This window comes from Prevotella sp. SGI.167 (genome assembly GCF_050313615.1).
Taxonomy (GTDB): Bacteria; Bacteroidota; Bacteroidia; order Bacteroidales; family Bacteroidaceae; genus Prevotella.
The window spans coordinates 1-57671 of record NZ_JBNPLT010000011.1 but is presented as its reverse complement, the minus strand read 5'-3'; the positions used below and the strand labels follow the sequence as shown (position 1 = coordinate 57671).

Genomic DNA, 57671 nt, shown 5'->3' with positions numbered 1-57671 from the left:
TATTTCCGATGCAAAGGTACGAGCTTTTGTGTTCGCGTACAAATATTTCAGGAGAAAAGTTTCAGAACACCCCGATTTCTTGATTAAGGTCAAGAACCTTTACATTCCCGTTACAGAAGAAGGCGATATTTTTAAAGCTTTTGCCCTTTGCCTTCGGCCGGTGACCGTTGGTTCAGGGCGAACTGATAAAAGCGAAAGAGCCTTTCGCTAGGCATCAAGCAAAAAATACGTCCGATAGGCGTCCCGCCGGATTTGAAATCCGGCGTTAAAAAAGGTCCTTACCTATTGAAGATCTGCGGATTTGAAATCCGCAGCAAGCAAGATTGCTTTTCCTATTGGTGTTGGGGGATTGCAAATCCCCCGATTTTAATAGGTCGAATCTTTTTGACGGCGGATTGCAAATCCGCCGGGACACCTGACGGGAGTCAATCAAAACGCATTCATAATCTCATAGAACATCCGTGTAATCCGCATAATCCGTGCCTAACCTATTCTACGCAGCCATTCCCGGCGTTCCGTAGTGCCCGTACTTGCCGATGAACTTGGCGGTCTTGGAGAAGGTGCCGTCTTCGTTCTTCACGATGAAGCCACGCTTCTTCCAGGTGCACAGGAGAACGGCAAGCTTGGTCTTGGTGCCATGAACCATGCAGACTTCCTGAATCTCTGCCTTATCGAAAGTATCATGAACGAAGAGCAGAAGATTGCTCACACCGGATGCATGATAGATAGAACGGTTGTCTGCATCTATCGCCTCCTGCATCTGATTGCCGAAGAAACGCATCTTGCACCACAAATCATACTTCACGCTCCATACGATGAAATCCTCTATCGCCTTCTCCCACTTCTCGCCATTCGCCAGATAGAGCACCATCGCCCTGCGGAAACCATTCGCCAAACCACGCTTGGCAAACTCGGCGTAAGGCTTGTTGTAAGCCAGCTGAGCCAGCTCCATGAGCTCACTGCCCAGGCGCTCGATAAGCTGGCGAGCCTTCCTGCACTCCTTGAAACCGCTGGCGGCATTCAGCTGATGGATGTAAGGAGCCAGCTGCGACTTGAACTGCGCATCATATTCCCCCACAACCGGACAAGGAGCAAACTCTGAACGGAAGATGGTGGCAAGTGACAGGCGGCTCACGGCTCCATCAGCCACCTCACGAACCGAGAAGAACTTCTGGGTAACGGCGATGGTACTGGAAGCATTCCAGTTGAAACGGGTCTTCACGCGGGCAGTAACGCTCTTGGTGCCCACACGCTCCTGACCGTCCTCTGAATTGTCCCAGCAGAGACGAATCAGCTGGCTAGGGTCGTTGAACTTCCTGAGCATGTCCACCTCGTCCATCTTGCAGTAGAGATAGGCATCGCCAGCCTTCTGCGCATCATCCAGACGCTGGATGTAGGCAGCACGGGTAAGGTCGGGCGAAACGATGCGGATGCAGATGTCTTCCGGGCGCACCGGCTTCTTCTTGTTGTCGCCCATGGTGTTCACCTCGTCCTTCCATTTCTGCTCCTTCTGACGGTTCACCTTATCCATCTGCACCAGGTCTTCGATGATGCTGTTGATAGGTCCGTTTACCGCCGATTTGCCTGACGACATCGGCGCTACGAGCAGATTCATCATAGCCGCCTCATGCACCTGATTGTCGATGTAGCGGAAGTTGACGCCCTTGAGATGAGCAGCCAGCGGAGGGAAAACCGCCATCGCCACAGGTGCCTTGAAATCATCCTCTACCTTGCTGGTGAGCAGCTTGATGAGCTTAGGCAGCTTGGCAGGCAACTGAGGCGGAACTTCGGCGTAGATTCCTGCCTTCTCGGTGGCTTGCTTGGCAAGATAGTTCTTGCGGGCAAGCTCCACCGCCTGCTTCACGAGCTGGGGCATTTCCGAGGACTGAGCCACCTTGCAGGCGCTCTCTACAGAGGCGAACGCCTTCTCCTCGTCTTCGCCGAAGATTTCGATTACCTGCTTAATCCAAGCCGCCTCGCTATTGCAGATGTATCTGAGCAGGCAGGCTTCACGATAGATGAAGTTGTTGCGGTTGCCATGGGCAGGAGCGCCGCCCATCAGATCCACCAGCGCCTTGGTAATCTCCTCATAAGGAACGCCATCGTAGGTCTGCTCATACTGCACGGTATTGGCAGCCCTTCTCGCCTTCTCCTCCTCGCTCTCGACAGGCTGGAAATCTACGGTTGGAGCGGAATCAATATCCATCGGACGGCCGTCGATATCCAGTCCTCTCTTTCTGTAAGCCTCACGATATTCAGCCACAGCTTCCTTATCCAGGTGCTTGTACCAGTCGTCGGCAGTATAGATCTGGCTGGCAGCATCGGTGATGAAGATGATGCGCTCAGGCGTAATGCAGCTTGGGTCTTCGGTGACATGGATGAGCTTGCAGAAGGCGCTCTGAGCCTCAGCGATGGTCATCCCTACAGGGATGCGGATGTCGATGTGGGCCTTGTTGCGTGCCGAGCGTTCCACATGAAGTACTTTCCCCTTCCAAAGCTCGATTTCATCGGCGGTGAACATCTGCTCACGGGCGACTTTCTCCTGGGGGTCATCAAACATTCCGTTCAGGAGCAAGGCTCTCTTCACGGCTCCTTCTACCTCCTCCGGATTATCGATGTCTACGGTAGTCTGGAAGGTGAAGGCCTCCGGGTCGATGGACTTCTGGGCACGGTGGTCGTCCAGGAAGTGGAAGTAGTGAGGCGAACGGAAAGGCAGCTGCTTCTTGAGTGCAGTAATCTGCTTGTCGAGCTGCTTGTAGGCCTCAGTCTGCTCCTGCTCCTCGCCCATCAGATTCTGCTTGGCGGTAAGGTCGCGAATCTGCCCCACGAGGGTGCAGAGCCAGGACTGCTTGGTGAGCTCGGTGTAGTAATCGAGGAGATAAGTAGCAATCTGCCCCATGTTTGCATTGCGATTAGGGTTCATGGCAATGAGACGGCTGCTCATCTGCTTGCATTCATCAAAAGAAAGATTGTTGTTTACCATTTGAATATTATTTAGATTATACAATGACTGGATTATTGAAAACCAGCCACTTCTCTTCCGAAAAGCGATGCAAAGATAAACAAAAAAAAAGCCGTTTACAAGTTTTTTCTGAAATAAAAAAGCAGGGGTATAAGGAGGGTATAAAACAAGGTATAAAGAATCATCAAAGGGTATAAGAGGGGTATAAGCGAGGTATTAATATACCCCGCTAGCTACCATCTCCCGCCGTCATCTCGTCATCATTCTTGGTGTCCGGGGCTGGCACTTCCTTATCCACCAGTTTCGGCAAGATTTCCTTCAAATCCACATTCTCCAAATAGGATGTTTCGCCCAAAATCTTCTTGAAAGCATTCACAATATCGCAATAATGATTGAATCTTTCTATGCTTACCGAGCCCAACTTATCTGAATCAAGTTTCCACCATTCCAGAGCTGCATATTCGAATGGTGTAGATTTCACCTGCGCAAGATCCTTCCATTTGCAGAGCGGAGCACGCTCCGTATTCTCCGGAGGTAGTTTTTCATACAGGTGGGCCAGATGTTTGCAGAAGGCTGTAGGAGTTCCCATATTGAATAGCCCCCACCCGTTTAAGAGGCGGAACACAGGGAACCAGTCGGATTGACTTTTCACCAGCACTTCAGAACAGCCTTTTTTCTTATAAACCGCTATCTTCGGAATTACCAAATCAACCAGTTCTAAGAATTTCTCTTTCTTCACTTCGTTCGAAGGCTTGGCACCCACCGCCTTCATCGCCTTCATCGCCTCCAGCGATGCTGCATCACCGTGTTTTCCCCACTGCTTCACGTCATTCACCCTGCCGTTTATAATCATCAGGACGATGCCGGAAAGCAGCTGGAGCATCTTCTTGCGGGGCACACGCTTATAGAACACCTGGCGGAGGAAATCTACCGGGTCGGCCTTGAACGTGGGATAGAGCGAATAGGGGAAGGCGTGCAGCTGCTGTTCTATGGCGTCCAGCTGGTCCTTATAGTCGTAGGCGCCCGTCTGCTTCTTCTTGATGGCGATAGGAGCTTCTACGAAGAAAGACTGGGCTGCTCGCTCACGGTAAGCGGAACTGGTAATGAATCCCATCTCCGTATAGAGTTGCTCGCCCATGCGATGGATTTCCTCATCGTCTATGAGGTCGAGGTTGTTGAGAATGCGGTTTCTCGTCTGCGTCATCTCGCGCGAATAATCGCTTCGCTGTATTTCCATGAAGCTGCTGAGCCGCTCCCTAGCCTCTTCCAGGTTGTCGCGCAGCTCTGCCTCCAGCGCCGCCCGGGAATCGGCATCAAGAGGGTTCTTATCGGCTTCAGCGGAATCTGAATCACGAGAGGAATCTGAATCACGAGAAGAATCTGAATCATGAGAGGAATCTGAATCACGAGAGGAAGCTGAATCACGTGAGAGTTGCTCCTGAATGCTGATGATGTCGTTGATGACACCTTCCAGCATCATGGTGCAATCGCTGAAACGGGTCAGCTTGTCGATGGGCAGAATGGGACCGGAATAGTGCCAGCCGTCATAGATTCCGTCATCATAGATTTCCCTGCGCGCCTGCTCTATCTCCTGCTCGGATACATCTACCCGCGCCTCCACTATCAGCTGGAGTCCCGACTTCTCATCGGCTCCCTCCTTGCTGTTGCTTCCCAGGCATCGGGTGCGCAGGTTCCTGCCCTTCCGGGCGATGATGAGGGCTCTTACGTCCTCGCCCTCCAGGGCTGAGACATAGCCGATGAAAAGCTGCTTGTCGTAAGCTTTCACAGCCAGCATATCAAAGGGATTGGCGTCATCGGGCACAAGGCAGATGGTTCTGCCCTCTGCCTCCCTGGCGTATTCTACCTCACGACCTTTCACGTCGTTGTGGGTAAGACCTACTATATGGAATTTCAGTTTCTTCATTGTCGTTTTTTATGTTTGATATTGTTTGTTGTCAGCCGCAAAAGTACGGTTTTTTGATGACACCACCAAGCATACTTGTTTAAATTTCCTAAAAGGGCATCTGGGAGCAGCAGGGGTTAACAGGGTTAACAGTTAACAGCTGTTTTTTCCTACCTCCCCTTTGCGTACCTTATTATATTAAATATATATATATACTTATTTTTATATGTGTGGGAGGGGGAGTATGCATTTTTGGGGTGTTAACTGTTAACCTGTTAACTCTGTCCGGTTGATGAGGAGGAGAATGGAGCAACGGGAGATGAGGGCTAAATGGGCTTATATGAAGGCTTTAACGGGTCATAAATGATGACCAGGGCCGGTCATCATTTATCGTTAGAATAAGGACAAGAGAAGGCAGAATACTACGATTTCACATCGGCCAACCCATGACTTCCCTGGCAGAAAACCATGAGTTGCGGGGCAGAAAACTATGGATTAGTTTTTTTAACGTTACATTTTCTATATATTTTTCATGCATGTTCTATGGGATTCCGTTTTTTTTAATACCTTTGCTGCCAAATTATTAACAATAAATTTTTAAACGTATGAATTCAAAATCAGCAGCAAAATTGGCTGCATGCGCCTCACTAGCGCTATTTTTGAGTGGAATTCCTTCACAGAAGGCCTGCGCGCAAGAGCAGGAGAAGAAGGTTGTGGTAGAAGATGCAGACAACGAGAAGCGCTATCTGCCAGCCAACAGCATCAGCGTAAGCAGCGGATATTCATGGCTCAGCAACGAAATTCTTACGGCCAACGGCGATAAACTGGGCAGAACGCCTACCGGCTTCGACGTGACCATGGAATACGCCCATCTGTGGAAACTGAAGAACACCCGCCGTCCTTTTTATATCGGCTTCTCCATTAATGGCATGGGCAGCAGAACCAAGGTGAAAATCCCTAGAAACGGCGGCAATGACGTCAACGATGTAATCATGAACTATTTCGTCGGTGCGGGTTACAAAATGGCCTACAAGACCAACAAGCGCTTCATCTGGAATCTGCTGCTGAGCCTTGGCTACGCCTGCACAGACGACGATTTCAACACCACAGATGGCTTTGGCGTCTATGCGGAAGCGGGATGCGAATACATGCTCAGCAAGCACTGGTCGGCTGGCGTGAATCTTGGCGGCATTTCCACCACTTACAAGCAGCCGGCAGGCTGGGACGGCAGCAAATATAAATACGGAATCGATCACAATGGCTTGCGCGCAAAGCTTGCCTACTACTTCTAATTACGGAACCAGGCTCATTGAATTATAAGAAAGCAGCGAGGCGATACTCTACCTTGATTATTTATAGGTAGAATATCGCCTCGTTTCCTTCATTGAAGAGGAGGTCCAGGATGCTCATATTCGGCTGGAAACCGTGCTTCTGCCCGTAGACCTGATAATAGCGCTTGGGAACGAATTCTGCGTCAGGAAGCGGCTTCTTAGGGCGAATAGCATCGCGGAAATCAAATATACTTTGAACTTCTTTACTTTGAACTTTGAGATTTGAACTTTGAACTTTATGATCAGCAATGCTATCAAATTGGCTTTCCCCTTGGCCGCCGAACGTTGTTTCTTCGCTCTTCACTCTTCGTTCTTCACTTTCTTCGCTCTTCACTCTTCGTTCTTCACTTAAAATATACTCCTCCGTGATTGAAATCTTGGGACGGATGTCGAGGAGCTCTATCATCTTCTCAGTAGTCTCCATGTTGAAATCGAAGAGGAACTCGTATTTCTTCTCGTAGAAGGGGCGGATGTCGTCCTGATAATACTCGAAGAAAGGGCTCTCGCCATAGGCGGAGAGAAGCGCATTCCAGTGGACGTGGCGCCAGTTGGCGTGGTCGGAGATGCGGATGTCCTTCATCGACAGGGAGATGTCGTGATTGGTGGGAATGGTGAGCGAGAGAGGACCGTTGGTGGTCGGGATGATCATACGGTTGCGATAGGTTTGCTTGATAAAGCTCTCGTGGCGCTCTATCAGGCATTCATCGTAGCGGTTCAGCTTCTGATACCACTGGATGGGACCGAAATATGTGGAGGAAAGAAGGGCTTTCAATTTACTTTGAACTTTGAGATTTGAACTTTGAACTTTATGATTACTCTTTACGTTTAGAACAGCTTGTAAGCCTTGCCTATCATCTGATGCTTATGCACCACCTGCTGCCCGGTTGGGGTCTTCAGGAGATAGAAGCGGCAATCCTTGCAGCCACAGCGCTTACAGCACACCGTAGGAATGATATACTTCACCATATCGATGCAAATCGTATCGCCCGGCAGCTTCTCTATCCTACCGATGAAATAAGCCTCTGAGACGAATTTCCGGGGGTTAGGCTGAACTTGATTTCCAGCCTGTCTCTGACCTTTGACCTTGGCTTGATTCTTAGCCGGAGCAAACACGGAATCGGTGAAGACAACCACATCGCCGCGATTGAAAAAATCGCAGTCAATCCTATCCACTATCACCCGAGTGCCTGCTTCCAGCTGCGGAGGAAGACCTCCGGCGGGCACCGTGAAGACAGTGAAAGCAAAGGTTCGCACCGCCCATACCAGGAGCAACGACAAACCTAAAGCTATTAGGAATTTAACTGCGATTTTCAAATCTATCTTTGCTTACTTGATATTATCTACGAAGTTGAACAGGCGGTTCCAGCGGATGCCTGAGAAGCCTGGATGATCAGGACTGTGGCTCCACCAGATGAAGATAGGCTTGCCCACGATGTGGTCCTCAGGAACGAAGCCCCAGTAGCGGCTGTCGGCTGAGTTGTGGCGGTTGTCACCCATCAACCAGTAATAGTCGAGCTTGAAGGTGTAGCTCTTCGCCAACTTACCGTTGATGAAGATGTTGCCCTGGCTGTCTACCTTCAGGTCGTTGCCCTCGTAAACCTTGATGCAACGCTCGTAAACAGGCAGGTTCTTCAGCGTCAGAGCGATGCTCTTTCCCTTCTTCGGAATCCATACAGGACCGTAATTATCGCATGTCCAGCCGGTGTAGGCGTTGAGCGGATACAGGTCGCCGTATCTTGCATCGGTGTTGATGGAGATGCTCTCCACGAGGTTCTTGTCCGCCTTCAGGGCGAGATAAGCCTTCTTGGTGAGTGGAATCACGCCGCTCTGATTATACATCAGGAGGTCTTCGTTGGTGATTCCCAGCTCATCGGCAAGGTCGATAGGGAACTCGCCCTTGAGCTTCATCTTGTAGGTATATTGCACGTTATCAGGCTCCTTGTTTGCCTTGCCGTCAAGATAAACGATGCGGTTCTTGATCTGCAGGGTCTGTCCCGGCAAACCAACGCAGCGCTTCACGTAGTTCTCGCGTCGATCGGTAGGACGGCTGATGATGTCGCCATATTCGCCCGGCATGTTCAGGATGTAGTTTCTACCGGCAGCATACACTTTCTCGAAGTAGTGGCGCTGCTGCAATGGGTTCAGCACGCGGACATCCTGCTGCTGGCCGTTCTGCTCCAGTATCTGGTCGCCGATGGAGTAAACCATCTGATAGTAATCGTTCGCCTGATAGCGCTCCTCGTTGCAGAGGGTGTCGCCGGCAGGATAATTGAACACTACGATGTCGTTGAGCTTCACGTTGCCCAATCCCTTCACGCGGCGATAATCCCAGTGAGGCCACTCAATGTAGCTCTTCACGTTGACCAGCGGCATAGTGTGCTGGGTTAAAGGCATGGTGAGCGGAGTCTGAGGGATGCGAGGTCCGTAGCTTACCTTGCTCACGAAGAGATAATCGCCCGTGAGGAGACTCTTTTCGAGAGAGGAGGACGGAATAACGTAGTTCTGGAAGAAGAAGAGGTTGATGAAATAAACCGCTACGAGCGCGAACACGAGCGCATCAACCCAGCTCATGATGAAGCGCACAGGGCCTTCTTCATCCTTCCACCACTGCCAGTGAATCTTCTTGGTGATGTAAACGTCGAAGATGAACGGAACCACGATGAGTCCCAGCCAGCTCTCTACCCAAACCAGAAAGAGAAGATAGAGGGCGAGAACTACTACGAACTTCGCCCACTGCACCTTCATATTGAGTTTTTGTTTCTGCTTGTCAATCATATTTATTGGATTTATTAGAACTTAAACAAATCTGAGGTTGTGAGCAAACCGGAATGGTTGGCTGTGAACTCAGCAGCGAGAACAGCTCCGAGAGCAAATCCCTTGCGTGAGTGGGCACTGTGCTCGATGGTAATCATATCAGCATCTGAATCATACATCACGGCGTGGATTCCAGGAACCTCGCCATCGCGTACGCAGTTGATGACCAAATCCTCATCGGTGATGTTTGCATCGCCCTCATCGTGATGACCATCCTCTGTCCAATAAGTAACGCCACGCTTCCAATCTTTCTTTCTGTCGATGTTGTCGATGATTTCCTCGGCAAGCGTGATGGCTGTGCCTGATGGCGCATCGAGCTTATGAACGTGGTGGGTTTCCTGCATGCAGACAGAGTACTGTGGGAAACCGTTCATGATCTTAGCCAGATAGCGGTTTACGGCAGAGAAGATGGCTACTCCGATGCTGAAGTTAGACGCCCAGAAAAGGGTCTGCTTACCGTCGGCGCAGAGTTTCTCCACGTCTTCCTTATGGTCTTTCATCCAACCTGTAGAACCAGAAACCACCTTCACGTTGTGGGAGAAAGCCTTCAGATAGTTGCCGTAAGCGGCAGTAGGGTTGGTAAACTCGATGGCAACATCGGCAGAGCAGAACTCCGGACTGTCGATATCCTCAGGGTTATTCACGTCAATCTTACATACGATTTCGTGGCCACGCTGCAGGGCGATCTCCTCGATCATGTGTCCCATCTTTCCGTAGCCGATCAAAGCAATTTTCATCTTTATCTAAATTTTATTTGTTTTACTCTAACTGATATTTCCGTATGGCAGGGAGAAGGAGAAAGCTTGCCATTGCGTTTTTGCATCGTCATTCTTTGCCTCCTCAAACCAAACGTTTCGGCAAAAATACAATTTTTTCTTTGAAAAACCTTGAAAAATCCTTGTTATTATAATAATAAATAGAAAATTTTGGTTATTTTTGCAGTGATTTAAGGCTTTTAGCCTCATTTAGTAACTAAAAAAGAGAAAATGATGAGCAAATACATATTCGAGACAAAGATGGAAGTGAGGGATTACGAGTGCGATATTGAGGGCATTGTGAACAACGCCAACTATCTGCACTACATGGAGCATACCCGCCATCTCTTCCTGAAGGAATGCGGCCTCAGCTTTGCCGAAATGCACAACAAGGGCGTGGATGCTGTGGTGGCGAGAATGAACCTGCAGTACAAGATTCCGCTGCAATGCGATGATGAATTCCTCTCGCGTCTGTGGCTGGAGAAGCAGGGCGTGAGATATGTCTTCCATCAGGACATCTTCCGTGCCAGCGACGAGAAGCTCTGCCTCAAGGCAACCGTAGAACTCGTCTGCCTCATCAACGGCAAACTGGGCAACAGCGAGGACTACGACAAGGCATTCGAGAAATACCTCTCTCCTCAGGGTTAACAGGTTAACAGTTAACAGCTGATTTTTCAATACTCCCCTTCCGCACACGAGCGAAGAACTTGCATCCATCAAGGTCAAGCAAAAGAACTTGCGTTCCGAAAGAGGCAATCCTATAAACCATAAAAGCCGAAACAATATGGAGCAACTACTTCACTACGTGTGGAAGCACAAACTCTTCCCACTCTCCCCTCTTACCACCACCGACCAGCGGCAGGTGGAAGTTATCGACCCCGGACTCCACAACCGCAATGCAGGGCCCGACTTCTTCAACGCCAAGCTGAAAATCAACGGAACCCTATGGGTGGGCAACGTGGAGATTCACGACAAGGCGAGCGACTGGTATCTTCATGCTCACGACAAGGACGAAAGATACGACAATGTGATACTGCACGTCTGCGGCATCATCGACCTCGACGCCAAAAACTCGAAGGGCGAACCCCTTGTGCAGATGCAGCTCAACATCCCCGAACACGTACTGAAACACTATCAGGAACTCTTAACCATCGACCAATATCCTCCTTGCTATCAAATCATTCCATCGCTCACCAGGCTCACCATCCACTCGTGGATGAGCGCCCTGCAAACCGAACGGCTCTCGCAGAAAACAGAGGCGATAGAAGAGCGCGTCCGACAATGCAACGGTGATTGGGAGAACGCCTATTTCGTGACCCTGGCGCGCAATTTCGGCTTCGGAATCAATGGCGAAGCCTTCGAGCAGTGGGCGCTGAACCTGCCGCTCAGATCCGTGGACCATCACCGGGACGACCTCTTCCAGATAGAAGCCATCTTCATGGGGCAGGCGGGACTGCTGGAGCTCAACACCATCCCCGAACACTATCAGAAAGACGCCCTGAACGACGGCTATTTCGCAAGATTGAGGAATGAATATCTCTATCTCTCGCATAAGTTCTCGATGCAACCGATGGATTACAAGCTGTGGCGATTCCTGAGACTTCGCCCTCAGAACTTCCCTCATATCCGCATCTCGCAGCTTGCCAATCTTTATTACAACCGCCGTGCCAGCCTCAGCCAGCTGCTGGAGGCCACCACGGTGAAAGAGGCGAAGAAGGTGCTTTCTACCAGCGTCACGGAGTATTGGGAAACCCATTACACCTTTGGCAGCACGAGCGTAAAGAACGAGAAACACATCTCCCTTTTCTCGCTCAATCTGCTCATCATCAACACGGTAGTCCCCATCCTCTTCGCCTACGGCAGGCACCGCGGAGAAGAGAAATACTGCGACCGTGCCTTCGACTTCCTGGAGGAGCTGAAGGCCGAGAACAACCACATAGTAAGGATGTGGCAGCAATGCGGCCTGGTGGTGGAAAACGCCGGCGACAGCCAGGCCCTCATCCAGCTGAAGAAGGAATACTGCGACCAGAAGGAATGTCTCCGCTGCCGCATCGGTTACGAATACCTGAAGAGGTAAAGGGGAAAGAAAAAGAAAAGAAAAGGAAGGACCGAGGAAAGACCAGGGAAGGACCGAGGAAAGACCAGGGAAGGACCGAGGAAAGACCAGGGAAGGACCGAGGAAAGACCAGGGAAGACCAGGGAAGACCAGGGAAGACCAGGGAAGACCAGGGAAGACCAGGGAAGACCAGGGAAGACCAGGGAAGACCAGGGAAGACCAGGGAAGGACCGAGCGATGAAATCGCTCGGAACTGTGGTGCAGAAATAAAGGAGCAGCGTAGCCCCCTCGCGCTCCCGTTCCGAGCGATTCCATCGCTCGGTCCCCCGTGCTCCTTCCTGCTTCTCCCTCCTTCCTCCCATCTATAACCCCATAAAAAGATAAAGCTTATGGCTGACCAACAGGAAATATTAAACACCATCCTCCTGACAAGGCTCAACTACTTCAGCCTTGCAGGGATGCTGGAGCTATACAGAAGAACAGGCTCCGCCACGCTCATCATGGAGCATAGAAACGACATCCGAAGCCTTCTCCCAGATGCCTCGGATAAGCTCGTGAATGCCCTCAAGAACTGCGACGAGGCGCGCAAACGCGCAGAAGTAGAACTGGAATACGACATCCGATACGGCATAGAGCCGATAACGATGCACGACGACCGCTATCCCCAGCGACTCAAGGATTGTGACGACGCCCCTCTGATGCTCTTCTATAAAGGCAACGCCAACCTCAATCAGCAGCGGGTCATCAACATCATCGGAACCCGCCACTGCACCCCGTACGGCGAAGACCTCATCCGCCGCTTCATCTCCGACCTGAAGCAGCTCTCCCCTCGTGTGCTCATCGTGAGCGGCCTGGCCTATGGCGTAGACATCATGGCACACCGACAGGCGCTCGCCTGCGGCTACGAAACCGTGGGCGTACTGGCTCATGGCCTCGATGACCTCTATCCCCGCCAACACAGGGATACGGCAGTGAGAATGATAGAGCAAGGCGGATTGCTCACCGAATTCCTTACCCAGACAAACGCCGATAAGATTAACTTCGTGCGCCGCAACCGCATCGTGGCGGGAATGTCGGATGCCTGCATCCTGATAGAGAGCGCTTCTCATGGCGGCGGTCTCATCACCTGCGGCATTTCGCAATCCTACGGCCGTGACGTCTTCGCCTTCCCAGGCAGAATAGGCGACCACTACAGCGAAGGCTGCAACAACCTGATAAGGGACAACGGCGCCACCCTCATCACCAGCGCCGAGGACTTTGTGAAGGACATGCGCTGGCAAGATGACGCAACCCTGATGAGAGCCAAGCAGCAGGGCATCGAGCGCTGCCTCTTCCCGGAACTATCGCCCGAGGAGGAGCTCATCGTCCAAATCCTCTCCAGGACCAACGACCTGCAGATCAACATCATCAGCGTGAAGTCGAATATCGACATCTCCCGCCTCACCTCCCTCCTCTTCCAGATGGAAATGAAGGGAATCATCCGCACCCTGGCAGGAGGAATGTATCATCTTTTGAAGTGAATCAAAGGAGGAGTTAAGGAGTTAAAGGGAGTTAAGGAGTTAAGACAACAGTTATGAGATACTCATGTTTTTTTGTATATCATGGCAATTTCTCATAAAAAAAGTGTAACTTTGCAGCCGAAATTTTGGAGAAGGAATATCAAGGATTATCATTTTCGAAGCATTTGTCTTAACTCCTTTAACTCCTTAACTCCTTTAACTCCTCATAAAACGATGAAAATAGGTAATATAGAATTTGGGCCTCAGCCCCTCTTCCTCGCTCCGATGGAAGACGTAACGGATATTGGCTTTCGCATGCTCTGCAAGCGATTCGGAGCTGCCATGGTTTATACTGAGTTCGTATCGGCGGAAGCCTTGGTGCGAAGCATCAAGAGTACTGTCAGCAAGCTTACGATAAGCGATGAGGAGCGCCCTGTAGGCATTCAGATTTACGGCAGAACCACCGAGGATATGGTGGAAGCTGCAAAAATCGTAGAACAGGCGAAGCCGGATGTGATTGACATTAACTTCGGCTGCCCGGTGAAGAAGGTTGCCGGAAAGGGTGCAGGAGCCGGAATGCTCCGAAATATCCCGCTGATGCTGGATATTACAAGAGAAGTGGTGAAGGCGGTAAACGTGCCCGTAACCGTGAAGACCCGACTGGGTTGGGATTGCGAAAACCTCATCATCACCGACCTTGCCGAGCAGCTACAGGATTGCGGAATCCAGGCGCTCACCATCCACGGCAGAACCCGTAGCCAGATGTACACCGGAGAAGCCGACTGGAGCCTCATAGGAGAGGTGAAGAACAATCCCCGCATCCATATTCCTATCATCGGCAACGGCGATATTACCACCCCGGAGGAAGCCAAACTTGCCTTTGATCGCTACGGCGTAGATGCAGTGATGATTGGTAGAGCTACCTTTGGAAGACCATGGATTTTCAAGGAAATCCGTGATTATCTGGATAATACAGGCGCAACTCCATTAACCGTAGATGAGAAGATTGACCTCCTGGAGGAGCAGCTTCGCATCAACGTGGAGCGCATCGACGAGTACAGAGGCATTCTCCACACCCGTCGCCACCTTGCCGCCTCCCCTATCTTCAAAGGCATTCCCGATTTTCGTCAGACGAGAATCGCCATGCTGAGAGCCACGACCGTGGAGGAACTAACTGGGATTCTGAAAGAATGTAGGGAGAGAATCAAGGCGATAGAATAATAAAAGGGAGACTCCAACGATGATGGTTGGAATCTCCCTTTTAATTCATTTTATATGACAATAAAATTATCTCATACCTGCCTTTTCCAAAATGCTGCGAGCCATTACACAAAAGGGATGTTCTTCGATATTTTTGAATCCCTTAAAGTTACGCTCGGCCTCTTCTGCATGGCGCAAAAACTCTTTTGCTTCTTTACCATGCAATGTTGGTATTGCTTTGATTGCTGTTGCCATAATCTTATCTCCTATCATTATGTCAACTGCCAACCTATAACAAAGTTAACAGGTTAACAGTTAACAGTTGTTTTTTCTATACTTCTACCTGAAATTGAAGAAACCTAGCTTCCTCAAATGATAGAGAAGGGCTTTACTTCTTCAATATCGAAGCACCTTCGAGCAGGGCGAGCGCCTTGTTCTCGTTCTCCTCCATGATTTCACGCTCTCCCGGACCCTTGTCGTTAATTCCGCAGAGGTGCAGGATGCCATGGATGATGACGCGATGAAGCTCATCATCATAGGTCTTGCCAAACTGCTCGGCATTGGTGCGGACGGTATCGAGCGAAATCACGATGTCGCCGTTAATCACATCATCCTCATCATAATCGAAGGTGATGACATCGGTATAGTAATCATGACCCAGATACTCGTTGTTCACTTCGAGAATCTTCTCGTCATCTACAAACATATAGCCTATCTCTCCCACCTTGCGGCCATGAGAGGCAGCCACCTTGCGAATCCAGGCACTGGTGTCACGCTTCTTGATCTTTGGCATTTTCACGCCATCTACATTGTATGTTATCATACGCAATTCAATTTAAAATTTATAATTTACAATTAATAATCAGGCTCGCCAAGAGCCCCTTATTAATTATTCATTATTAATTCTACATTATTCATTATTTCGCCTTCGGCAGGAATTCATCTACTTCTCTTCCGAAGAATCTCAATTCCCTAACCAGCGTTGAGCTGATGCTGCTGTATCTTGGGTCGGAAAACAGCAGGATGGTTTCTACGCCGCCCAACTGCCTGTTGATGTCAGCCTGCTCTCGCTCGTACTCGAAATCCTTGGCAGAACGGACACCGCGAACCAGGAACCTGGCTCCCAGGCGATGCGCCAGGTCGATGGTGAGGTCATCGTAGGCAACCACCTCCAGGCGATAACCCTTGGATGCATCTTTCGCATCCACCAATTCCGAACATTCCTTCGGGAAAACCTTTCTGATATCTTCTACACGCTTCGAGATTTCCTCGCTAGCGTGCTTCAGCTTGCTCATCGCCACTGCAATCACGAGCTTGTCGAACATGGGCAAGACACGCTCGGCGATGTTCTGATGTCCTATCGTAAATGGGTCGAATGTACCCGTAAATATCCCTATTCTCATCAATCTCTAATCATTAATCACTAATAACTACTCATTATTCAAACAGGTCACCCTGCATGATGTTGCTTCCATACGGATTCCTGCCCAGATGCTCATAGGCAAGCTTGGTGGCCATTCTGCCTCGTGGCGTGCGCTTGATGAAGCCTTCCATGATGAGGAATGGCTCGTAAACCTCCTCTACGGTGCCGCCATCCTCGCCTATTGCCGTGGCAATGGTGCTTACGCCTACCGGACCTCCACGGAACTTGTCGATGATGGTGGTGAGAATCTTATTATCAATCTCATCCAAGCCATACTGGTCGATGTTGAGCGCCTTGAGCGCCATCTGGGCGATCTCGTAGGTAATGGTTCCGTTGCCCTTCACCTGAGCGAAATCCCTGACTCTTCTGAGCAGCGAGTTGGCGATACGAGGAGTTCCGCGCGAACGGCGGGAGATTTCCACTGCCGCCTCATCCTCTATCGGCACCTTCAGGAGCATCGCACTTCGCTTGATTATCTTCTGAAGCGTAGCCGGGTCGTAATATTCCAGATGCAGATTGATTCCGAAACGGGCACGGAGAGGAGCCGTGAGAAGACCGCTGCGAGTGGTGGCTCCCACGAGCGTAAACGGATTCAGATCTATCTGGATGCTTCGTGCCGAAGGACCCTTGTCTATCATGATGTCAATGCGGTAATCCTCCATCGCCGAATAGAGATACTCCTCTACCACTGGCGAAAGGCGGTGGATTTCATCGATGAAGAGCACATCGTTAGGCTCCAGGGAGGTAAGGATACCTGCCAGGTCGCCCGGCTTATCGAGCACTGGGCCTGATGTAATCTTGAAGCCCACGCCCAGTTCGTTGGCGATGATGTTGCTCAGCGTAGTCTTACCCAATCCGGGAGGACCGTGCAAGAGGGTATGGTCGAGCGGTTCGCCACGATACTTGGCTGCCTCAACAAAGACTTCGAGATTATCCACCACGCCATTCTGTCCGCTGAAGTCGGAGAACTTCAGTGGGCGCAGCGCCTTCTCGAATTCCTTTTCGGCAGGCGAAACCGTCTCTTGTCTTATATCAAAATCTTCGTTCATTCTATGACTATTATCGATAATATGGGTGCAAAGTTACACATTTGTTGCGGAATTAAAGAAGAAAAGCCGAATTATTTTGTCTCAGATATTGCACAATCCAAGATGATTCGTGCAGATTTGTAAGCTCAAACCAAGAAAAATGTTATAATTTGATATTTAATTATTAAATAATTTGTTTATTCAGTAGAAAAGACGTACTTTTGCACACAATATTGAAAGAGAGGAAAGAAGGAGGATAGTAAGAGAGATTATATAATAAGAGAGAAATATCAGGATTTTAAAAGAAATAGAATTATGCTTAAGTTATTTCAAGGGCTCAGCAAGCTGCTGGCCAATTACACATCTATCTTCGTGATAGGCGTTGCAGTATTCACATTTTTCTTCCCACATACCTTCGACTGGGTGCGCGGAACTACTCAAACCGTCATTCTCGGCATCATCATGCTCACCATGGGCTTGACCTTGACCACCAACGACTTCAAGATTCTGGCTCAGCGCCCGCTGGATGTCTTCATCGGAGCCTGTGCCCAGTTTATCATCATGCCGGGTGTGGCTTATACCCTGGTTCATGTGTGGCATCTTGACCCAGCCCTGGCACTCGGAATTCTGCTGGTAGGTTGCTGTCCGGGCGGCGTTTCGAGCAACATCATGAGTTATCTCTGCCATGGCGATGTGGCATTCTCCGTTGGAATGACCTGCGCCTCTACCATTCTTGCACCAGTGATGACTCCGCTGCTGATGAAGATTACGGCAGGCGAGATTATCCATGTAGATGCTGTGGGAATGTTCATCAACATTCTGATAGTTACGATTATCCCTGTGGCCATCGGCTGCGCCTTGAATTATATCTATGGCAAGAAGGATTGCTTCCCTACCATTCAGAGTCTGATGCCGGGCATCAGCGTTACGTGTCTGGCAATCATCGTAGGAGGTGTGATTTCTACGGTTCACGATGACTTGGTGGCTCGTGGCTTATCACTTTTCCTCTGGACTTTTGCAGTGGTTTTCTGCCACAACACGCTGGGTTACTGTCTCGGTTGGCTCGCCGGAAAACTTGCCGGATTCAATACCGCCAAGAAGCGTACCATCAGTATTGAGGTGGGAATGCAGAATGCCGGTCTTGCTACGGTACTTGCGGGCAATTTCTTCGCTGCCCAGCCTCTTGCCGTATTACCTTGCGCCATCAGCTGTGCCTGGCACAGTATTTCGGGCACCATCCTTGCCGGAATCTATCTGAAATGGGATCGCATGCATGAGAAGAAGTAAATGAATTCGGAAAAAGATAAATGCACAATAAAAGGTCGTGAAGTTCTATCAGAAACCTCACGACCTTTTATTATATCATTACCTCACGGGTTACGGGTTAACTGGTTAACAGTTAACAGCCGTTTTTTCTATAGTTACATGAGCAAAGCACCCGAATTGGCTTTCCCTTCGGACGCCGAACGTTGTTTCTTCACTCTTCGTTCTTCACTCTTCACTTAATCTACTTCCCCGTAGTCAGCAGCTGCACGGCTCGCTGAACTATCTCATTGGTCTCGTTCCAAACCTGGAAGTATTGGCTCATATCCCAGATATCTCGCGCTACAAGGGCTTTCAGCTGCACAGCCAGGTATTTCTTCGTCTGAGCCAATTCAGCCTCATCCTTAGGCTCTATCTTCTCCTTCTTGCCCTCTGCAATAATGCCTTCAATGAGCGAAGAAGGAACCTCGTAAGTTGCCAGGAACTTGTTGAAGTCCTTATACTGGCTCTTCAGCTCCTTGCGGTGAGCATCGATAAACTTCAGACTGTGGTTGATGACAATGCTCTTGGCTGCCAGCTGACGGTGCATCTTGGTGTACTTGGTAGTATCCAGCGGAACGAAATAATCAGGCATGATTCCGCCGCCACCATAAACCACACGATGCTTGCGTAAAGTATAATACTTCAAGCTATCTGAAAGATGGATGCTGTCCTGATTGGTAAACTCGCCATGCTTGTAACGGTTGTCGAGATCCATCGCATAATCCAGTCTGTCTCCCTTCTTATAAGGCTTCTGGATGCATCTGCCGCTAGGCGTATAATAATGGGCGATGGTGAGACGAATCTCGCTGCCATCATCGAAGGTAAGCGGGCGCTGCACCAATCCCTTGCCGAAGGTTCTGCGACCTACCACCACGCCACGATCCTGATCCTGGATGGCTCCGGAAACAATCTCTGCGGCAGAAGCGGTAAACTCGTTGGTAAGCACTACCACCTTGCCCTTGCGCCATCTGCCGTTAGCCTGCGCCTTATACTCCTGACGGGGAGCTGCACGACCGCTGGTATAAACGATGAGATCGCCCTTCTGAAGGAATTCATTGGCTATCTGAGCCGCAGCCTGCAAGTAACCGCCACCATTATCCTCGAGGTCGAAGATAAGGTCTTTCATTCCCTTCTTTTTCAGCGAATCCATCGCTATCGTCACTTCCTTATGACTGGTAAGGCCGAAGCTTCCCAGACGGATGTATCCGATGCCCGGGCGAATCATATAAGCCGCATCCATCGTGGTTACAGGAATCTTGTCACGTTTCACCTTGAAGGTGAGCTTATCCTTGATGCCCCGGCGCACGATAGTAAGATTCACCGTTGTTCCCTTAGGACCGCGAAGGCGTTTCATGATTTCCTCCTTGCTCATCTTCACGCCCGAAATGGCTGTATCATTTACCGCCACGATACGGTCGCCAGCAATGATTCCAACCTTCTCGGAAGGCCCATTCACTACGGGCTGGATGACGAGCAAAGTATCGTCTACCATGTTAAACTGCACGCCAATGCCATCAAAGCTTCCATTCAACGGCTCGTTCATTGCCTTGGTTTCCTTGGCCGTGGCGTAAGAAGAATGAGGGTCCAGCTTCTCGAGCATACCTCGGATGGCGTCCTCTACGAGCTTGTTCTCATCCACACTATCCACATAGAGGTTGGTAATGGCGATTTCCGCCCTACCCAACTTCTCTATCGGGCTGTTCTTGCCCATCTTGATGCGCAGCTGGGCACTGGCAGAAGTTACAGCCAGGAACGCCAGGAGCGCAAATAAAATTATCTTCTTCATTTCCTAAAAACTTAAAGCTTATGAAAGAGAGAAATCCTTCAAGAGTTAACAGGTTAACAGTTAACAGCGCTTTTTTCAATGGTTACCCCCCGAAAGCACTTGAATTCTTCACTCTTCGTTCTTCACTCTTCACTTCACCTAATCCAGTAGTGCTGAGTCTTCCTCCGGAATATCCTCTTCAATCACCAGGTTGTCGATGATGAAGTTCTGACGTTCCATCGTATTCTTACCCATGTAATACTCCAGGAGCTTCTGCACCTGGTCGGTCTTGTGCAGCGTTACCTGCTCCAATCGCATATCCGGACCGATGAAATGGGCAAACTCTTCTGGCGAAATCTCTCCCAATCCCTTGAATCGGGTGATTTCCGGGTCAGGACCCAGCGCCTTGATGGCCTGCTGGCGCTCCTCATCGCTGTAGCAGTAATGCGTAATGAAGTCGCCTTTCTTCTCCTTAGGTCCCAGCTTGGCATCAGCATCCGCTACAGCCTGCTTGTTCTTGATTTTGGTTCGCTTGTTGCGCACTCGGAACAATGGAGTCTGAAGCACGTAAACATGTCCCTTCTTGATGAGATCTGGGAAGAACTGCAGGAAGAAGGTGATGATGAGCAGGCGGATGTGCATTCCGTCAACATCGGCATCGGTAGCCACAATCACCTTATTATATCTCAATCCGTCCAATCCGTCTTCTATATCCAGGGCAGCCTGCAGCAGGTTGAACTCCTCGTTCTCGTAAACCACCTTCTTGGTCAGGCCATAGCAGTTTAATGGCTTTCCTCGCAGCGAGAATACCGCCTGGGTGTTCACGTCGCGGCTCTTGGTGATGCTTCCGCTGGCAGAATCACCCTCGGTGATGAAGATGGAACTTGCCTCCTTCTGCTCGTTCTTGGCGTCACTGAAGTGGATGCGGCAATCGCGCAGCTTGCGGTTGTGAAGGTTCGCCTTCTTGGCACGCTCACGCGCCAGTTTGGTTACGCCAGCCATCGCCTTGCGCTCACGCTCGCTCTCCTTGATCTTATTCTCCAGAATCTCAGCCACATCCTTGTGGATATGGAGATAGTTATCTACTTCCTTCTTCAGGAAATCGCCCACATACTTATTGATGGTTTCGCCTCCGTTCGGAGACATTGTGGTACTTCCGAGCTTGATTTTCGTCTGACTCTCAAACACCGGCTCCTCTACGTTCAGTGCAATGGCAGCCACCAGTCCGTTTCGGATGTCGCCATACTCATACTTGCCGTAGAACTCCTTGATGGTTCTGGCGATATGCTCCTTGAAGGCACTCTGATGAGTACCGCCCTGGGTGGTGTGCTGACCATTCACGAAGGAATAGTACTCCTCGCCATACTGATTGGTATGGGTAAAGGCAATCTCGATGTCTTCGCCCTTCATGTGGACAATCTCATAGAGACCCTCGTTGGTCATATTATCGGTCAGGAGATCCTTCAAACCATGACGGCTGAGGATGCGGCGACCATTGTGCATGATGGTAAGTCCGGTGTTCAGATAAGTATAGTTGCGGAGCATCGTCTCCACGAAATCATCGTGGAAAGAATAGTTCTTGAACAGGGTATTATCCGGTTCGAAGAAGATGAAGGTACCATTCTCGTCCTCCGTATCTTCGGTCTTGTCGCTCTGCAGGATACCTTTCTCAAACTTCAGATGGCGCACCTTGCCGTCACGGAATGACTTTACCTCGAAGTGAGAGCTGAGGGCATTCACCGCCTTCACACCCACACCGTTCAGTCCGACACTCTTCTTGAACGCCTTGCTGTCATACTTACCTCCGGTGTTCAGCACGCTTACTGCCTCTACGAGCTTTCCCTGAGGAATACCACGGCCATAGTCGCGCACGCTGACACGCAGATTGTCTTCGATATCAATCTCCAATCTGGCTCCAGCGCCCATCTTGAACTCGTCGATAGAGTTATCTACCACCTCCTTGAGGAGCACGTAGATTCCGTCTTCCGGCAGATTACCGTCACCCAGACGACCAATGTACATACCCGGACGGGTACGCACATGCTCCATATCGCTCAAGTGTCGGATGTTGTCGTCGGTATATTCTACCGGCTGCTGCTCCTGAGGGGCATTGGCAAGCTCATCAGCGGCATTCAAATCGTTATTATTTAAGTTTTTATCTTCTGCCATGATTTCCTCCTTAGTAATTCTTATTTATTTTCTTATAATATAGCAAATGATATTGCAATATTCTGTTTATCAGACAATTCCAAATACAACAATTGCTATTTATTTGATATTCTTAATATAGCAGTTGCGGCGCTTGTGAAGGATTGGAGCCAAGGCGCCCCATTGTCCCTGCACGGCAGCATTATCTTCCATTTCCACCTGTGTTTCTCCCCACTCGATTCCATACTTCTGATAGATAGGAATCAGGTCGGCAAAGAGCAGCGCATTGGCACCCTTAGCACGGTATTCCGGGTGGATACCGATGAGCAGGAGGTCGACAATCTTGGTCTTATGGAACTTGATGGCACGCAACAGATGCCACCAGCCAAAAGGAAACAGCCTGCCCCTATGGCACTTCTGCAGGGCTCTGGAAAGGGAAGGCATCGTAATGCCGATACCTATCATCTTATGATCCTCGGTAGTCCAGTCTTCTATGGCTGTTACAAAGTTCAGGTCGAGCAAAGACAGATACATCTTGATGTACTGGTCTATCTGCTTCTGTGAAAGTTCGGAATAACCATAGAGATGCTTGTATGTATCATTGATGAGGTCGAAAATCTTCTGTCCGAATCCGCCCTCATAAATATCCTTACGGGTAAGTTTGCGGACATGGAGATTGTATCTTTTCTCTATCATCGCCGCTATCTTGGAATATTTCTCCGGGATGGTATCTGGCACCATCAGTTTATACTCTACATACTTATTATCAATGGTAAAACCCTCCAGGGCCTCAATGTGCTCCGGATAATATGAATAATTATAAATGGTAGGCATTGTGCCGAGCTGGTCAAAGCCCCAGGTAAGCATGCCTTCTGGATCCATATCGGTAAAACCCAGCGGACCTACAATATCTTCCATTCCCTTCTCCTTACCATATTTTTCTACAGCATTGAGAAGAGCCTTGGAAACCTCGCGGTCGTCAATGAAATCAATCCAGCCGAAACGGACCGACTTCCTGCCCCATTTATTGTTTGCCTTATGATTGATAATGGCAGCGACGCGACCTGCCAACTTGCCGTCCTTATAGGCAAGATAATACTCAGCTTCGCAGAACTCGAACGCTGCGTTCTTGTCCTTGCTCAGAGTATTCATGTCGTCGCTGAAAAGATTAGGCACATCATATTCGTTGCCTTCGTAGAGGTCGTAATGGAAGTCGATGAACGTCTTCAAATCCTTCTTGCTTTCGACCTTTTTAATTTCTATTAATGACATGATTTCAAACTAGTTTGCAATATTATAGGATGCAAAAATAGCAATATTTCGCCAAACGACCAAATATTGCTACTTTTTTTGCAGTTTTTTAGGGGTTTATTTTTAATTACAGCCCCCCAAACTAGCCTATATCACCCATTTAGTGGTGGTTTTGGCGGAATATCTTTACCTGATGAGATTGCTTCGTTTCGGAAAAGGAATCTCTTTATTTGACGAGATGTTCGTTCCGGAAAAGGAATCCCTTACTTGATGAGATGCTCCTTGATCCAGACCATCTGCTGGTAATTGGTCTCGCTGGTAGTCCAGTGCTCATTGATTGGCGTGAGCAAGGCTTCCTTCTCACACTTCAGCGTATTCCATACCGCATAACTGGTTGTCGGCGGACAGGTTATGTCGTTGTAGCCCCAGGTAAGATAGGTTGGAACCGTTACCTTGCGGGCAAAGTTTACCACGTCATAATAAGCCATCGTGTTGAGACAATCCTGGTTCTTCAATATCTCATGATATTTATTGAAGTGAGGATAACCGCCCGTTCTTCCCTTCTCGGCATAAGCAGCCATATCGCTGAGCGCAGGATGATTAGCCAAGCACTGGGTAACGCGCTTGTCTAAACCAGCTGCGATAATAGCCAAGGCTCCACCCTGGCTTCCGCCCTGCACAGCCACATTCTTACCATCCCACTCTGGCAGAGAGGTCAGGAAGTCGATGCAGCGCACCAATCCCAGATAAACATGGCGCATGTAGTAGCGGTTCTTATCTTCCAATCCGTTAGACAGATATCCGCCGTTTGCATCGTTGAATCCCCTGCTTATCTCCAGGAAAGTTTCAGCAGGGATGCGTGGATCAAGACCATGAATCTCTATCTCGAAGCGGATAAATCCATTCTCGGCATAATACTTATTGCGCATAGGTTCCTTGATGGTTTTGATGCCGGCTCCTGGAGGAGTGAGAACCACAGGATGACCGCCCTGCTTGGCATTCTTTGGATAGAAGAGGTAGCCATACATCGCATGACCCATCTTATCTATCTGAAGCTTAACGAGATAGCAATCTATCTTATCTGTACAATATTCCTTGGCGAGTTCCTTGGTATAGCTCAAAGGAACGTTCTTCAGTTCGTCCTTTGCCTGCTGCCAGAATGCATCAAAATCCTTAGGCTCCTGGGTATAAGGCTGAATTTTATCTACCGAGAATCCTACTTTTATATGATGCTGGTAGGTTTTACCATCGAGCTTATAGAATAATCTCAAATCTCGGAAGCCCGGAGTCTTTCGGGTTCCCATGTTCACGATGGCACGCCCGTTCTTCAGCCTGAAGCTTCCCTGCTTGTCTGCCTTCAGCATGTCATCGCCAATTTCATAGTTCACCTCGCCGTCACGGGGAATTCCATACTTATAGAAACTTACTTCCACCTTAGCCTGCTCGCCCGTCTTGTAGAGCCAGTCGGCATGGTCGGGCACGGTTAGCCAAAGATAATCACTGCGATAGGGATAGTTCTCCGCCTTCACACTTAACACACTCGCCATGTTCATCGCCATGATAAACATGAACGACAGATAGATAGTTCTTAATTTGTTCATAACTTTATAGTTTGTTTTAAATTATAATATGCAATTATCATTATGAGCGCAAAAGTACAACATTCCATTGAGATAACAAAACGATTTCAAGGATATTTTTGTTCAAGATACCCTCAATAGGCATCTTGAACAAACAAATATCCTTCCCGATAGTTTTAAGCACTGGCGGAAAACTAACATTCTCCAAGGAATCACAATAAGAAAAAGCTCGATCATCTATTCTCTCCAACACTGGCGAGAAGTGCGAAGTGTCGGATAAAGCGAGAGATGGTTCATCAAATGAGTAGTGAAATTATGAGGGTGGAGTCGAGTACAGAAGACAATATGGAGTCAAATTGCTCCATGACCCGAAAATATTCCTCCAAAAGGAGTGAGTTTCTCAGATTTAATTTGTATCTTTGCCATGTCATATCAGAGTTTTGCTTGTTTTCTTTTCGCAACACTAAGATAAGTGAAAATTCTGACATGGCAAAATCCGGAGAAACTTTTTGTTGCTCAGGCGCTTAAAATGTTTAATTGATAATAGTGTTGCGGAATTAATGGAATAACCTGAAATGAAATTGAAAAGACATCTACTGACAGCTGCCCTGACACTCTTTTGCCTATCGGCAGCTAACGCCCAACTGCTAAGAACAACAGTGGAGCAAGGAGAAATTGAAGGTGTGGAACATGAAGGATTCGCCCTATACAAGGGAATCCCATACGCTGAAGCACCAGTGGGCAACCTCAGATGGAAAGCTCCAGTGAGCAAGAAGCCTTGGAAGGGAGTATTCAAAGCAGATAAATGGGGAGACCGTCCACCACAGCCCATCGACCCTAACCAAAATGGTGGAGAGCAGGGCATGAGCGAGGACTGCCTATACCTCAGTGTGGAAACGCCAGCCAAGAGTAAGAATGACAAACTCCCTGTATTTGTGATGATTCATGGAGGAGCCTTTCTTTCTGGCTCCTACAGTGGAACTCAGGAAAGCTTTGTCAAGGAAGGCATCATCTATTGCAGCATAGAATACCGCTTGGGAGCCTTGGGATTCATGGCACATCCAGAGCTGAGTAAGGAATCAGGCAAGAACATATCTGGTAACTATGGCATCCTTGATCAAGTGATGGCCTTAAAATGGATTCACGACAATATCGCTGCCTTCGGTGGAGACCCAGACAAGATTACCATTGCTGGAGAATCTGCCGGTGGTATCTCGGTAAGTATACTATGCGCCTCTCCCCTTGCCAAGGGACTCTTCCGAGGAGCCATCAGCGAAAGTGGTAGCTCCTTCTGGCCTGTGGGTGAAAGCAGAAATGGTAACACAGCCATGCTCACCTCCAAAGCGGCAGAAGCAGGTGGACTTCTCCTTCAAAAGAAACTCAAGGCTAAGAACTTGAAGCAGCTAAGAAAAGTTCCGGCTATGGACATCGTGAAGAATACCGCCTTTGAGTCCTTCTGGCCGAACGTTGACGGCTACTCCATCACCGATGACCAGTATAAGCTCTATGAAAAGGGAAACTACAATGATGTTAATGTCATCATAGGAACCAACAGCGACGAAGGAAGTATGTTTACCCGCCCTGTCAGTGTAAGTGACTATGAGAAAAGAATCCATGAGATATATGGAAGTTGGGCAGACCAGGTTCTCAGTCTCTATCCTGCCAAGACAGAGGAAGAAACCTACTTCGCTCAATCCGACATTTTCCGTGATGGCTCCTTTGCATGGGGAACGTATGCCTGGGCTAACCTGCAGAGCAAGACCGGCAAGGGCAAGGTGTATATGTATTACTTTGACCAAGACTCAGAGAACACCATCGTGAAAAGCCGCAAGGGAGGAGCCAGCCATGTGGCAGAGATGCCATTCATCTATGGCTATAAGTTTGGCTCTGGAAAAATGACCGAGACGGAGCTGCACATGGAGCAAATCATGTCACGCTACTGGATCAACTTTACCAAGACTGGTAATCCAAATGGGGATAGCCTTCCTTTCTGGACTACCTACCAGGAAGGTAAACCAACGGTGATGATTATGAAGGAAGGACTGCATTTGGGTCCTGTTCAAAATCAAAAGCAAATGGACTTCTTCGAGGAGTTCTTCAAGGAAAAAAGAAAATAATACGTCAAGTTCCAAGTGGCATTTCTCCCACTTGGAACTTTTTCATTAAAGAGATAAAACGCCACATTGTTCACCATAAAATAGCGCATAGATACGAATGCTCGCATGATGCGGATGTTTGCTTCAACAGCAGTCGGAGACTTCAAAACTCCACTAAGCATAGCAACTCCTTGCTCTGTGAAAGCGTAAGTTTTCTAAGCTTTCTCCGTTATTACCAGCACATGGCTTTCGTCGCTCAATGTGGTGGCGAAGATATAGATTTCGCCACCATCCTTCAGTTTCAATCGCTTGCGCAATTCCGCTACGGAGAGGGGGAAGTTGCGGGTAGCGATGTTCGCCTTGGTGATTCCTGACAGATGACGCTTCAACTCCTTTTTATTAAAGGAGGATACGGCGATGATGCGGAAACTTCTGCCGGGGAAGGCGGCGATAGGTTCACGGCTCACGAAAAGATGGCTGTTCTTGGAAAGCATCCTTGCATCATAGCGCCCGGAAAGAACACCGAAACAGCCGGCTTTCATCAACGACGCATTCGGCTCATAAAGATACTGCATCTCTTCAAGCGTGGATGGGGCAATCTTGACGGAAGAAGCCTCCATATCCGACTCTTCGCAGACGAAGGACTGGGCATCATTGACACAATAAATGCGGAGATTGCCCATATTTTGCGCTGAGAGCACTAAAAGAAGCTCCTTGCACTCATTGTTCACGGAGATGATATGAACCTCTCTTACGTGGCTTAATTCGCTTATAGCACGGTGCCAGTCGAGCATCGGAGAGAGTTTGACGATGACGTAATCAGCCTTCGAAAGCATCTCTTCCTGCAAAACGGTGACATCGGGCGTGCAATCCTTCAAGGATACCACCTTGTTGCCCGCATCGTCTCTACGGGCAGGATCAATGAAGATTATCTTAAGACCAAGGTTGGTCTTAAGTAATGACAGAGGTTGGTCATAAGTGATGCCTAAAGAATCATCAGCTGATGCTACATCTTTTTTCTTTGGATGAAAAGAATGAAGAACCTCTATTCCATCCCCATTCTTCACGATGGCGTTCTTCAAGCCCAATCGCCCGAAATTCTCCTTCGCCGCATCGCAGAGATGAGCCTGACGCTCCACGTACATCGACTTCACTCCCAACCGGGCTGCAATATAAGAGAAATCTACTCCAAAGCCACCAGTCAAATCTACAAACCCGATTTCTTCTGAAAAATCTGCTTTGCTGACATCTTCTTTTGTTTCGTTAACATCCTCACCTGGTTTTGTTAATATCCGTTGATTTTCAGAAGTGGCTCCATTTATGGCGAATTCTGAATCAACCGCCCTATCGCCCGCAAATTCGCGAATTTTGGAAAAATGAGAATCGGAAGCTTTTGCAACCTCATTTTCATTTGCGCTCTCATTTTCTTTTTCGCTCTCATTTTCTTTTTCTGCAGAAGATGAAGATACTGGCAAGCCGAGCAACCTCGCAGCCAGTTCTGCCTTGTAAAGCGCAGTAGATTCAGAGGAGCATTGCTCCATAGAAATATGAGGAGGATAGATGATGCCTTCGAGACTTGCCCAACGAGGCAACTTGATGCGAGCCATCTTTCGCCCGCGAATCTGATCGAGAGCGAAAGGCATATCTACTTCCGGATACTTGCTTCCGAGAAAAGCCAGCTGGCGGACATCATCGTCCTGATGCTGGCGAATAAAGTCTTGAGTCGCTTGGTTCATCATTTATGCTCTTTTTATATCTTTATAGAATAATACTTTATTTATTATAGAGTAATACTTCTCTTAAACTGGTTTTATACTGACTGTATTTCGAGATGATACTTACTGCATCTCGAGTCGCTATTTACTGAATTAACTATGATAGTTACTGTATTCTACAGCTCTCTCACGACATAAGGATTATTGCCTAGCAATGGCAATAAATTGCCCTCCTATAGGGCAAAAAGATGCCATCACTAGGCAATAATTGGAATGAGGTCTAAACCAAATCGGGATATAGCCTTACTGCCGAGCAATGTACTCCTTAACCTTCAGGATGCAGCATTAGTTTTATCAGCTGTTACTGCATTTTTGAATGATGCAAGGTATAAATGCGGGGCAGCTTACGTTTCCGTCGTAAAAAGCCTACTCTCGTTTTCACTCTTCACTCTTCACCATTTAGCCTGAAACCCCGATAAACACAGGGGATTTGAGGGGTGAAGAGTGGCGCTGACTCTTCACTACTCTTCACTACTCTTCACCTATAAATGTAAATCGCTGACTCACAATGGAATAGCTACAGAGCCGAAGAGCCCAAAAAGCTCCAGTCCTATAAAAAGGTGAAGGGTGGGTGAAGAGTCAATTCAACTCTTCACCCACCCAACTGCCTATCCTTCAACTACTTACGCCCAAAAAGTGAAGAGTGAAGAGTTGTTTGGAAAATTCTCTCGCATCCGTAAAGATGCAGAGAGAAAATTTCTGTGTCTTAAGAGATACGGTGGATTAGTCAGCCAACTTAGCCTTCAAGAACTCACGGTTCAAGCGGGCGATGTTAGCGATAGACTCGTTCTTAGGACAAACAGCCTCGCAAGCACGAGTGTTTGTACAGTTACCGAATCCGAGCTCATCCATGCGTGCAATCATCTTCTTAGCACGGGCAGCAGCCTCTACACGACCCTGTGGGAGAAGTGCCAGCTGGCTAACCTTTGAGCTGACGAAGAGCATGGCAGAACCATTCTTACATGCAGCAACACAAGCACCGCAACCGATACATGTAGCGCAATCCATTGCCTCGTCTGCATTCTCCTTAGGAATCAGGATAGCGTTGGCATCCTGAGCCTGACCTGTACGGATGCTGGTGTAACCACCTGCCTGGATAATCTTGTCGAATGCTGAACGGTCTACCATACAGTCCTTGATGATAGGGAAACCAGCAGAACGCCAAGGCTCAACGGTGATAACGTCACCATCGTTGAAACGACGCATGTAGAGCTGACATGTTGTAGCACCACGCTCAGTCTTACCGTGAGGTGTACCATTAATATAGAGAGAGCACATACCGCAGATACCCTCGCGGCAGTCGTGGTCGAAGACGAAAGGCTCCTGACCTGACTCGATGAGCTCCTCGTTCAAGATGTCGAGCATCTCGAGGAATGAGGTATCATCTGGGATGTTCTTCATCTCGTGTGTATCGAAGTGACCCTGTGCTGTAGGGCCGTCCTGCTTCCAATACTTAACTGTGAAACTTATATTTCTTGCCATTGTCTTGTTCGCTTTTTAATTCTTGTAATTTCTTGTCTGTACCTTAATTGCCTCATACTCGAGAGGTTCCTTGTTGAGCACTGGAGCAGTTGTATCATTGCCCTGATACTCCCAGCAACCTACGTAGAAGAAGTTTGCATCATCACGCTTAGCCTCGCCTTCCTCTGTCTGGTACTCCTCACGGAAGTGACCACCACAGCTCTCGTTGCGGTGCAATGCATCGTAAGCGATCAACTCGCCCATCAAGATGAAGTCACGCAAGTGGATAGCCTTATCCAACTCTACGTTCAAGCCTTCCTTCTTGCCAGGGATAAAGAGGTTCTTGTTGAATTCCTCGCGGAGAGCCTTCATCTTCTTCAAGCCTTCCTCAAGACCTTCCTTGGTACGACCCATACCTACGTGCTCCCAAAGGATGTGACCCAACTCCTTGTGGATAGAATCTACAGAGCGCTTGCCCTGGATACCCATCAGGCGGTCGATTTCCTTCTGAACACCTGCCTCTGCCTCTGCAAACTCTGGGAGATCGGTAGAGAGCTTTGGCCACAATGCCTGGTCGGCCAAGTAGTTCTGGATAGTGTATGGCAATACGAAGTAACCGTCAGCCAAACCCTGCATCAAAGCAGATGCACCAAGACGGTTAGCACCGTGGTCAGAGAAGTTACACTCACCAATAGCGAAGAGACCTGGGATTGTGGTCATCAACTCGTAGTCTACCCAGATACCACCCATTGTATAGTGGATAGCAGGGAAGATCATCATTGGGTTGTAGTACTTCACGCCGTTAATCTCGTTAGCCAACTCACCTGGGTTAACGTCGGTAATCTCCTCATACATATCGAAGAGGTTGCCATAACGCTGAAGGATAACGTCGATACCGAGACGGTTGATAGACTCAGAGAAGTCGAGGAATACGGCAAGACCTGTGTTGTTGACACCGAAGCCCTTGTCGCAACGCTCCTTAGCTGCACGAGAAGCCACGTCACGAGGAACCAGGTTACCGAATGCTGGGTAACGGCGCTCCAAGTAGTAGTCGCGGTCTTCCTCAGGAATATCAGAACCCTTCTTTGTACCTGCCTGCAATGCCTTGGCATCCTCAATCTTCTTAGGAACCCAAATACGACCATCGTTACGGAGTGACTCTGACATCAAAGTCAACTTACTCTGGTTTGTACCGTGAACAGGGATACATGTAGGGTGAATCTGAACATAAGATGGGTTAGCGAAATCAGCACCCTTGCGGTAGCACTGGATAGCTGCTGTACAGTTACAACCCATAGCGTTTGTAGAAAGGAAGTAAGCGTTACCATAACCACCGGTAGCGATAACTACGGCATTGGCAGAGAAACGCTCCAACTTACCTGTAATCAAATTCTTAGCGATGATACCACGAGCGTGACCGTCAACGATCACAATATCCTCCATCTCGTAACGGGTGAAGAGCTTAACCTTACCTGCCTCAACCATGCGGCTCAAAGAAGAGTAAGCACCGAGGAGGAGCTGCTGACCTGTCTGACCCTTAGCATAGAATGTACGAGATACCTGAGCACCACCGAAAGAACGGTTAGCCAGCATACCACCGTACTCACGAGCAAAAGGAACGCCCTGAGCTACGCACTGGTCGATGATGTCGTTACTCACCTCAGCCAAACGGTAAACGTTAGCCTCACGAGCACGGTAGTCACCACCCTTTACTGTATCGTAGAACAGACGGTAAACAGAGTCACCATCATTCTGATAATTCTTAGCTGCATTGATACCACCCTGTGCTGCGATAGAGTGAGCACGACGTGGAGAGTCCTGGATGCAGAAGTTCAAAATGTTGAAGCCCATCTCGCCGAGAGAAGCAGCAGCAGAAGCACCTGCCAAACCTGTACCTACAACGATAACGTCGAGCTTTAACTTATTCTTTGGGTTAACCAAACGCTGGTGAGCCTTATAGTTGGTCCACTTCTCAGCAACTGGTCCTTCAGGTATTCTAGAATTTAATGTTTTTGCCATAATCTTTTTTAATACTTAAATGATTACACGAATTATGCGCAGCACAAAGATGGAGCGCAACCGAAAGCGAATGCCAATACAACTACGATGAAGAGGAGAAGCAGGATGGTAGAGTAAATCATACCAATCATCTTCCAACGGCAGAACCAAGTCTTACCGCTCCAACCGAGAGTCTGAATAGCACTCCAGAAACCGTGAGTGAGGTGGAACCAAAGAGCTACCAACCAGATGATGTAGAGAACTACGAATACTGGGTTAGCGAAGGTGTCCTGAATGAATGCGAAGCCATCTGATGGGCAGTGGCCGAAGCTTGTACCCAAAAGCTCAGCAAACATCATGTTGTACCAGAAGTTGAAGAGGTGAAGCAACAAACCGAGAACGATGATGATACCGAGCACCAACATGTTCTGGCTAGCCCACTCTACTTTCTCTGGCTTTGCTGTTACCTCGTAACGCTGGTTACCGCGAGCACGACGGTTCTGTGCTGTCAGGATGAAAGCGTAAACGATGTGACAAACTGCCAAAGCTGCCAAACCCAAAGTTGCAACTACGGCGTACCAGTTAGCACCCAACAATTCGCAAATCATGTTGTAAGCATCTCCTGAGAAGAGAGCAACAACATTCATGCAACCGTGGAATGTCAAGAATAGAATAAGAGCGATACCAGTTACTGACATCACTACCTTTCTACCAATAGATGAATTGATTAACCACATAAATGATTGAATTTTAATTATTTAACTGTTTGAAACTAATTTATATTCCACATTTTTCGTCCCTGCAATACCTATTTTTAGGCATTCTGCAATCCTCATTTCTAGGTATATTTTCGCAAGTCTGCTGCAAAATTACTATATTTTAATGATTTATCAAAGTATTTTTGCTAAAATTTCGATTTTATTTCTTACTTTTGCCGAAAATTAGAAAAAATATAGATTATGAGATTCAATTATGACGTTCTCGTTATCGGTGGTGGTCACGCCGGATGCGAGGCTGCAGCTGCCTCCGCAAACATGGGAGCCAAGACCTGCTTGATAACGATGGACATGAACAAGATTGGTCAGATGAGTTGCAATCCTGCCATCGGAGGCATAGCAAAGGGACAGATTGTACGAGAGATTGACGCACTGGGCGGACAGATGGGTATTGTCACTGACAAGACCGCCATCCAGTTCAGAATGCTGAACATCGGCAAGGGACCAGCCGTATGGAGTCCTAGAGCACAATGCGACCGTGGTAAATTCATCTGGGAGTGGAGAACCATACTCGACCACACCGACAACCTCGACATCTGGCAAGACCAGGCCGACGAGTTGCTCGTTGCCGACGGAGAAGCCATCGGTGTGCGCACCATCTGGGGCGCTGAGTTCTACGGCAAGAGCATCATCATTACTGCCGGCACTTTCCTCAACGGACTGATGCACGTGGGCAGAAATATGGTAGAAGGTGGCAGATGCGCAGAACCTGCCGTTCATCATTTTACAGAAAGTATCACCCGATGGGGAATCACCACTGCAAGAATGAAAACGGGAACACCGGTCCGCATCGACAAGCGCAGCGTCCACTTTGAAGATATGGAAGAGCAACCTGGCGACAGCGACTTCCATCAATTTTCATACATGGGCGATCATCGCATACTGAAGCAACTTCCTTGCTGGACATGTTACACCAACAAGAAGGTTCACGACATTCTGAAAAGCGGACTCGATGACTCTCCTTTATATAATGGTCAGATTCAAAGCACCGGTCCTCGCTATTGTCCAAGCATCGAGACCAAGCTCGTCACCTTCCCCGACAAGGAACAGCATCCGTTATTTCTGGAACCAGAAGGCGAAGACACGAATGAAATGTATCTGAACGGATTTTCATCAAGTATGCCGATGGACATCCAGCTGAAGGCTCTCCATGAAATCCCGGCATTGAGAGACGCCAAGATTTACCGACCAGGTTACGCCATCGAGTACGATTACTTCGACCCTACCCAACTCAAGCATTCGCTGGAGTCGAAAATCATCAAGGGTCTCTTCTTTGCCGGACAGGTGAACGGAACCACCGGTTACGAGGAAGCTGGAGGCCAAGGCACCGTTGCAGGAATCAACGCAGCCCTACATTGTACAGGCGACAAGACTTTCGAAATGAAACGAGACGAAAGTTACATCGGCGTACTCATCGATGACCTCACAACAAAGGGAGTTGACGAGCCTTACCGAATGTTCACCTCAAGAGCCGAATATCGCATCCTACTCCGACAAGACGACGCCGACTCCCGACTCACCGAGAAAGCATACGAGCTGGGCATTGCCAAACGCGACCGTTACGACTGGTGGATGGAGAAGAAAAATGCCATCGAAAGAATCATTGACTTCTGCGCAAACTATCCTATCAAGAAAGACGAGATCAATCCAAAACTTGAGGCTCTAGGCACAACACCACTTCGAGCAGGCTGCAAACTTATCGACCTCGTTGCTCGTCCACACTTGAACCTTCAAAATCTATCGGAGATTATTCCCGACCTGAAGACAGCGATGGATGCGCCAGCCAATCGAAAAGAAGAGATTGCAGAAGCGGCAGAAATCAAAATGAAGTACAAAGGATACATCGATCGAGAACGACTCTTCGCAGACAAGATGCACCGACTGGAGAACATCAAAATCAAAGGACGCTTCAAGTATTCCGAGATACTGGAAATCTCCACAGAAGGCCGTCAAAAGCTTGAACGAATCGATCCGGAAACCTTAGCTCAGGCAAGTCGAATTCCAGGAGTTTCTCCAAGCGACATCAACGTACTGCTGGTACTGCTAGGGAGATAATCGGTCATACGGAGAAAGCTGCGCCAGACCCAATTGTTCCACGTGAAACGCAACACGCGTAAAATACTTGATATTAAGACAATTAAACGTGGTTACATCAAGTATTTTATAGTTAAAGTAAAACTTTATGTTTCATGAAACAAAAGAGGATAAAACCGAAGAAAAAGAATAAGAACAGTACGTATTAACGGGCAAAATGGAGGTACAAGACCAAGAAGTCACAACCCGTTTCATACGATAGGAAACAAGATAAAAAAGAAAGAGAATAAGTATTAATAAATAAACAAAAAAGTAATGAATAATCAGCTATTATTAGACAATCTGCGTTGCATTCCAGATTGGCCAATCAAGGGTGTAAACTTCCGCGATGTCAGCACCCTTTTCAAGAATCCAGATTCTCTCAAAGAGATTTGTGACGAGATGTACGAGATCTACAAAGATAAGGGAATTACCAAAATCGTAGGCATCGAATCACGCGGTTTCGTAATGTCTTCAGCCCTTGCTATCCGACTCGGTGCAGGCGTAGTTTTATGCCGCAAACCAGGTAAGCTTCCTTGCAAAACCGTACAGGAAAGTTACGCAAAGGAATACGGTATGGACACTATCGAAATCCACGAAGATGCCATCAATGAGAACGATGTAATCCTCCTCCACGACGACCTTCTCGCTACCGGCGGAACCATGAAGGCAGCATGCAATCTGGTGAAGAAATTTCACCCGAAAAAAGTATATGCAAACTTCATTATCGAGCTTGTAAACGAGAATTTCGAAGGTAGAAAAATCTTCGATGACGACGTAGAAGTATCTACTCTATTACAGTTGTAAAAGTATTTAACATGCTGTTTAAGGCAGCAAAAATGTACTTTAACAACACACGAGCGTTGCAGTTTCACGTGGAACAGCAACGCTCTTTTACCCTTAAAAACTCCTTAGAGATATGACGAAACAAGAAAATGAGGAAAGATTAGCAAGGCTAAAAAGTATAGTTTTAAGCATGCCGGAGAAGCCAGGAAGCTATCAATATTACGACGAAAACCATACGATTATATACGTGGGAAAGGCGAAAAATCTGAAGAGAAGAGTGTCATCCTACTTCCATAAAGAGGTAGATAGATACAAGACAAAGGTACTTGTTTCTAAGATTTTCGACATCTCATACACCGTCGTCAATACCGAAGAAGATGCACTTTTGCTGGAAAACAGCCTTATTAAAAAGTATAATCCAAGGTATAATGTTTTGCTGAAAGACGGCAAAACCTACCCCTCTATATGCGTTACAAACGAGTATTTCCCTCGCATTTTCAAGACTCGCCATATCAATAAAAAGGTGGGAACGTTCTTCGGTCCTTACCCTCATATAGGCAGTATGTATGCAGTTTTAGAGGTCATCAAAAAGCTCTACAAACCACGCACATGCCGCTTTCCCATCACAAAACAAGGCGTTGCTGAAGGCAAATATAAACCCTGTTTAGAGTATCATATTCACAACTGCGGAGCACCTTGCATCAACAAACAAAGCTACGAGGAATATCAGGAAAACATGCGCCAGGCACGTGAAATTCTGAAAGGAAACACCCGGGAAGTTGGCAAATATCTCTATGACTTGATGATGAAAAATGCCGAACTTCTCCGCTTTGAGATAGCCGAAGAATACAAAAAGAAGTATCAGTTGTTGGACGAATTTGAGGCAAAAAGCGAGGTGGTAAGCCATACCATTACCGACGTAGATGTCTTCACCATCGTTAATGATGACGCCATGAAGAATGCCTTCATCAACTATATTCACGTGAAAAACGGCACCATCAACCAGAGCTTCACCTACGAGTATAAGCGCAAGCTGGAGGAGAGTGACGAGGAACTTCTGATTACTGCCATACCGGAAATCAGAGAGCGTTTCCACTCTACTTCGAAAGAGATTATCGTGCCTTTCGAGATGGAATGGAAACTGAAAGATGCCATCTTCTTCGTGCCGCAGAGAGGCGACAAGAAACACCTTCTGGAGCTATCGGAAATGAACTGCAAGCAGTATAAATTCGACCGTCTGAAGCAGGCAGAAAAGCTCAATCCGGAACAGAAGCAAACCCGATTGATGAAGGAATTGCAGGTAAAACTAAAGCTGCCAAAACTGCCTTATCAGATAGAATGCTTCGATAATTCCAACATATCGGGCACGGATGCCGTAGCTGGATGTATAGTATATAAAGGTATGAAACCATCAAGAAAGGACTATAGAAAATACAACATCAAGACGGTGGAAGGACCTGATGACTATGCTTCGATGCAGGAGGTAGTAAGACGAAGATACAGTCGCATGCTAGAGGAAGAAACTCCCCTGCCAGACCTTATCATAACCGATGGTGGCAAGGGGCAGATGGAGGTGGTAAGAGAGGTGATAGAAGACGAACTGCACCTGGAAATCCCTATCGCAGGTCTTGCCAAGGACGATCGCCATCGCACCAACGAACTCCTTTACGGTTTCCCGCCACAAACCATCGCTCTACCGCCGGAAAGCGAGCTTTTCAAGGTATTGACGCAGATACAGGACGAGGTACATAGATACGCCATCACCTTCCATCGTGACAAGCGCAGCAAGCACGCTCTCCATTCTGAGTTAGACGACATCAAAGGCATCGGTCCTAAGGCAAAAGAAGCGCTCCTGAGCAAGTTTAAGAGCGTGAAAAAGATAAAAGAAGCATCACAGGAACAGCTTTCAGAGGTAATAGGGCCTCATAAAGCCGAGATTCTCGTGAAATATTTCACAGAAAAGAGCGAGAATATGAAATAAAAGTCGTATATTTGCAGTTGAAACTAAATAATAATAAAGATTGAACAGAACCCAGGATTCCACAAAATGCTATTCATAAAGTTCAATGTTCAACATTCAAATTTCAAAGTAGTAATATGAGAATAGTAATACAACGTGTCGGCCATGCCTCTGTTACCATCGAAGGAGAAGTAAAATCAGCCATCAAACAAGGCTATCTTATCCTTCTTGGCATTGAGGAAAGCGACACATCTGAAGACGTAGATTGGTTGGTTAGAAAGGTCATAGGCCTTCGTGTTTTCGACGACGAAAATCACGTAATGAACCGCTCCATCATGGATGTAAACGGCGAGGTTCTGGTGATTAGCCAGTTCACCCTATTCGCCAGCTACAAGAAGGGAAACCGTCCTAGCTGGCTCAGAGCTGCCAAGCACGAAATCAGCGTTCCACTCTATGAAGAGTTCTGCAAGAAGCTATCCGATGCACTCGGAAAGCCAGTAGGAACAGGCGAATTTGGTGCCGACATGAAGGTAGAATTACTGAATGATGGTCCTGTAACCATCATGATGGACACCCATAATAAGGAGTAAAAAAACAAACATTCGAGAATAGATGGAAAAGATTTTAAAATATAAAAGTTGGTTCCTAGCTATAGGAATAATCATAACGTTTACCTTTTCTCAAAGGTTCTTAAACAATCCATGGGCAGAGTATGCAGGTGAAACCCTCGTTACCATTGGCTTGAATATGGAGTTCATCAGCGACAAAAGGGAGAATGGAAAAATCGGTATCTATAACACCATTGCCGCTATATTCATGACTGGATTATGGCTATGTTTGACTTATTTCATAATTAAAGATCATCTGTTATGACTATAAAAGAAGCACAGGAAGCAGTAGATAAGTGGATTAAGGAATATGGCGTTCGCTATTTCAGCGAACTTACCAATATGGCTTGTCTTACGGAAGAAGTAGGAGAACTGGCTCGTGTCATCGCCCGAACATACGGCGACCAGAGCTTCAAGAAGGGCGAAAAGCCTAACCTCGGCGAGGAAATGGCAGACGTTCTCTGGGTTCTCATCTGTCTTGCCAATCAAACGGGGATAGATCTTACAGAAGAACTTCAGAAAAGTATCGACAAAAAGACCCAAAGGGATTCGGAAAGACATAAGAATAACCCGAAATTGAAGGAATAAACAACCCGAAATTGAAAGGAATAAAACACCCGAAATGAAGGGAATCATATAAATAACTTAACTTTAATAATTAAAAAAAGTAACATCTAGTATGAGCAGTATTAAAGAACAGGTTCTTGCACAGCAGCAGGGACAATACAGCGAGTCAGACGATAAGTATTTATCTGTCTTGAAACAGTATAACTGCGACCTCAACGATGAGGAAGTTGCAGCAGAAGTAAAGAAGATTCTTGACGAGAAGGTAGCTGAGAATGAGACTATGGAGGTGAAGAAATTCCTCTTCGGCAGTATCGAGCTTACTTCTCTTCACACAGAAGATACAGAAGAAAGCATCCTGGCAATGATTGAAAAGGTAAACCAGTTTGCAAAGGATTATCCAGAACTTCCTCATGTAGCAACCGTATGCACCTACCCTAACTTTGCAGGTCTTATCAGTCAGAGTTTGGAGGTAGATGGCGTAGAAATCGCAGTAGTAAGCGGCAATTTCCCATCTTCACAGACATTCATCGAGGTAAAGATTGCCGAGACAGCCATGGCTATCAAGGATGGTGCTACAGAGATAGATATCGTAATGCCTGTCGGTAAGTTCTTCAGTGAAGATTACGAAGGCCTCTGCGATGATATTCAGGAACTCAAGGAAACTTGTGGTGAGCATAAGATGAAGTGCATCCTGGAAACAGGAAACTTAAAGAACTACAGCAACATCATGAAGGCTTCAGTTCTGGCAATGTATGCTGGTTCAGACTACATCAAGACTTCAACCGGTAAGGAGAAGATTTCTGCTACTCCAGAGGCTGCCTACGTTATGTGCCAGGCTATCAAGGCATACTACGAGAAGACGGGCATCCAGATTGGTTTCAAGCCTGCAGGTGGCATTAACACCGTTCACGATGCTGTGGTATACTATACTATCGTAAAGGAAGTCTTAGGCGAGAAATGGTTGACCAACCAGTGGTTACGACTGGGAACATCACGCTTGACAAACCTCCTTTTGAGCGAAATCGTAGGTAAGGAAATCAAGTACTTTTAAAGATACGCCAAGAAAGAATAAAAGTACTTAGAATAGGGGTAAAACCCTAAGTATAAGATTAATAACAAAATCGCCCTGAAATGGTAAAAGCATTCATAGACAATGCTTTTGTCTTCTCAGGGCGACTATTTTTATAAGAGTCAACAAGCGAATTATGCTTTGCGCTCAATCACAAAATCAAGATAAGCCTTCAAGGCATTATATACATCCTTGTCTTCAACATAATTATCAAGGAAATCCATAGCCTCAGCATGAAAATCCCACATGCGCCTGTCTGCATATTCAATACCACTATTCTCCTTTGTGAAAGCAACTAACTGAGCTATTTCATCTTGGGAAACCGTATGTGCTTTAACCTTTCTTGCCAACTTTATCATCTCCTCATCACCAGTAGCTTTCAAAGCATAGATAACAGGAAGAGTGAGTTTACCTTCTGTCATATCATTACCAGTAGGTTTACCTATCTCCTTAGAATCGTAATAATCAAAAATATCATCACGAATTTGGAAGATAATACCCAGATTCTGACCAAAGCGCTTAGCCGCTTCTATCTGCAATTCTGAAGCATTTGCTGACATGGCACCGATACCGGCACAAGCCTCAAAGAGAGCAGCAGTCTTCTGTTTAATAACCTGATAATAGATATCTTCCGAGATTTCTTCATTACTGATACTGTTCAACTGAAGTATCTCTCCATTTGACAAAATACGTCCCAACTCAGCAAGATCTCGAACAATCTCTTCAGAATGAGAATAAGAAACATGAAGCAAGGCAGTAGAGAGAATAAAATCACCTACTAACACTGCAACCTTATTATTATATGTGGCATTGACGCTAGCTTGGCCACGGCGCTCCCCACTCTCATCCACAACATCATCATGCACAAGAGAAGCTGTGTGAAGAAGCTCCAATCCTACTGCAGAATGCTGTGTGACGGTAGAAATTTTACCAAAATTACGGGCCATCAACAAGATGAGCATAGGTCGCATACGTTTTCCTGCACGCTGACGTATGTGATCGAGCACCTGAGAAAGAAGCCCGTCACTATGCATCAAAGACTTGTTGAACAAATCTATGAAATCTGCCAATTCAGCCTCAATAGGCTGCTTGATAAGTGATAAATAGTCCATTGAATATGAGTAAATCTACTAAATTTCTAAATTTTGATACAAAATTAATCAATTCTTCTTGAAATATCGCATTTTTTTAGTAATTTTACACCACAAAAATGAATATTATGGATAAATTGTTCCTTTTAGACGCTTATGCGCTCATTTATAGGTCGTATTACGCCTTTATGAAGTCTCCTCGTATCAATTCGAAGGGACTCAATACTTCGTGTGTCATGGGATTTTGCAATACCCTCAACGAGATACTTACCAAGGAGAAACCTACCCATATTGCGGTGGCTTTCGACCATGGCAAGACCTTCCGTCATGAGGCTTTTCCTGCATATAAAGCTCAGCGAGAAGAAACTCCTGAAGACATTAAAATCTCAGTCCCTATCATCAAAAATATCCTGGAAGCCTACCATATTCCAATCCTACAGGTAGACGGTTTCGAGGCAGATGACATCATTGGAACTATAGCAATTCAAGCAGGAGAAAAAGGTATTGAAACCTATATGCTGACACCAGATAAAGACTATGGTCAGCTGGTTCGAGACAACGTATACATGTTCCGACCAAGGCATGGTGGTGGATATGAAAAATTAGGAGTGGAAGAGATTGAAGAAAAATACAGCATCGCTTCCCCACTTCAGGTAATTGACCTACTTGCTTTAATGGGAGACTCTGCTGATAATTTCCCGGGCTGCCCAGGTGTTGGAGAAAAGACAGCTGTCAAACTCATCAATGAGTTTGGTAGTGTAGAAGGCTTGATTGAAAATTCATCTAAAGTAAAAGGCAAACTTCGAGAAAAAGTAGAAGGAGCTATTGAAGATATCAAGATCTCGAAATTCTTGGCAACCATCAGAACGAATGTTCCTGTTGACTTGAAAATGGAAGACTTGAAATTGGTAGAGCCAGACAACGCCAAGTTGGATGAAATCTTCACAGAACTAGAGTTTAAGTCGTTCGCTAACCGAGTTCTTAAAAAACCTCAAAAGGTGCAAACAAAACCTATGGGAGAGCTCGATTTATTTGGCGCACAGCCAGCAGATGGTCAAGAAGAGCAAAAAAACACGAGTTTTGACACCATTAAAACTGTTGAGCATTCATACAAACTCATTGAAACAGAGGAAGATGCAAAATTTCTTTATGACTATTTAATTACAAAGCAAATTTTAAGTCTAGATACAGAGACCACATCTACGGTTGCAATCGATGCAGAATTAGTAGGATTAAGCTTTGCAGTCAAAGAGAAAGAGGCTTTCTATGTAGCGATCCCAGCAAATCGTGAAGAAGCCTTAAAAATCGTAAACATCTTTAAACCTCTCTATGAAAACCCTGAAATCTTGAAAGTGGGACAAAACATCAAGTACGACTACGAGGTCTTGATGAACTATGGAGTAGAGATTCAGGGAAAGATGTTCGACACGATGCTCGCCCACTACATCATCCAACCAGAACTCTATCACAACATGGATTATCTGGCAGAGGTATTCCTTCATTACCAAACTGTCCACATCGAAGAGTTGATTGGCCCAAAGGGAAAGAATCAGAAATCAATGCGCGACCTCGCTCCATCCGAAGTTTACGAGTATGCAGCAGAAGATGCAGATATCACACTGAGATTGAAAAATGTATTGGAACCAAAACTCAAGGAGATAGATTGTGAAGACCTGTTCTGGAATGTAGAAATGCCACTGGTACCGGTTCTTGCCCACATGGAGATGAACGGAGTATGCATCGACACGGATACTTTAAAGGAAACGTCTAATAATTTAACCAACCGACTCTCAGAAATAGAACACCATATCTATGAGTTGGCTGGCGAATCCTTCAATATTGGCTCCCCTCGCCAAGTAGGAGAAATCCTCTTCGGAAAGATGAAGATTGTAGAGAAGCCTAAGAAGACGAAAACGGGACAGTATGTGACAAGCGAAGAAGTGCTACAACAATTACGCAGCAAGAGTCCTATCATTGATGAGATTCTGAATTACAGAGGTTTAAAGAAACTTCTCAGCACCTACGTAGATGCTCTTCCAAAGCTTATCAATCCTCGTACAGGACATATTCACGCTTCCTTCAACCAGGCAATTACTGCAACTGGTCGCCTTTCTTCAAGCGATCCAAACCTACAGAATATTCCTGTACGTGATGATGACGGAAAGGAGATACGTCGATGCTTTATTCCAGAGCCAGGTTGTCTATTCTTTTCAGCAGACTACTCCCAGATAGAGCTTCGTATCATGGCGCATTTGAGTGAAGATCCAAACATGGTAGAAGCATTCCGGGAAGGTTCCGATATCCACGCAGCTACTGCTGCCAAAATCTGGCATAAGGATATCAAAGACGTCACCGACACGCAGCGTAAGAAGGCAAAGACCGCCAACTTCGGAATCATCTATGGCATTACTACCTACGGACTTGCCCAGCGCATGAACATCGAAAACAAGGAGGCGAAGCAAATAATCGAAGATTACTTCCGTACCTTCCCCGGTGTTCAGGCATATATGGAGAAATCTAAGGAAATGGCAAGAGAAAAAGGCTATGCCGAAACTCTCTTCCACAGAAGACGTTATCTGCCAGATATCAACAGTAAGAACGGTACAGTAAGAGGCTTCGCAGAGCGCAATGCCATCAATGCTCCTATCCAAGGTTCTGAAGCAGACATCATCAAGGTTGCCATGATCAGAATCTTTAACCGATTCAAGACTGAAGGCATCAAGAGCAAGATGATAATCCAAGTACACGATGAACTCAACTTCTCTGTCTTCCCTGAGGAAAAAGAGAAAGTAGAGAAGATTGTTGTAGAAGAAATGCAGAATGCTTATAAGCTCTGTGTACCTTTAGTAGCCGATGCCGGCTGGGGGAAAAACTGGCTAGAAGCACATTAATAAAATAGAATAAATAGCAAAAGCTATTCCCAAAACTTCAGGTCCCGATGTAGATATTTCGTCTATATCGGGCCTTTTCTTTTGCATATTCTTATAACCATCTGCTTAGCATTACTATCCGCTTTCTTAATATAATAAGGTGATAATGTTAACATTACGTTAAAGTATGAAAATAATTGCCCAAAAGTTTGGAACTTATTGAAAAAAAGCATACCTTTGCAGTGTTCTATTGAAGTAGTACACTAAAACATTAAAGATTATGATACAGATTAAAGACATTGATTTCAGATACCCAGGTAGCAAGCACCTTGTATTTAGAGATTTCTCTTTGGAACTCAAGGAGAACAACATTTATGGCTTGCTCGGTAAGAACGGTACAGGCAAGAGCACCCTGCTCTACCTCATCAGCGGATTGCTCCGCCAGCAACAAGGTACCGTTCTCGTGGATGGCATTTCGGCACAAGATCGCAGAGCAGAGATGCTGAAGGACATCTTCATGGTGCCCGAAGAGTTTGAACTGCCCAACGTTTCCCTCGCCACCTACGTGAAGATGAACCAGGAGTTCTATCCTAACTTCTCGCAGGAAGTATTGGACCGTTGCCTCAAGGATTTTGATTTACCACTCTCTCTCAATTTGAACGAACTCTCGATGGGACAGAAGAAGAAGGTATTCATGAGTTTCGCACTCGCCACGGGTACCCGCTTTCTTCTGATGGACGAGCCAACCAATGGTCTCGACATCCCATCGAAGAGCCAGTTCCGTAAGGTCATCGCCAACAACATGACGGAAGACCGCACCCTCATCATCTCTACTCATCAGGTGCACGATGTAGAGTCGTTGCTCGACCACATCATCATCATGAACCAGAGCCAGCTCCTGCTCGATGCATCGGTTTCAGACATCTGCGAGAAATACACCTTCGAGTACCGCAACCCACAGGAGATGGACGACACCGTGCTCTACGCCGAACCAACCCTGCAGGGCAATGCCGCCATCTGCAAGCGACAGGAGGGTGAACAGGAAACACAGATGAATCTGGAATTGCTGTTCAATGCAGTGATTGGCGGAAAACTTGCCGAGTAAGAGCTATTCATCAAGCTCAAATCAAGTTCATCAAGATTATCGAGAATTAGAAAAATATAAAATTATCTTTAAATAACAACGATTATGAACAAGACTTTTGATTTACATAGATTCGGAATGGTGCTGCGTTGGGACTTGCTTACCAACTGGAAAAGCTATTTCTACAGTATAGCAGGATTGGCTATCGGCATCATCATGCTTTCCATTTCCATGCTTTATTCTTTTCCTCATAGCCATTTTATAGTAGAAGGAGATTTGGGTAATTACTACGAAAGTAACATGACAGGATTCCTTGCCGCTATTGTCATATTGTTTTTCTTCATATCTCCCTGCAACATCTTTAGCAATATGAAGACCAAGCTGCAACGTGAGAATTTCATGATGTTGCCAGCCAACAATCTGGAAAAATATGCAGCTCGTTTCCTGATGATGAGTGTAGGCAGTATCCTCATGATGCTCATTGCTACACTTATAGCCGACTTCGTGCAGTTTGTATTGAGCTTCTTCATGACTCCCGGTTACCATGCAAGTATCATCGGAAGTTCTCTAAGTAAAATATACAAAGCCGCAACCAATACCGGTGACAATCCTATCTGTATCTTAGCGGGGCAATATAAAATAGATGCAGCCATACTCGGATGGAGCTTTCTCACCATGATTTACTCCTTCTGCCTGCTAGGCGGCACATTCTTCCGCAAACAGCCAATCATCCTGACAGCCGTATCTGGCATTATCATTTTCATGATTATAGGTTATTGTGGCAGCGAACTTGAAGAATGGGGAGCTTTCGATTTCTTCAAGCATTTTAACTATGATAATCCGGGCACTTCTCTCTGCATCGCCATCTTCTGGTCGGTCGTTTTCCTTGCTTTGGCAGCCTTCAGCCTCTGGGCATCCTACAAGCTCTTCACCCGTATGCAAGTAATCTGCAACAAGTGGATCAACATCTAGGAGAAGAAAAGAAGTATGAAAAGAAAATATCGATAAGAATGATAAAACTTTAAAACAAAAGTATTATGATTTTCAGTAATGATAAAGCGATATACGTACAGATAGCCGAGCGACTGAGCGATGAGATTCTGGCGGGCAAGTACAAGGAGGACGAGCGAATACCGAGCGTCAGGGAATACGCCGTGCTGCTGGAGGTAAATGCCAACACAACCGTGAAGGCATACGACCTGCTTGCCACCGATGAGATCATCTACAACAAGCGAGGCCTGGGCTACTTTGTTTCCGCAGGAGCCAAGAAGCAAATCAAAAAGACCCGCAAGAAGGAGTTTATGAAAGAAAGACTCCCGGAACTCGCTCGACAAATGCAGCTTCTCGACATCTCCATCGATGAAGTGAAGGAAGAGTTGGAGAAGAATCTCAAAAAGATAAGAATATGATGACACTATTTATCTTAAAAAGTATATTTCTAACAACTATCTTTGCCTTATATATAATAAGGTGGATATAATCACGTTTTTAAAAAAGGGCTACGCTTGCAACTTTCTGAAGGTTGCAAGCGTCTAACGTTTAAAATTCATATCAATAAACAAACGTATTATATGTCATTAATTCATCTAAAAGACGTCAACAAGACCTATCAGGGTGCTCAGCCACTCCATGTGCTGAAGGGCATCGACCTCGACATCGAACGTGGCGAGTTCGTCAGCATCATGGGTGCTTCCGGCTCGGGAAAATCCACCTTATTAAATATATTGGGTATTCTCGACAACTACGATACGGGCGAATACCGACTCAATGATGTGCTCATCAAAGACCTCTCGGAAACCCGTGCTGCCGAATACCGCAACAAGATGATAGGCTTCATCTTCCAGTCGTTCAACCTCATCTCGTTCAAGACAGCGGTGGAAAACGTGGAGCTTCCACTCTTCTACCAGGGCGTGAGCCGCAAGAAGCGCCACGAACTGGCAATGGAATATCTCGAAAAACTGGGCTTGAAGCAATGGGCCAACCATTATCCCAACGAGATGTCGGGAGGACAGAAGCAGCGTGTAGCCATCGCCCGTGCCCTCATCACCAAACCCGAAATCATCCTTGCCGATGAGCCTACCGGAGCCCTCGACTCCAAAACGAGCGTGGAAGTGATGGACCTACTGAAGGAACTGCACCAGAAAGAGGGAATGACTATCGTGGTGGTAACCCACGAAAGCGGTGTTGCCAACGAGACCGATAAGGTTATCCATATCAAGGACGGACTCATCGGAAGCATCGAAGACAACAGAGACCATCATCTCGTATCGAAAGACTACGTGAAGTAAGAAGTTTATAGTTTAAAGTTTATAGTTAATAGGGCAGAACTGCTGATGGCGCCAGCCCTCTATAAACTATCAACTATTAATTATTAACTAAAAATAATGAGAGAATTAATCAAAGAAATATGGAGCACGTCGAAGCGCAACAAGCTCCGCACTTCGCTCACGGGATTTGCCGTTGCCTGGGGAATCTTCATGCTGATATTCCTGCTGGGCGCCGGCAACGGACTGATTAATGCCCAGTTGCAGCAAAGCACCCGATTCCTTGCCAACTCCATGCGAGTATTCCCGGGCGAAACCTCCAAGGCTTACAAGGGACTGAAGGAAGGCAGAAGCATCACGCTCAACGACAGGGACATCCTCATCAGCAACCAGACCTATGGTCAATACGTGGATGATGTGGGTGGAAGATTGGAACAGTATAACGTGAACATCAACTACGGCGATAATTATGTGGCAAGCCAGTCATTGGTGGGTGTGGCTCCTACACATCCCAAAATCGACAAGACGGAGCTGATTGCCGGACGATTCATCAACGAAATCGATATGAAGGACCAGCGCAAGAATGTGGTGCTGAGCCGAAGCCAGGCCAAGGAACTCAGCAAAGACTACCGTTCGCTGGTGGGCAAGAACGTAAAGATCAGCAACCTCAACTTCCAGGTGGTAGGAATTTACAAGGATGATGAATCGCGCAACAATACCGATGCTTTCATCGCCTACTCCACCATAAAGACCATCTACGCCAAGGGCGATGATGCAGGAAGTCTGGAGTTCACCATCAAGAATCTGAAGACCAAGGAAGATAACGAGCAGTTTGAGAAGAACTATCGTGCCAGCATCAACAACAACCACCAGGCTGCACCTGATGACGATCGCACCATCTGGCTCTGGAACCGATACATGGACAATATCCAGATGAACCAGGGAATCGCCATCATGCAGACTGCCCTCTGGATAGTAGGTCTGTTCACTCTGCTGAGCGGCATCGTGGGCGTAAGCAACATCATGCTCATCACCGTAAAGGAGCGAACCCGAGAGTTTGGCGTAAGAAAAGCCATCGGTGCCAAACCTTGGTCGATACTGAAGCTCATCATCACCGAGAGCATCATCATCACCTCGTTCTTCGGCTACATCGGAATGGTCTGCGGCGTGGCAGCAAACGAAATCATGGACGCAACCATCGGCCACACCACCGTAGATACCGGACTGTTTAAAGCCGCCATGTTTGTGAACCCTACGGTGGGCCTCGGCACCTGCATCGGTGCTACCATCGCCATCGTCATCGCAGGCACCATCGCCGGACTCATCCCAGCCATCAAGGCTGCAAGAATCCGACCGATAGAGGCGCTGAGAGCAGAATAAACTATAAATTATTATTATGCGATTAGATTTAGATACATATAAAGAGATTCTCGACACCATCACGAGGAACAAGAGCCGCAGTCTGCTCACGGGCTTCGGCGTGTTCTGGGGCGTGTTTATGCTCATCGCCCTGATGGGTGGCGGACAAGGACTGAAGGAGATGCTGCAAAACAACTTCGCAGGCTTCGCCACCAACACCGCCATCATCTGGGCGCAGAACACCACCAAACCCTACAAGGGATTCAACAAGGGGCGTTCCTGGCAGATGGAAGAGAAAGACCTGGAGCGACTGCGCCACAGGGTACCCGAACTCGATGTCATTACCCCGCTGCTCTTCGGAGGCAACAAGTCGGTGGTGTTTGGCGACAAGAAATTCAGCGGCAGCACGCAGGGTGTGAATCCCGATTACGCCCAGGTTTCCGCACCTAAAATGTTTTACGGCAGATACATCAACGAGATGGATGTGCGCCGCCAGCGCAAGGTTTGCGTCATTGGCAAACAGATTTACAAGACCCTCTTCCCCGGCAGCGGTGACCCGTGCGGCAAGAGCGTGCGAGTGGATTCCACCTATTACACGGTGGTGGGTGTAGATTACCGCTCGGGAAATGGCATCAACTTCGGCGGTAGAGCCGACGAAACCATCACCATTCCGCAATCTGTGCTCCGCACCGCCTACAACCGCGGAACCGCCATCGACATCATCGCTACCACCGGTAAGCCGGGCGTGGTAATGAGCAGCATCGCCCAGCGAATGCGTGAAACCATAGCCAGGGCCCACAACATCGACCCTTCAGATGAAAAGGGAATCATGGTGTTCAATACGGAGGTGCTCTTCCAGATGCTCGACAATCTGTTTAAGGGCGTCAACTTCCTCATCTGGCTGGTAGGTATTGGCACCCTTCTCGCCGGCGCCATCGGAGTTTCCAACATCATGATGGTAACGGTGAAGGAGCGAACCACCGAGATAGGCATTCGCCGAGCCATCGGAGCCACGCCTAAGATGATTCTCTCGCAAATCATCTCAGAGAGTATTCTCCTCACCCTGGTAGCAGGCATGAGCGGCATCATCTTCGGAGTAGCCATCCTGCAGATGCTGGAAATGGCGAACACCACGGATGGCATTCTCACCGCCCACTTCCAGGTAGATTTCTGGACAGCCATCTCTTCAGCCATCCTCATCTGCATCCTCGGCGGTCTTGCCGGACTTGCCCCAGCGTGGCGAGCCATGAGCATCAAGCCGGTAGATGCAATGAGAGACGAATAAAAGAAAAATAAGATATAAAAGATATGAAAAAGTATTCAAAGTTGATTGTTGCGGCGATAGTCGCCTTGATTTTCATCGGAACCTTCGTGTTCCTTTATGAGAAATCACAGCCTAAGCCTGTGGAATATACCGAGTTTACCCCAAAGATGGGCGATGTGTTGAAAACCACGGTGATTACGGGTAAGATAGAGCCTCGCAACGAGGTGAACGTAAAGCCTCAGATCAGCGGTATCATCACCGAAATCTGCAAGCAGGCAGGCGATTTCGTGCAGGCAGGCGAGGTAATCGCCAAGGTAAAGGTGATTCCGGATATGGGACAGCTCAGTTCGGCGCAGGCTCGTGTGCGCCTTGCCGAGATTAACCTGAAGCAGGCACAGGTAAACTATGGTCGCGAGGAACAGCTCTACAAGAAGCAGCTGGTCAGCGCCGATGAGTTTGACAAAGTGAAACAATCGTTGCAACAGGCAAAGGAGGAGAAGGTTGCCGCCCTTGATGCGCTCGAAGTGGTTCGTGATGGTGTTTCCAAGAGCAACGCCAGCGCCTCTTCCACCCTCATCCGTTCTACCATTTCGGGAATTATCCTCGATATTCCTGTCAAGGTGGGTAACTCCGTGATTCTTGCCAACACCTTCAATGACGGAACCACCATCGCCAGTGTAGCAAACATGAACGACCTCATCTTCCGTGGCAACATCGATGAGACCGAGGTCGGCAATCTGGTAGTGGGAATGCCGATGAAGATTACCATCGGAGCGATGCAGGATTTGAAGTTTGATGCCGACCTGGAGTACATTTCTCCAAAGGCTGTAGAGAACAATGGAGCCAACCAGTTTGAGGTAAAGGCAGCCGTCCGCTCAGTAAAGGGCGGCAAGATCCGTTCCGGCTACAGCGCCAACGCCGAGATAGTATTATCCAAGGCTCTGAAGGTTCTCACCGTTCCGGAGAGTGCCATTGAGTTCAGCGGAGACAGCACCTTTGTTTATATCGTAAAGGGCAGCGGCGAGAAGAAGACCTACGAGCGCAAGCAAGTAACCACCGGATTGAGCGATGGTGTGAACATAGAAATCAAGAAAGGTCTGAGCCTAAAGGACAAGGTAAGAGGTCCGCAGGTTGTGGCAGACAACAAGGATGATGAATAAGGCATAAATACAAAAAGTTACCCTAAGCTAATTAGTTCAGGGTAACTTTTTTATCATTTTGAGAAATGAAACAAAAGGTCATATATTTAACATGCATCATATTGTTTTTTACCGCTTGTTCTGGCAACAGCAAGTATGATGATTTAATGCAGCGCGCAGATAGCATCATGGAAGTAGATGATGACTCCGCAACGGTTGTCATCCGGATGCTTGATGGGGTCAAGTCCCAGCTGCCAGAGTTTACCCAAGCGCAAAAGATGCGCTATGAGTTGTTGCGTCATAAGGCGATGAACAAGGCATATATTCCCTTTACTTCTGATAGCATAATGTTGGAAGTGACAGATTATTACAATCATTATGGTTCAGATAATGAACGGATGTTAGCCTACTACATCTTAGGCTGTGTATATAGAGATATGCATGAAGCACCTATGGCTTTGGAATACTATAATAAGGCAACAGAGCAGGCGGATACAACATCTACAGATTGTGATTATGCAATTCTTTTTAGGATATATGGTCAGATGGGAATACTGTTTGACAAGCAATATTTACCCTATCAAGTAATACAATCATTTACTAAAGCAACCCAATATGGCTATTTGGCAAAAGACACATTAAATGCACTGCTCTATTACCAGAATATATCTGGTGCGTATGAGTTTTTAGGAATGCCAGATTCTGCATTTGCCATAAATACAAGAGTTGCGAAGAAACTACAATTATTGGGATATAAGCGTGAAGCAGCCATTGCTTTTGGCTGTAATTATGATTATTATATGAAAAAGAAAGATTGGGTAAATGCAAAGAAGGCATTTGATGCGTATCAATCTACAGGCTATGAAGGGAATACCAATTATTCTGATTCTAAAGCTTTTGTATTATACGAGAAAGGATTGTACTATTTGTGCACTTCCCAATTAGACTCTGCTTACACTTATCTTATGCAGAGCTGGGAAAAATGTAAGTCATTTGGAAACAAATGTGTCACATCCAAAGCTTTGGCTCAATATTATTTAAAAAACAATCAACCTTTACTGGCATCAAAATATGCTTTGTTGAGTTCGGAGTATAATGATTCGAGTATAATAGAAGCTCGACATTCTCAGTTGCAGCAAATGCAAGCAATGTATGACTACAGTAGAAATCAGGAAAAAGCAAGGAAAGCGGAGCAAAAAGCAGAACTGAGAAACCGAACTATACATATTGTAATCTTGGGAAGCATTGTTATCCTGTTTGTTGTAACCATCATTTATAGACAACAGTTAATCCTGAAGAAAAAGCGAAATGCCGCCACAAGGTTGCTGTATGAAGACAGTCTGTTAAAATTAAAGAAGCTACAAGATGAGTTGGAACATGTGGTTACAGAAAATGGAAAAGAACAGACTATGATTGTCCGGGAGAAAGAGGAAGCTATCAATCGTCTGAAGAAAGAGGTTAAAGAGATTCAAGAGAAATTTTCCAATCCATTGCTCTCTGATACCGATATTATTTTGAGGAACTCGTCCATTTATAAAAAAATAAGATATATAGAAATGCATCCGAGAGAGAGCCTGCAATATGAAGATTGGAGTGAGCTGGCTGCAACCATAGAACGTTTGGTTCCGTCATTTGTTCCAATATTGAAAGAGCGTGTAAGCCCTAAAGACTATCAGATTTGCCTGTTGGTTAGAATGGGAATTCCTTCTTCATCAATAGCAAATCTCGTTGATCTTTCTGCATCAGGAGTATCTGCTGCAAGAAAAAGAATGCTAGAAAAGTTATGCAACAAGGTAGGATCTCCAAAAGATTTTGATAAGTTTGTCTGCCAAATTACATAATTAAAGTCAACCTTGCACTTGATGGATTTTTCCTATAAAAGATTGATTTCGCGCAACTTACGGAGCCATGTAAAATTTGAGTAAAATTTAAAATCAAGTTTCTCTTGTTGCTTTCGCAGCAAATGAGTACTTTTGCAACGTTTTTTAAAATAAGATGAAAATGAAACGTTTAACAAGTACATTGATTGTTGGAGGGATTTTATTTGGGAGTCCCATCCATTCGAGAGCAGAGCCTTATGAATTGGTTTCTAGTATTGTTTATAAGAATCAAAAAGCAAACAAAGGAACTCGTTCTATAAGTCACCCTTTGATTGTCGATTTGGTTAATCATACTTTAACTGTACCAAAACACGTCATAGGTTATACACTCATCTTAGAAAGTGAGAATGGAGAAACCTGTACCTATATTATTACAGATACTGTCTTCATTTTACCACAGGAGTTGAGTGGACATTATCAACTGTCTATTTCAAACGACAGTATAATGTACAAGGGAAGTATTTATGTAAATTAAAAATTAATAGAAACAATGAAAAAGATTTTATTTTTCGCATTTATGTTGACAATGTCAACAGGTGCATTTGCCGCTTCTGAAGAGAACACATTTTGTACAATTGTAGTTTCACCATGTGAAAAAGTTCCAAATACTGTTTTTGAGGGAAAGGCAACAGATAAGCAAATTAAAGAAGCACAAGATAAAATGCTTCGCGAATGTGGTAAGTAATCAATTCTATAGAACAGGGACAGATTCCTTCTGTTCTTGTTCTATAGAATTTAATAATTGAAATTATAATGAAACAAGTTTTATTTTTATTGAGCCTTTTCATTTCACTCCATTGTTCTGCTCAATTGCGCACTGTTGACAGCGTGCTTTATCGTTTCAATTATGCGATGAAGTATACAGCAGATGAGGGCTGTAAAAAGTTTGATGATGAGATGGTAGTTGATATAGGCAAGAACAAAGTTCACAATTATGGTTACTGGGATGTCAGAAATAGTTTTCTGATAGATAGCATTCAATCTCATAACGGAGATATTGCAGATTATTTTGCAATGGGTACTCCTGTGGCATTATATCATGCACAGATCTTGAAAAATTATCCAAGCAAAGGTCTGCTGACATATACATTAGACAAAGGCAAATCTTTCATCTATGATGAACCTATTGCCAAGAAGAATTGGACCCTAGAAGAAGGAGATTCTATTATTTTGGGCTATGTTTGCAAGAAAGCTAGTTGTACATTCAGACATCGTAGCTGGAAGGTATGGTATGCTCTTGACCTCCCATTTTCAGAGGGTCCATGGAAGTTGGATGGACTGCCTGGAATGATATTGAAGGCAGAAGATACCAAGGGACAATATCTTTTTGAATGCATCGGTATCAAGGAACATGTCAACCAACCTATGCAGATGCAATTAAGCAAATTAATCCGTATAACTCCTGTAAGATTGGAGAGACTGATAAAATTAGCATCAAAAGATTACCCTGCTTATTTAAAGGCTGTGGGTGAAACAAAAATCATAAATCCTTATAAAGGAACACCAAGAACAGCCTGTCTATTAGAGTATTATGAGCCGAACAAGAAATAGAAGAGAACTCAAAAGAAAACATCACTCCAAATAAAAGAGTAGAACAAGACAACAGATAAAGGAAAATATGAGAAGAGAGTTTTTAGGATTGCTGCTGCTGATTTTATCGCAGGCAATGGCGATGGCACAAACGTTTTCTGGAACAGTAAAGGATAATCGGTCCCATAAAGGATTGGATTATGTTTCTGTCGTTGTTTTCGATGGAAAGAAACAGCCTATCTGCTTCCAGCATACCGATGAGAAAGGCAGATTCCAGATAGAGGTAAATCCGGAGAAACACCCTTCTTCTCTTTCTTTCTCATGCCTGGGATACGCCAGACAAGTACTTTCTGCTGCCACTTTCAAGAATGGACAGACGGTTTATATGCGAGAGGCAGAAACCAAACTCAAGGAGGTGGTGGTAAAGTCTCAACGTCTCAGACAAAATAGCGATACCCTGATCTATTCGGTAGCAGGATTCAGACAGAAGCAAGATCGCAGCATAGCAGATGTCATCGCCAAAATGCCGGGATTGGAAGTAAAAGACAATGGCACTATCACCTTCCAGGGTACCGCCATCAACAAGTTTTATATAGAAGGTATGGACTTGATGGGAAAAAAGTATGCCATGGCGTCCGAAAACCTCTCTGCCGATAAGGTGAAGAATGTAGAAGTCCTCAAAAACCATCAGCCAATCAAAGCCTTGAAGAATGTAGAGTTCTCGAATCAGGCTGCCCTGAATATTGTTCTTAATGATGATGCCAAGAATGTGTGGTCAGGCAGGATGGATGTGGGAATGGGGTCCCAGCTACAAAAGGCTGACGGAAAGACCTTCCAGCGCGATGGAAAACTAACTGCCATGATGTTTGGCAGGAAAATGCAGAACATATCCATGTATAAGTGCAACAATACTGGACTGGACATTCAGCACGAAGTAACCTCCCTGGCACAAAATTCCGACTTGCAGGATAATCGTTCTGGAGATTGGGTCTCGGAAATTCCTATAGGCAGCAGCCAATTGGATTTGAAACGATACAACTTCAATGACACTCATCTCTTTGCCACCAACTGGTTGGCTAAATTGGAGAAGGACAGGAACCTGCGTCTGCAGGCTACCTTTCTGAAAGACCATAGCCTGGGACATATTGAAGAGCAGACTACTTACACGGATGTTTTGGGAATGCCTGTGGTAACAGAAGAAACGCAGGCAGACAAATATAGGAACGAATTGACCACAGAGCTGCAATACACCCAGAACTCCAGCAAGAACTATCTGAACGGAATGGTAATATGGACGATGGACTGGAACCATTCCTCGGCAAAGACTGAATTAAAAGATGGGGAGATGCTTCAATACGTGAAACCCCACCATCTGTTTGTCGGAGAAGATTTCAAGCTGATACACAACTATGACAACAACCGTAGTTTTACCATCAATGTCCTAGGCTCCTATCAAAATCAGTCCAATCTCTTAGCCCTGCTTGAAGATGGAGTACAGAAACTCGATCATACCGCTTCCGCCTTCTGTGCATCTACCGGATTCCGCCATAAGGTGATGGGATTCAACATCTCCTACGATGCCAGTGTTGATTACAGGAAAGAAAGTGTGAATCAGGTATGGCAGACTGAACAGAAGCAAACTCTGGAGCAGGTAAACGGAATGCTGATGCCAAAGATCAGTCTGGAAATCCTGTCCGGTTTCAATTTCTCAGCATCATGCAATCTGAAATTATCGCAGGTCAGCTATTTGCAGGAATCCAGACAAATGTTCCAATGGAGTCCTACGCTGAACATGTCGTATCAGCTGACAGCAACCACGGAGGCCAAGGCAGGATATCGAAAGACAAGTACGCTCGATCCATTTTCAGCAATAGCCTCCTTTCCATATTACAGCAGTTATATGACCAGGATGATTGGAATCGGAAAAATAGAGCGGATGACCTCAGACTTGCTTTGGGGCACATTTGCTTACGGTAATCCGGTAAATGGATTGTTCTTCAATCTTTCCGGCAACTATTCTGGCAACGGCAACATCCCCGTTTATCAGAGCCAATTGTTGGATGGTCAGATTTTCCAGGCTAAGGCAACCGATATGCGCACCCATACAGAAAGATACTTCCTGAACGGAGACATCACCAAGGCCTTTGCGCTGGGAAAACTGAGCATTACGATAGGAAGGGAGATGATGTGGTACAACTATCAGCTATTGATATCCGACCAACTTACACCCTACCAGACCAAGAGCGACCAGGTGGAATTCAAGTTATCTTGGATGCCAACGCCTCTGTTCTCTTTAACTGAAAACAGCTCTTACAACCATTCCAAGTTGCACAATCGGAAAGACGCATCACAGGATGGTGATGGCATCGACTTCTTCCAGCATGAACTGAAACTGTTCGTGATGCCAGGTAACTGGCAGATGGAGTGGAGACACGAGTTGTATCACAGCAATGATGAGAGTATGAAAACATCATACTTTTCGGATTTTATGCTTTCCTATCGCACCAAGCGATATGAGATCAGTGTCCAGATCAACAATCTCTTTGGAACGAAGACATTTTCTCATCACTACATTTCGAGCAGTTACATACATCATACCATCTGCCGGTTGCGCCCTCGTGAAATTCTTTGCAAAGTATCATTCTCGTTATGATAAAGTTAAGTAGCGCTGCGCATTGTCTTTGGTACTTTGGCTACCGAAGAGAATTTTATCGACCGGACGGAAGACAGGGCTTTGCTCAAGCAACTCCTGAACGCCTTTTGTTATTTTGCCTTTCTGTAAAATATATAGATAGCATTCCAAATAGATAAAGAAAAAATACATGGAAAGAATATATCACTCCATTTATTTAAAATAACCCTTTCTATTATTTCTATTAAATAGACAACTTGTAAAGCTACTAAAAAAATCAGTATTGTATATTTAGCTATTTTTGTCATAATTACTCCAATATTTTAAACTATAAACATAAATCGTTTAATGGCTGCTTCTCATGGCAAG

At 46.5% G+C, this 57671-nt stretch carries 45 protein-coding genes and 2 pseudogenes; 26 read left to right on the top strand and 21 right to left on the bottom strand.

What is annotated here, in order from left to right:
* Positions 1–493 precede the first annotated feature (493 nt).
* On the bottom strand, positions 494–2983 hold the full coding sequence (locus ACQRBJ_RS07520) for a hypothetical protein (RefSeq protein ID WP_445303250.1): 2490 nt from the start codon (positions 2981–2983) through the stop codon (positions 494–496).
* 208 nt (positions 2984–3191) lie between these two features.
* The gene (locus tag ACQRBJ_RS07515; protein WP_445303249.1) at positions 3192–4886 is read right to left on the bottom strand and encodes a hypothetical protein; all 1695 of its coding nucleotides are present in this window, start codon (positions 4884–4886) and stop codon (positions 3192–3194) included.
* 584 nt (positions 4887–5470) lie between these two features.
* Here ACQRBJ_RS07515 and ACQRBJ_RS07510 point away from each other — a divergent pair.
* Positions 5471–6157, top strand: a complete 687-nt coding sequence (locus ACQRBJ_RS07510) for a hypothetical protein (RefSeq protein ID WP_445303248.1) — start codon at positions 5471–5473, stop codon at positions 6155–6157.
* Positions 6158–6218: 61 nt separating this feature from the next.
* On the opposite strand, the gene ACQRBJ_RS07505 is transcribed toward ACQRBJ_RS07510, so the two are convergent.
* From ACQRBJ_RS07505 to dapB, 4 genes are read right to left on the bottom strand one after another with little or no spacing between them, the layout of a single operon-like run.
* Entirely contained in the window at positions 6219–6968 is a 750-nt protein-coding gene (locus ACQRBJ_RS07505) for a WbqC family protein (protein ID WP_294972219.1), read from the bottom strand.
* Between the two features lie 53 nt (positions 6969–7021).
* A complete protein-coding gene (locus ACQRBJ_RS07500; RefSeq protein WP_445303247.1) occupies positions 7022–7510 on the bottom strand; it encodes a S26 family signal peptidase in 489 nt (162 codons plus the stop codon).
* A 12-nt stretch (positions 7511–7522) separates the two neighbouring features.
* A complete protein-coding gene (locus ACQRBJ_RS07495) occupies positions 7523–8971 on the bottom strand; it encodes a S26 family signal peptidase (RefSeq protein WP_445303246.1) in 1449 nt (482 codons plus the stop codon).
* A gap of 14 nt (positions 8972–8985) precedes the next feature.
* Entirely contained in the window at positions 8986–9747 is a 762-nt protein-coding gene (gene dapB / locus ACQRBJ_RS07490; RefSeq protein WP_119248609.1) for a 4-hydroxy-tetrahydrodipicolinate reductase, read from the bottom strand.
* 252 nt (positions 9748–9999) lie between these two features.
* On the opposite strand from dapB, the gene ACQRBJ_RS07485 reads away from it, so the two are divergent.
* The 4 genes from ACQRBJ_RS07485 (at position 10000) to dusB (ending at position 14541) form a co-directional block, all read left to right on the top strand.
* On the top strand, positions 10000–10413 hold the full coding sequence (locus ACQRBJ_RS07485) for an acyl-CoA thioesterase (protein ID WP_294972226.1): 414 nt from the start codon (positions 10000–10002) through the stop codon (positions 10411–10413).
* A 136-nt stretch (positions 10414–10549) separates the two neighbouring features.
* Positions 10550–11842, top strand: coding sequence for a DUF2851 family protein (locus tag ACQRBJ_RS07480; RefSeq protein WP_445303245.1), 1293 nt, complete (start codon positions 10550–10552; stop codon positions 11840–11842).
* 368 nt (positions 11843–12210) lie between these two features.
* Entirely contained in the window at positions 12211–13341 is a 1131-nt protein-coding gene (gene dprA, locus ACQRBJ_RS07475) for a DNA-processing protein DprA (RefSeq protein WP_445303244.1), read from the top strand.
* A gap of 213 nt (positions 13342–13554) precedes the next feature.
* Positions 13555–14541 carry a tRNA dihydrouridine synthase DusB gene (dusB, locus tag ACQRBJ_RS07470; protein ID WP_445303243.1) on the top strand — a complete coding sequence of 329 codons (987 nt, stop codon included), beginning with the start codon at positions 13555–13557 and terminating at the stop codon, positions 14539–14541.
* 66 nt (positions 14542–14607) lie between these two features.
* Here dusB and ACQRBJ_RS07465 read toward each other — a convergent pair whose 3' ends face one another.
* The 4 genes from ACQRBJ_RS07465 to ruvB form a co-directional block, all read right to left on the bottom strand.
* Positions 14608–14775 carry a hypothetical protein gene (locus ACQRBJ_RS07465; protein ID WP_006848934.1) on the bottom strand — a complete coding sequence of 56 codons (168 nt, stop codon included), beginning with the start codon at positions 14773–14775 and terminating at the stop codon, positions 14608–14610.
* Positions 14776–14908: 133 nt separating this feature from the next.
* A complete protein-coding gene (ybeY, locus tag ACQRBJ_RS07460) occupies positions 14909–15343 on the bottom strand; it encodes an rRNA maturation RNase YbeY (protein WP_006848933.1) in 435 nt (144 codons plus the stop codon).
* 94 nt (positions 15344–15437) lie between these two features.
* Positions 15438–15923 carry a pantetheine-phosphate adenylyltransferase gene (gene coaD / locus ACQRBJ_RS07455; RefSeq protein WP_445303242.1) on the bottom strand — a complete coding sequence of 162 codons (486 nt, stop codon included), beginning with the start codon at positions 15921–15923 and terminating at the stop codon, positions 15438–15440.
* Positions 15924–15957: 34 nt separating this feature from the next.
* Positions 15958–16992: a Holliday junction branch migration DNA helicase RuvB gene (ruvB, locus tag ACQRBJ_RS07450; RefSeq protein ID WP_445303241.1), complete on the bottom strand. Its 1035-nt coding sequence runs from the start codon at positions 16990–16992 to the stop codon at positions 15958–15960.
* Between the two features lie 294 nt (positions 16993–17286).
* On the opposite strand from ruvB, the gene ACQRBJ_RS07445 reads away from it, so the two are divergent.
* On the top strand, positions 17287–18258 hold the full coding sequence (locus ACQRBJ_RS07445) for a bile acid:sodium symporter family protein (RefSeq protein ID WP_153122198.1): 972 nt from the start codon (positions 17287–17289) through the stop codon (positions 18256–18258).
* Positions 18259–18478: 220 nt separating this feature from the next.
* On the opposite strand, the gene ACQRBJ_RS07440 is transcribed toward ACQRBJ_RS07445, so the two are convergent.
* From ACQRBJ_RS07440 to ACQRBJ_RS07420, 5 genes and pseudogenes are all read right to left on the bottom strand, one after another.
* Positions 18479–20062 (bottom strand): S41 family peptidase, encoded by a 1584-nt coding sequence (locus tag ACQRBJ_RS07440; protein ID WP_294970603.1) that lies wholly within the window; start codon positions 20060–20062, stop codon positions 18479–18481.
* 138 nt (positions 20063–20200) lie between these two features.
* A complete protein-coding gene (locus ACQRBJ_RS07435) occupies positions 20201–22210 on the bottom strand; it encodes a DNA topoisomerase IV subunit B (protein WP_441936396.1) in 2010 nt (669 codons plus the stop codon).
* A 99-nt stretch (positions 22211–22309) separates the two neighbouring features.
* Positions 22310–23461: an N-acetyltransferase gene (locus ACQRBJ_RS07430; RefSeq protein ID WP_441931902.1), complete on the bottom strand. Its 1152-nt coding sequence runs from the start codon at positions 23459–23461 to the stop codon at positions 22310–22312.
* Positions 23462–23703: 242 nt separating this feature from the next.
* Entirely contained in the window at positions 23704–25008 is a 1305-nt protein-coding gene (locus ACQRBJ_RS07425) for an acetylxylan esterase (RefSeq protein ID WP_445303275.1), read from the bottom strand.
* A 273-nt stretch (positions 25009–25281) separates the two neighbouring features.
* Positions 25282–25446, bottom strand: a pseudogene (locus tag ACQRBJ_RS07420) (IS1380 family transposase); the annotation flags it as partial.
* Positions 25447–25595: 149 nt separating this feature from the next.
* On the opposite strand from ACQRBJ_RS07420, the gene ACQRBJ_RS07415 reads away from it, so the two are divergent.
* A complete protein-coding gene (locus tag ACQRBJ_RS07415) occupies positions 25596–27137 on the top strand; it encodes a carboxylesterase/lipase family protein (protein WP_445303240.1) in 1542 nt (513 codons plus the stop codon).
* 82 nt (positions 27138–27219) lie between these two features.
* Here the strand turns inward: ACQRBJ_RS07415 and ACQRBJ_RS07410 are convergent.
* From ACQRBJ_RS07410 to ACQRBJ_RS07390, 5 genes and pseudogenes are all read right to left on the bottom strand, one after another.
* Positions 27220–27322 (bottom strand): annotated as a pseudogene (locus tag ACQRBJ_RS07410) (ORF6N domain-containing protein); the annotation flags it as partial.
* 9 nt (positions 27323–27331) lie between these two features.
* The gene (locus ACQRBJ_RS07405) at positions 27332–28855 is read right to left on the bottom strand and encodes a THUMP-like domain-containing protein (protein ID WP_445303239.1); all 1524 of its coding nucleotides are present in this window, start codon (positions 28853–28855) and stop codon (positions 27332–27334) included.
* Positions 28856–29614: 759 nt separating this feature from the next.
* The gene (locus tag ACQRBJ_RS07400) at positions 29615–30373 is read right to left on the bottom strand and encodes a succinate dehydrogenase/fumarate reductase iron-sulfur subunit (protein ID WP_022120108.1); all 759 of its coding nucleotides are present in this window, start codon (positions 30371–30373) and stop codon (positions 29615–29617) included.
* Between the two features lie 15 nt (positions 30374–30388).
* Complete coding sequence (locus ACQRBJ_RS07395; protein ID WP_217760073.1) at positions 30389–32371, bottom strand: fumarate reductase/succinate dehydrogenase flavoprotein subunit; 1983 nt, start codon at positions 32369–32371, stop codon at positions 30389–30391.
* Between the two features lie 32 nt (positions 32372–32403).
* Complete coding sequence (locus ACQRBJ_RS07390; RefSeq protein ID WP_006848916.1) at positions 32404–33087, bottom strand: succinate dehydrogenase/fumarate reductase cytochrome b subunit; 684 nt, start codon at positions 33085–33087, stop codon at positions 32404–32406.
* 222 nt (positions 33088–33309) lie between these two features.
* Here ACQRBJ_RS07390 and mnmG point away from each other — a divergent pair, with 222 nt between their 5' ends.
* The 6 genes from mnmG (at position 33310) to deoC (ending at position 40171) form a co-directional block, all read left to right on the top strand.
* A complete protein-coding gene (gene mnmG / locus ACQRBJ_RS07385) occupies positions 33310–35181 on the top strand; it encodes a tRNA uridine-5-carboxymethylaminomethyl(34) synthesis enzyme MnmG (protein ID WP_445303238.1) in 1872 nt (623 codons plus the stop codon).
* A 294-nt stretch (positions 35182–35475) separates the two neighbouring features.
* Positions 35476–36006 (top strand): adenine phosphoribosyltransferase, encoded by a 531-nt coding sequence (locus ACQRBJ_RS07380; protein ID WP_153122191.1) that lies wholly within the window; start codon positions 35476–35478, stop codon positions 36004–36006.
* Between the two features lie 112 nt (positions 36007–36118).
* Positions 36119–37966 (top strand): excinuclease ABC subunit UvrC, encoded by a 1848-nt coding sequence (gene uvrC / locus ACQRBJ_RS07375; RefSeq protein ID WP_445303237.1) that lies wholly within the window; start codon positions 36119–36121, stop codon positions 37964–37966.
* Between the two features lie 116 nt (positions 37967–38082).
* Positions 38083–38535, top strand: coding sequence for a D-aminoacyl-tRNA deacylase (gene dtd, locus ACQRBJ_RS07370; RefSeq protein WP_118312423.1), 453 nt, complete (start codon positions 38083–38085; stop codon positions 38533–38535).
* A 279-nt stretch (positions 38536–38814) separates the two neighbouring features.
* Positions 38815–39141, top strand: a complete 327-nt coding sequence (locus tag ACQRBJ_RS07365; RefSeq protein WP_153122187.1) for a nucleotide pyrophosphohydrolase — start codon at positions 38815–38817, stop codon at positions 39139–39141.
* A gap of 91 nt (positions 39142–39232) precedes the next feature.
* Positions 39233–40171 (top strand): deoxyribose-phosphate aldolase, encoded by a 939-nt coding sequence (gene deoC / locus ACQRBJ_RS07360; RefSeq protein ID WP_445303236.1) that lies wholly within the window; start codon positions 39233–39235, stop codon positions 40169–40171.
* A 152-nt stretch (positions 40172–40323) separates the two neighbouring features.
* Here deoC and ACQRBJ_RS07355 read toward each other — a convergent pair whose 3' ends face one another.
* Positions 40324–41301, bottom strand: coding sequence for a polyprenyl synthetase family protein (locus tag ACQRBJ_RS07355; protein WP_295347715.1), 978 nt, complete (start codon positions 41299–41301; stop codon positions 40324–40326).
* A gap of 107 nt (positions 41302–41408) precedes the next feature.
* On the opposite strand from ACQRBJ_RS07355, the gene polA reads away from it, so the two are divergent.
* The 13 genes from polA (at position 41409) to ACQRBJ_RS07290 (ending at position 57323) form a co-directional block, all read left to right on the top strand.
* Positions 41409–44171, top strand: a complete 2763-nt coding sequence (gene polA / locus ACQRBJ_RS07350) for a DNA polymerase I (RefSeq protein ID WP_445303235.1) — start codon at positions 41409–41411, stop codon at positions 44169–44171.
* Positions 44172–44430: 259 nt separating this feature from the next.
* Entirely contained in the window at positions 44431–45255 is an 825-nt protein-coding gene (locus ACQRBJ_RS07345; protein WP_445303234.1) for an ATP-binding cassette domain-containing protein, read from the top strand.
* 84 nt (positions 45256–45339) lie between these two features.
* Positions 45340–46206, top strand: coding sequence for a hypothetical protein (locus ACQRBJ_RS07340; protein WP_445303233.1), 867 nt, complete (start codon positions 45340–45342; stop codon positions 46204–46206).
* Between the two features lie 65 nt (positions 46207–46271).
* A complete protein-coding gene (locus ACQRBJ_RS07335; RefSeq protein WP_119236617.1) occupies positions 46272–46643 on the top strand; it encodes a GntR family transcriptional regulator in 372 nt (123 codons plus the stop codon).
* A gap of 162 nt (positions 46644–46805) precedes the next feature.
* Entirely contained in the window at positions 46806–47522 is a 717-nt protein-coding gene (locus ACQRBJ_RS07330) for an ABC transporter ATP-binding protein (RefSeq protein ID WP_006848206.1), read from the top strand.
* Positions 47523–47618: 96 nt separating this feature from the next.
* Complete coding sequence (locus ACQRBJ_RS07325) at positions 47619–48878, top strand: ABC transporter permease (protein ID WP_294970633.1); 1260 nt, start codon at positions 47619–47621, stop codon at positions 48876–48878.
* A 16-nt stretch (positions 48879–48894) separates the two neighbouring features.
* A complete protein-coding gene (locus ACQRBJ_RS07320) occupies positions 48895–50142 on the top strand; it encodes an ABC transporter permease (RefSeq protein ID WP_445303232.1) in 1248 nt (415 codons plus the stop codon).
* Positions 50143–50165: 23 nt separating this feature from the next.
* Positions 50166–51281 (top strand): efflux RND transporter periplasmic adaptor subunit, encoded by a 1116-nt coding sequence (locus ACQRBJ_RS07315; RefSeq protein WP_445303231.1) that lies wholly within the window; start codon positions 50166–50168, stop codon positions 51279–51281.
* A 167-nt stretch (positions 51282–51448) separates the two neighbouring features.
* Positions 51449–53101, top strand: a complete 1653-nt coding sequence (locus ACQRBJ_RS07310) for a helix-turn-helix transcriptional regulator (RefSeq protein WP_445303230.1) — start codon at positions 51449–51451, stop codon at positions 53099–53101.
* A gap of 160 nt (positions 53102–53261) precedes the next feature.
* Positions 53262–53615 (top strand): hypothetical protein, encoded by a 354-nt coding sequence (locus ACQRBJ_RS07305; protein WP_445303229.1) that lies wholly within the window; start codon positions 53262–53264, stop codon positions 53613–53615.
* A 15-nt stretch (positions 53616–53630) separates the two neighbouring features.
* Complete coding sequence (locus tag ACQRBJ_RS07300) at positions 53631–53825, top strand: hypothetical protein (protein WP_445303228.1); 195 nt, start codon at positions 53631–53633, stop codon at positions 53823–53825.
* A 68-nt stretch (positions 53826–53893) separates the two neighbouring features.
* Positions 53894–54691 carry a GLPGLI family protein gene (locus tag ACQRBJ_RS07295; RefSeq protein WP_445303227.1) on the top strand — a complete coding sequence of 266 codons (798 nt, stop codon included), beginning with the start codon at positions 53894–53896 and terminating at the stop codon, positions 54689–54691.
* 67 nt (positions 54692–54758) lie between these two features.
* Positions 54759–57323 (top strand): carboxypeptidase-like regulatory domain-containing protein, encoded by a 2565-nt coding sequence (locus ACQRBJ_RS07290; RefSeq protein WP_445303226.1) that lies wholly within the window; start codon positions 54759–54761, stop codon positions 57321–57323.
* The last annotated feature ends 348 nt before the right edge of the window (positions 57324–57671 follow it).

What these genes read in the sequence shown, in the direction of transcription:
- ACQRBJ_RS07520 (WP_445303250.1), bottom strand. Translation starts at nt 2,983, where the DNA reads ATGGTAAACAACAATCTTTCTTTTGATGAATGCAAGCAGATGAGCAGC.
- ACQRBJ_RS07515 (WP_445303249.1), bottom strand. Translation starts at nt 4,886, where the DNA reads ATGAAGAAACTGAAATTCCATATAGTAGGTCTTACCCACAACGACGTG.
- ACQRBJ_RS07510 (WP_445303248.1), top strand. Translation starts at nt 5,471, where the DNA reads ATGAATTCAAAATCAGCAGCAAAATTGGCTGCATGCGCCTCACTAGCG.
- ACQRBJ_RS07495 (WP_445303246.1), bottom strand. Translation starts at nt 8,971, where the DNA reads ATGATTGACAAGCAGAAACAAAAACTCAATATGAAGGTGCAGTGGGCG.
- dapB (WP_119248609.1), bottom strand. Translation starts at nt 9,747, where the DNA reads ATGAAAATTGCTTTGATCGGCTACGGAAAGATGGGACACATGATCGAG.
- ACQRBJ_RS07485 (WP_294972226.1), top strand. Translation starts at nt 10,000, where the DNA reads ATGAGCAAATACATATTCGAGACAAAGATGGAAGTGAGGGATTACGAG.
- ACQRBJ_RS07480 (WP_445303245.1), top strand. Translation starts at nt 10,550, where the DNA reads ATGGAGCAACTACTTCACTACGTGTGGAAGCACAAACTCTTCCCACTC.
- dprA (WP_445303244.1), top strand. Translation starts at nt 12,211, where the DNA reads ATGGCTGACCAACAGGAAATATTAAACACCATCCTCCTGACAAGGCTC.
- dusB (WP_445303243.1), top strand. Translation starts at nt 13,555, where the DNA reads ATGAAAATAGGTAATATAGAATTTGGGCCTCAGCCCCTCTTCCTCGCT.
- ACQRBJ_RS07465 (WP_006848934.1), bottom strand. Translation starts at nt 14,775, where the DNA reads ATGGCAACAGCAATCAAAGCAATACCAACATTGCATGGTAAAGAAGCA.
- ybeY (WP_006848933.1), bottom strand. Translation starts at nt 15,343, where the DNA reads ATGATAACATACAATGTAGATGGCGTGAAAATGCCAAAGATCAAGAAG.
- coaD (WP_445303242.1), bottom strand. Translation starts at nt 15,923, where the DNA reads ATGAGAATAGGGATATTTACGGGTACATTCGACCCATTTACGATAGGA.
- ruvB (WP_445303241.1), bottom strand. Translation starts at nt 16,992, where the DNA reads ATGAACGAAGATTTTGATATAAGACAAGAGACGGTTTCGCCTGCCGAA.
- ACQRBJ_RS07445 (WP_153122198.1), top strand. Translation starts at nt 17,287, where the DNA reads ATGCTTAAGTTATTTCAAGGGCTCAGCAAGCTGCTGGCCAATTACACA.
- ACQRBJ_RS07440 (WP_294970603.1), bottom strand. Translation starts at nt 20,062, where the DNA reads ATGAAGAAGATAATTTTATTTGCGCTCCTGGCGTTCCTGGCTGTAACT.
- ACQRBJ_RS07435 (WP_441936396.1), bottom strand. Translation starts at nt 22,210, where the DNA reads ATGGCAGAAGATAAAAACTTAAATAATAACGATTTGAATGCCGCTGAT.
- ACQRBJ_RS07430 (WP_441931902.1), bottom strand. Translation starts at nt 23,461, where the DNA reads ATGTCATTAATAGAAATTAAAAAGGTCGAAAGCAAGAAGGATTTGAAG.
- ACQRBJ_RS07425 (WP_445303275.1), bottom strand. Translation starts at nt 25,008, where the DNA reads ATGTTTATCATGGCGATGAACATGGCGAGTGTGTTAAGTGTGAAGGCG.
- ACQRBJ_RS07415 (WP_445303240.1), top strand. Translation starts at nt 25,596, where the DNA reads ATGAAATTGAAAAGACATCTACTGACAGCTGCCCTGACACTCTTTTGC.
- ACQRBJ_RS07405 (WP_445303239.1), bottom strand. Translation starts at nt 28,855, where the DNA reads ATGATGAACCAAGCGACTCAAGACTTTATTCGCCAGCATCAGGACGAT.
- ACQRBJ_RS07400 (WP_022120108.1), bottom strand. Translation starts at nt 30,373, where the DNA reads ATGGCAAGAAATATAAGTTTCACAGTTAAGTATTGGAAGCAGGACGGC.
- ACQRBJ_RS07395 (WP_217760073.1), bottom strand. Translation starts at nt 32,371, where the DNA reads ATGGCAAAAACATTAAATTCTAGAATACCTGAAGGACCAGTTGCTGAG.
- ACQRBJ_RS07390 (WP_006848916.1), bottom strand. Translation starts at nt 33,087, where the DNA reads ATGTGGTTAATCAATTCATCTATTGGTAGAAAGGTAGTGATGTCAGTA.
- mnmG (WP_445303238.1), top strand. Translation starts at nt 33,310, where the DNA reads ATGAGATTCAATTATGACGTTCTCGTTATCGGTGGTGGTCACGCCGGA.
- ACQRBJ_RS07380 (WP_153122191.1), top strand. Translation starts at nt 35,476, where the DNA reads ATGAATAATCAGCTATTATTAGACAATCTGCGTTGCATTCCAGATTGG.
- uvrC (WP_445303237.1), top strand. Translation starts at nt 36,119, where the DNA reads ATGACGAAACAAGAAAATGAGGAAAGATTAGCAAGGCTAAAAAGTATA.
- dtd (WP_118312423.1), top strand. Translation starts at nt 38,083, where the DNA reads ATGAGAATAGTAATACAACGTGTCGGCCATGCCTCTGTTACCATCGAA.
- ACQRBJ_RS07365 (WP_153122187.1), top strand. Translation starts at nt 38,815, where the DNA reads ATGACTATAAAAGAAGCACAGGAAGCAGTAGATAAGTGGATTAAGGAA.
- deoC (WP_445303236.1), top strand. Translation starts at nt 39,233, where the DNA reads ATGAGCAGTATTAAAGAACAGGTTCTTGCACAGCAGCAGGGACAATAC.
- ACQRBJ_RS07355 (WP_295347715.1), bottom strand. Translation starts at nt 41,301, where the DNA reads ATGGACTATTTATCACTTATCAAGCAGCCTATTGAGGCTGAATTGGCA.
- polA (WP_445303235.1), top strand. Translation starts at nt 41,409, where the DNA reads ATGGATAAATTGTTCCTTTTAGACGCTTATGCGCTCATTTATAGGTCG.
- ACQRBJ_RS07345 (WP_445303234.1), top strand. Translation starts at nt 44,431, where the DNA reads ATGATACAGATTAAAGACATTGATTTCAGATACCCAGGTAGCAAGCAC.
- ACQRBJ_RS07340 (WP_445303233.1), top strand. Translation starts at nt 45,340, where the DNA reads ATGAACAAGACTTTTGATTTACATAGATTCGGAATGGTGCTGCGTTGG.
- ACQRBJ_RS07335 (WP_119236617.1), top strand. Translation starts at nt 46,272, where the DNA reads ATGATTTTCAGTAATGATAAAGCGATATACGTACAGATAGCCGAGCGA.
- ACQRBJ_RS07330 (WP_006848206.1), top strand. Translation starts at nt 46,806, where the DNA reads ATGTCATTAATTCATCTAAAAGACGTCAACAAGACCTATCAGGGTGCT.
- ACQRBJ_RS07325 (WP_294970633.1), top strand. Translation starts at nt 47,619, where the DNA reads ATGAGAGAATTAATCAAAGAAATATGGAGCACGTCGAAGCGCAACAAG.
- ACQRBJ_RS07320 (WP_445303232.1), top strand. Translation starts at nt 48,895, where the DNA reads ATGCGATTAGATTTAGATACATATAAAGAGATTCTCGACACCATCACG.
- ACQRBJ_RS07315 (WP_445303231.1), top strand. Translation starts at nt 50,166, where the DNA reads ATGAAAAAGTATTCAAAGTTGATTGTTGCGGCGATAGTCGCCTTGATT.
- ACQRBJ_RS07310 (WP_445303230.1), top strand. Translation starts at nt 51,449, where the DNA reads ATGGAAGTAGATGATGACTCCGCAACGGTTGTCATCCGGATGCTTGAT.
- ACQRBJ_RS07305 (WP_445303229.1), top strand. Translation starts at nt 53,262, where the DNA reads ATGAAACGTTTAACAAGTACATTGATTGTTGGAGGGATTTTATTTGGG.
- ACQRBJ_RS07300 (WP_445303228.1), top strand. Translation starts at nt 53,631, where the DNA reads ATGAAAAAGATTTTATTTTTCGCATTTATGTTGACAATGTCAACAGGT.
- ACQRBJ_RS07295 (WP_445303227.1), top strand. Translation starts at nt 53,894, where the DNA reads ATGAAACAAGTTTTATTTTTATTGAGCCTTTTCATTTCACTCCATTGT.
- ACQRBJ_RS07290 (WP_445303226.1), top strand. Translation starts at nt 54,759, where the DNA reads ATGAGAAGAGAGTTTTTAGGATTGCTGCTGCTGATTTTATCGCAGGCA.